We start from the raw sequence: 57,671 nt of genomic DNA, 5'->3' as shown, positions 1-57,671 counted from the left end.
GTCCGTGACGCAACTGGAGGTTCTTCTGCAAGCGAGCGAGCTGATCGGCCGTGAGAACGCTCGCCGACGTGATGGTGGCGATCGACGTGCCGGACTCGTCCGCGACGACTGCTGCTGCGTGTCGCAGCAGTTCGCCGATGCGGCGGCCGCGAGGCTGCTGCACCAGGTGACGAACAATGGCGAGCGTCTGACCGGAGACTTTACCGTCCAGCAGCTTTTCGACCAGGGCTGCCTTGGCGCCAGGCTTGCCGAGCTTGCTGGCCAGGGCCAGTTCCAGCTCAGCGTCCAAGGACACCGTCTTACCGAAGGCGAAGAGCTCGCCCCCGATCGACGTTCCGGCCGGAGTAGAGAGGGCGGATGCCCGTAGGCCCAGTTCTTCGATCCCGGCGAGCAGGTCGTCGTGGCTGGACCAGCGTTCGGAGACGGCCGCTGCGAGCAGGTCGAGTGCCCGAGGCGTCACGTTGGCACCGAAAACGGCGCGTACGAGGGTGACCTTGGCCGCAGCATCCGCTGAGGCGTCGCCGAGTGCTGACAACAGCTGGGACGACGACCCGATTACTCGACCGGCGCCGAACAGGCTTTCGCCCGTCGCCAGATCAGTCGTGCCGCCCGGGACGGACAGGGCCGCCCTCGACGTGGCGAGTGCTTCTCTGGTGGCGCTTCCCATTTGCTAGATCTTTCCTGCTGCTGGTGCTTCGCTGGCTTCGAGTTCTGCCAGGAAACGATCGACGATGGCGCTGGCCTTTGCGTCGTCGGACAGGCTTTCACCGATGACGCCCGAAGCGAGGTCAATGGCAAGGGTGCCGACCTCACTGCGAAGCGAGACGACGGCGGCCTGGCGTTCGGCTTCGATCTGCGTCTTGGCACTGGCCGCGATGCGACCGGCCTCGGCCGCAGCCTGCTCCTTGTGCTCAGCGACGATGCGCTGGCCGTCGGTGCGGGCCTGATCACGAATGGCACCGGCTTCGGCACGGGCGTCAGCCAGCTGGGCTGTGTACGCCGCGAGTGCAGCTTCAGCCTTGCGCTGGGCGTCGTCGGCCTTGGCGATGTTGCCCTCGATGGCTTCTGCACGGTCGTCAAGAAGCTTCTGCATTCTGGGCAGCACAAGCTTCCAGAAGAAGAACAAAATCACGACAAAGCAGACCGCCGACCAGATGATGTCGTACCACTCAGGGATGAGCGGGTTCTTTGCCGCTTCTTCGGTCGCGGCTGCAATTACTGCGTGAAGCATCATGCCTCCTAACTAGTTAGTGAAGAGGTTTAGACGCCGGTGAAAATGAAGTAGGTGGCGATGCCGATGAAGGCGAGTGCCTCGGTGAAGGCGATACCGATGTACATCAGTACCTGCAGTCGGCCGGCCAGCTCAGGCTGACGAGCGACACCCTCGATGGTCTTGCCAACGACGATACCTACACCGATTGCCGGGCCGATGGCTGCGAGGCCATAACCGACGGTCGCGATGTTTCCGCTGATTTCCGCGAGAACGGTTGTTGCGTCCACGTGTGTTTCCTTCCGTAGTGGTGAATGCGGCGAATGCCGGATTCCTAAAGTGTCTAGTGTTCCTCAGCCAGCGCGAGCTGGATGTAGACGGCGGTGAGTAGGGCGAAAATGTAAGCCTGGAGGACGGCGATCAGCACTTCGAAGAGCGTGAAGGCGAAGCCGAAGACGAGGGTGCCAGCGCCGAAGAGCTTGAACCCGCCATCCGCAGTGAAGAAGAAAAACTGGGTGGCGCTGAAGAACAGCACGAGCAGGAGGTGCCCGACGATCATGTTCATCATCAGTCGGAGCGTCAGGGTGACCGGTCGCACCAGAAACGTCGAGATAAATTCGATCGGCGTCACGATGAGATACAGGCCCTTGGGCACTCCGGGCGGGAAGAGCGAGTTGCGGAAGAACTTCGCTGGACTCTTCTTGACGCCGGCGTAGATGAACGTTCCGTAGGAGATGACACCGAGAAGCAGCGGCACTCCGATCACCGAGGTTCCGGCAATATTCAGGAACGGAATGATTCCGGTGATGTTCATGAACAACACCATGAAAAAGATGGTCGTCAGAAGCGGCAGAAAACGCTTGCCGTCTTTCTTTCCGAGCAGGTCTTCGGCGATGTTGACGCGAACGAAGTCGAGTCCCATTTCGGCCAGGCTCTGGCCGCGGGTCGGAATGATCTTCATGCGGCGGGTGCCGAGCCAGAAGACCAGCATCAAAACCGCGACCGCGAGGAAACGAATCAGAATGATGCGGTTGATCTCGAACGGAGTATCCGCAAAGAAAATTACATCGGGGAAGAACTCATTGATGGAGGGACCGTGAAATTCACCGTCGCCGGTGGCAGACGGGACCATCAGGTTTACGGCGATTTCTAGCAGCGCTTTCTCCTGTTTCGGGGCGGTGAGCTCTGCTCGCGCATCGACGAATATGGGCAGGTTTACGACGCTGTAAAGCATGTGCAAACCGGGGTGGGATCGCTGTTTACTCTAGCAAAGATCAGGCGCTGAGCCGAATCGTGAGCGGGATCCGTGGGCAGATGGGTCGTAGGGTTACTCGTCGACCGGGGCCGGGGGCAAGGTGGCGTCGCTGGCGTAGGGCATCCGGCTCTTCATGACGACGACGGCGTCGACGACGAGCGACCCGACAACCCCGGCAATAATGCAGAAGAACAGCACCATCGGCTGGATCCACTCGCGGTCCTGCAGCACGACCAGCAGCACCAGGAACACCACGAACTTGAGCAGCCAGCCGCCCATGATGATGCCGAAGAAGCCACCGATGGCGGACTCGTTGCCGGCGACCCGATTGGCCAGCAGAATGCTGCCAGCCGTGATACCCATGAACGCGACCGACATGGCCGTACCGATCAGCGCGCTGAGCACACCGGTACCGCCGTCGACGAGGTAGCCGATAACCGATCCGACAACAGCGATTGCCAGGGCGACCCAGCCCCCGTAAATCAGGATGCGGCGCAGCACCGGGATCGATGTGGGCTGAGTGCGGACGGTGTCGTTGGTGCTCATACGTTCTCCTCGGCAGGCGCCGCCACAATGGCGGTCGCTCGTGTCGTGTGTGGTTCTGGTGTGGCTGGGGCGGGCTGGACTTGGGCGGCCTCGTCGAGTGGGTCGAGCTCGTCCAGTACTGCCAACTGCACTGGTGCGGACTGGCTAAGCCATTCCCCGGTCTTGCGGCGGCCGAGCGGTGCGAGCGTGACGATGGTGCAGATGAGCAGCGACGTCACCAGAAAGATGGTCGCGTACCAGGTCGGCAGGCCGAAGTAGACCGGCAGTATGTAATACAGCAGGCAGCCAATGGATGCTGCGGCCGTCCACCCATAGAAGATCAAAACGGCGTGCAGGTGGGAGTGCCCCATATCGAGCAGCCGGTGGTGCAGGTGTTTTCGGTCGGCGCTGAACGGCGATTTACCGGCGTGCACCCGGCGGATGACCGCGAGCCCAAAGTCGAGCAGTGGAATGATCATGATCGCTACCGGCAGCAGGATGGGGATGAAGGCCGGGAACAGCTGCGAGCGGCTGGTAGCCGTCGGGTCGATCTGACCAGTGATCGCGATCGCGCTGGTCGCCATCAACAGGCCCACCAGCAGCGCGCCGGCATCACCCATGAACATCTTGGCCGGATGCCAGTTCAGCGGGAGGAACCCCACGCAGGCGCCGACCAGAATGGCGGCGATCAGCGATGCCAGGTTGAAGTAGTTGGTCGGTGAGGTGTCGCGCACGAGCAGATAACTGTAGAGAAAGAACACCCCGTTAGCGATGAGGGCGACACCGGTGACCAGGCCGTCGAGCCCGTCGATGAAGTTGATCATGTTCATGACCACGACGATGGCGACGACCGTGACAACGATCGACGTCCAGCCGCTCCAAACCGTCAGACCGCCAATCGGTAGAGAGTAAATCTGAACGCCCTGCCAGGCCACGAGGCCGGCAGCGATGAACTGGCCGGCGAGTTTGGTCATCCAGTCGAGGTCCCAGATGTCGTCGGCGACGCCGACCAGCACGATCAGCAGGGCAGCACCGAGAATAGCTAAAATCTGCTGCGGGTCAGCGAAGACGAGTCGCAGGGGCGCGAAGGCCCCCGCAGCGAGGTAGGCCACGCCAAAGGCGATGACGATGCCAAGGAACATGGCGATACCGCCGAGGCGCGGAGTGGGCCGGGTGTGCACGTCGCGTTCGCGAATCTTCGGGTACAGGCGGTACTTGTGGCTGAGTTTGTAGACCACGATCGACAGCACGAAGGTGACGATCGTCGAAACGAGCGCGAGCAGGAGGAAAAGAGTCATGGGCTACCGGTCGGCATCCGTTTCGTCCTGAGATGGGGCGGCGAGGGTGGGTGTCGCTTCCGCTTCGGCCGAGATCGCCGGGAACCCGGGAACGGCCGGCGCGGCAGCGAGCACATCGCCCACGACGGCCACGATCGCGTCGCGGGAGATGACGCCGCTACGCACGATGTGCAGAAAACCGCCGTTGGTCTCGAAACCGGTGGCGTCCACGATCGTCGATGAGCCGTCGCCGGTCTGACCAAACACGCTCTCATAGGTACTGCCAGCGGTGCCGCCGTCGAGGTACACGTCGACGCTCTCGCCGAGGGCCGCTTCAGCAGCCTGGGCGTCGGTGGTGGCCGGCATCCCGCTCAGGTTGGCGCTGGACACGGCGAGCGGGCCGGTTTCGGCGAGCAGATCGAGTGCAACTTGGTTGCTCGGCATGCGCAGTGCCACCGTGCCGCGGGTTTCGCCGAGATCCCAGACCAGCGAGGGCTGGGCGTTGACGATGACAGTGAGTCCGCCGGGCCAGAACGCTGCGACCAGGTCGCGGACCGGCTGCGGCACGTCGACGGCGAGGGCGTCGAGGGTGGGAATTCCGGGAATGAGAACCGGTGGCGGCGACTGCCGGCTGCGGCCCTTCGCGTCGAGGAGCAGCTGAACGGCTTCAGCGTTGAACGCGTCAGCGGCCACTCCGTAGACCGTGTCGGTGGGGATGACGACGAGCGCCCCGCGACCGATGGCCGTGCGCGCCAGAGCGATATGCGCGCTGTAGTTTTCGCTCGTGGTGGATTCGTCCGTGGTCGAGTCGCTCGTGCAATCGTAGATGCGTGTCATTTCCGGCAATTCTAACCCAGTGCTGTCGTGAAGAGCGGATGCGCCGACTGGCGGGGTTCCGTTTAAGGGTGCAGTGCTGTCGTGGCCCGGTCCCGGCTGGTGTAGTCGCGGTGGGTGGCCGGGGCGCGCCATCCGTCGGCTGCCAGCAGCTGGCGGATCGCGGCGCCCTGCAGCTCGCCGTGCTCGATCACGAGCACACCCCCCGCGCGCAGCAGGCGCAGCCCAGTTGCTGACACGCTGCGCACCACGTCGAGTCCGTCCGGGCCGCCGAACAGGGCCTGGGCTGGGTCGAACAGGCGCACCTCGGGGTCGCGGGGAATAGCATCCGCTGGAATGTAGGGCGGATTGGAGATGACGACGGCCACCGTGCCGTCCAGTTCGACGAACGCGTCGGCGAGGTCACCGAAGGCGAGGGTGGCGTTGGCGGCGCCGATCTCGTCGAAGTTGCGGGTGGTCCAGGGGAACGCTTCCGGCGAGTTTTCGATCGCGAAGATGCGCGCGTGCGGCACCTCGGTGGCCAGGGCCAGGGCGATCGCGCCACTTCCGGTGCCGAGGTCGATGCCGATCGGCTCCGGATCGGGCATGGAACGCAGGGCGTCGATGGCGAACTGGGCGACCTGCTCGGTTTCGGGTCTCGGCACGAACACGCCGGGGCCCACATACAGGGAGAGGGAGCGGAACGGGGCCCGCCCTGTTATGTGTTGCAGGGGTTCGCGCCCGCTGCGGCGGGCCAGCAGGGCGATGATGGTGGCGGCATCCGCTTGGCTAACCGGTCGATTCAGGAAGCTGCCGGCCTGCACTTCGCCGCGGCTCTGGCCGAGCACGTGGCCGATCAGCAGGTCGGCGTCGACCTCGGGATCGGTGATGCCGGCTGCGGTCAGTACGCTGATCGCTCGTTTTCGCAAGGAAGTGATGGTCTGGGGCAGGTCAGAAGCTAAAGAAGGCACGTAGTGAAATGTAACGCACCAACTGATTTTCGGCCGGGAGACATAGGCTGGAGCCGGCCCTCACACCGAATTTCACCGAATGAAAACCGAATGAAAGTTGCCCTCGTGCCCAAGATCTATTCCGACATCACCGAAGCCGTTGGTGGGACCCCCCTCGTCAAGCTGAACCGTTTGACCGCCGGCCTCGGCGCCACCGTGCTCTTGAAGCTCGAGTTCTACAACCCCTCCAGCAGTGTCAAGGACCGCATCGGCGTCGCGATCATCAACGCCGCCGAGAAGGACGGCTCGCTGAAGCCGGGCGGAACCATCGTCGAAGCCACCAGCGGTAACACGGGTATCGCCCTCGCTATGGTCGGCGCCGCCCGCGGCTACACGGTCATTCTGGCTATGCCGGAGACCATGAGCAAGGAACGCCGCGTCATGATGCGCGCTTATGGCGCCGAAATTGTGCTGACGACTGGTGTCGACGGCATGCGCGGCGCGGTCGAGAAGGCCGCCGAGATCGTCGCGAACACCCCGGGCGCGGTTCTCGCCAGCCAGTTCACAAATCCGGCCAACCCGGCCATCCACCGCGCCACGACCGGCCCGGAAATCTGGAATGACACCGAGGGTGCCGTTGACATTCTCGTCGCGGGCATCGGTACCGGCGGAACGCTTTCCGGCACCGGCGGGTACCTCAAAGACCAGAAGCCGGGCCTCAAGGTTGTCGGCGTCGAGCCGATCGACTCCCCCATTCTCACCGGCGGAAAGCCCGGCCCGCACAAAATTCAGGGCCTCGGCGCGAACTTCGTTCCGGAAACCCTGAACCGCGAGGTCTACGACTCGATCACCGATGTGACCCTGGCCGACTCGCTCGCGACGGCGCGTTCACTCGGCACCGATGAGGGCATCCTCGGCGGTATCTCCGGCGGCGCCGCTGTCTGGGCTGCGCTCGAGCAGGCAAAACTACCCGAGAACGCTGGCAAGACCATCGTCGTGATTGTTCCCGGCTTCGGCGAGCGGTACATTTCGACGGTGCTGTACGAAGACCTGCTGGACTAAGAGAACGCTGTCTGCCCTTCAATGAATCCCTTACGGCGCCTCCGCGAAGACATCGCGGCTGCGCGCACCCACGACCCCGCCGCGCGCAGCAACACCGAGGTTTTTCTGGCCTACAGTGGGCTGCACGCGGTCTGGTCGTATCGGGTCGCTAACCGGTTATGGCGCGCCGGGCTGCACCTGCCCGCTCGTCTGCTGTCCCAGGTGACCCGGTTTCTGACCGGGATTGAGATTCATCCGGGCGCGACCATTGGCCGCCGGTTGTTCATCGACCACGGCATGGGCGTCGTGATCGGTGAGACGGCAATTCTCGGCGACGATGTCATGTTGTACCACGCGGTGACGCTGGGCGGCAAGAGCCGTCACGGGCATGCGCGCGGTGTGCGGCGGCATCCGTTTCTGGAAGACGGTGTCACGGTGGGGGCCGGCGCCAAGGTTCTCGGCCCGATCACGATCGGTGCCTGGAGCACGATCGGCTCCAACGCCGTAGTGACCAAGGGCGCTCCACCGCGGTCGCTGCTCGTGGGTGTGCCGGCGACGATTCGCCCGCAAACCCCCGCTACGGTCGAGTCCGCGCGCGGCGGCACCCTCGAACCCGAGTACTACCTCTAGTCGGTCGAAACTGCGGACGGGGCCAGGGCCCCGTCCCTGGGCCAAGTTTATAAACTGGGCCCGTGGACGGGGCCTGGGCCCCGTCCACGTGGGGGTTACTCGGGGTCGCCCAGCTCGGCCAGGCGGGTTTCCTCGTCGGCGTGGATACAGGAGTCGATGACGGGGCCGAGGGCTCCGTTCATGACGGCGTCCAGGTTATACGCCTTGTAACCGGTGCGGTGATCGGCGATGCGGTTCTCCGGAAAGTTGTACGTGCGGATGCGCTCTGAGCGGTCCATCGTACGAATCTGTCCCTTGCGCACGAGCGACGCTGCCGCATCGATCTCTTCCTGCTGACGGGCCAGAACGCGGGCGCGCAGCACGCGCATGCCGGCTTCCTTGTTCTGCAGCTGCGACTTCTCGTTCTGCATGGCCACCACGATTCCGGTGGGAAGGTGGGTGATGCGCACGGCAGAGTCGGTGGTGTTGACCGACTGCCCGCCAGGACCGCTCGACCGATACACGTCGATCTTGAGGTCGTTCGGGTGAAGCTCGACCTCTTCGGGCTCGTCGACTTCGGGGAAGACGAGCACGCCGGCCGCTGAGGTGTGGATGCGTCCCTGCGACTCGGTGGCCGGCACGCGCTGAACGCGGTGCACACCCCCCTCGTACTTGAGGTGCGCCCACACGCCTTCGGCCGGGTCGCTCGAAAATCCCTTGATGGCGAGCTGAATGTCTTTGATACCGCCGAGGTCGCTCGAGGTCTGCTCGATGATCTCGGTTTTCCAGCGGTTCGACTCGGCGTAGTGCAGGTACATGCGCAGCAGATCGGCGGCGAACAGTGCCGATTCGGCGCCGCCCTCCCCCATCTTGATCTCCATGATCACGTCGCGGGCGTCGAGTTCGTCGCGCGGGATCAGCAGACGGCGCAGCTTTTCAGCCGTGACGTCCAGCTGTTCGACGAGGTCCGGGATCTCTTCGGCGAAGGCAGCGTCTTCGTCGGCGAGCTCACGAGCGGCCTCGAGGTTGTCTTCAACCTCTTTCCACTCGTGGTACGCCGCGATGATGCGACTCAACTCGGCGTAGCGCCGGTTGACCTTCTTCGAACGGGCCGGATTCGCGTGCAACTCCGGATCCGCCAACTGCGACTGCAGGTCGTCGTGCTCGGCCAGCAGCGTGAGGACGGATTCGAACATTACTTGTCCTTGTCTGACCCGTTCAGGGTCGGCATCGACTTCTGAACCTGCATGAGGAATTCAACGTTCGACGCGGTCTCCTTAAGACGGCCGAGGATGAGCTCAAGCGCCTGCTGCTGTTCGAGCCCGGCGAGGGCGCGGCGCAGCTTCCAGGTGACCTTGACTTCATCGGCGCTCATCAGCATTTCTTCACGGCGGGTGCCCGAGGCGTTCACATCGACGGCCGGGAAGATTCGCTTGTCGGCGAGCTGACGCGACAGGCGCAGTTCCATATTGCCGGTGCCCTTGAACTCCTCGAAGATGACCTCGTCCATTTTGGAGCCGGTCTCCACCAGCGCGGAAGCGAGGATGGTGAGTGAGCCGCCATTCTCGATGTTGCGTGCCGCACCGAAGAAACGCTTCGGCGGGTACAGAGCGGATGCGTCAACGCCACCAGAGAGGATGCGGCCAGAGGCCGGGGCCACGAGGTTGTAGGCGCGGCCGAGGCGGGTGATCGAGTCGAGCAGCACGACGACGTCGTGGCCCAGCTCGACCAGACGCTTGGCACGCTCGATGGCGAGCTCAGCGACAACGGTGTGGTCTTCGGCCGGGCGGTCGAAGGTGGAGGCGATGACCTCACCCTTGACCGTGCGCTGCATGTCGGTGACCTCTTCGGGACGCTCGTCGACCAGTACGACCATGAGGTGGACCTCGGGGTTGTTGGTGGCGATGGCGTTCGCGATCTGCTGCATGACGATGGTCTTACCGGCCTTCGGCGGTGCGACGATCAGGCCACGCTGGCCCTTGCCGATCGGGGCGACGAGGTCGATGATGCGCTGCGTGAGCTTGCCCGGCTCGGTCTCGAGGCGCAGGCGCTCGGTCGGGTACAGCGGGGTCAGCTTGTGGAAGTCGACGCGGGCCGCGGCCTCTTCAACGGTCTGGCCGTTGATGGAGTCGACCTTGACGATGGCGTTGTACTTCTGACGACCGGACTGGTCGCCCTCGTGCGGCTGACGGATGGAGCCGACGACGGCGTCACCCTTGCGCAGGTTGTACTTCTTGACCTGGCCGAGCGAGACGTACACGTCGCTCGCACCCGGCAGGTAACCGGACGTGCGCACGAACGCGTAATTGTCGAGCACGTCGAGAATACCGGCGACGGGAATGAGTACGTCGTCGTCGTTGACCTCGGGTTCGAAGTCATCGCCCTGGTTCGGGCCGCGACGCTTGCGGTCACGATACCGGTTGCGGTTGCCGCGGCCGTTCAGGTCGTCGTCGAGCTGGTTGCGGTCCTGACCGCGGTCATTCTGGCCCTGATTGCGGTCCTGGCCACGCTCGTTCTGACCCTGATTGCGGTCCTGGCCACGCTCGTTCTGACCCTGATTGCGGTCCTGGCCACGCTCGTTCTGACCCTGGTTACGGTCGGCCTGGGCCTGCGCGCGCTCCTGGTTGCGTTCCTGGTTGCGCTCATTGCGAGCCTGACGCTGGCTCTGTGCCCGCGTCATTCCCTCGTCGTTGGTGCCGTTCTGGTTGCGGTCGTTCTGACCACGGTCGTTCTGGGCGTTCTGGTCGCCCTGGTTGCGGTCGGCGCCCTGCGCACGGTCGCCACCGCGGCTGCGGCTGCGGCTACGGCCCTGACGCGGTGCACCGGAATCGTTCTGCTGATCATTCGACTGGTCGTTCAACTCGTCGGTTGATTCGACCGACGCGTCGGGTGCGACCTCTGCAGAATCGGCGACACCGTCAGACTCGGCGGGCGTCTCATCCGGTACGACAGCGGTGGTGCGCTGCGACGACGCACGCCGGGACGGACGGCGCGTGGATGCCGCGACCTCAACGGGTGCATCGGCCGGCGCATCAGCGGAGTCGGCAACCACAGCGGCGGCGTCATCGAGGGGCACCGGTGCGACCTGCACGCGCTTGCGTGCCTGGCGAACCGGCTTGTCAGCATCCGCTCTGGTGGGAGCAGCGTCGTCGACTACGGGAGCAACGGTGGTGGACGTCACAACGCCGCGGGCGTTACGAGCGATGCGCGAGCCGGCCGCCGGAGCGTCGGGCAGGATGATGCCGAATCCGGTGCTGGCGTCGGCATTGACGTGGGATTTGGCGGGAGCAGCGGTCGCGGTACTGGCACGACGCGGTGCACGCTTGCGGGGGGCCGTTTCGAGTGCCTCGGCGAGGCTCTCGATCGGTGCGATCTCGGGAGCAGCCTCGACAGGGGCTGCCTCAACGACCGGCGCGTCGGCGGGAGCAGCGGCGCTCGTGCCGGACTGAGCCGTTTGGATTGCCTCCACAAGTTCGCCTTTACGAAGTTTGGAAGCGCCGGGGATTTTCAGTTCAAGGGCCAGAGCCTGAAGCTCGGACACGCGAAGGGTACTCAGACGGGGAAGATCCGAGCCAGCGGCGCGGAGGTTGACATCAGTCACGAAGGGGGTTCCTTTCCCCTGCCGAACAAAGATTCAGGTCAGGAGAGATGTATGCAGCGAGAATTGCGCTGCGGGTGATCCAATCCGACAAATGGAGGGGATTGGTGTAAACACCCACCGCTACGCAGAAATTCGCAATAACAGTGAGGTACAGGGAATGCACCGGAGAAGATGTCGCTCAAGGCGGTTTCTATCGGGTGCACAACAACCATAGCATCCCGGAGCCAGTCGCTTCGACAGCCTGAGGACCGGCCGAGCCGACGCGCGCCGCGGAGGCCGACTCGACTCGACTGCTCCCTACGCCGCGGTCTCCGCCGTCGTCTCCCCCGCGTTGTCCACCGTGAGCGGATGCACGGTGGCGCCCTGAACGTCGACGGCGAGCATGAGTGCTCGCCACGGGGTATCAGAGTTGCTGGCCACGAGTTCGGCAGCCACCAGGCGCTGGCTCGGGTCGCTCGCCAACACCAGAATGGATGGCCCGGCACCGGACACGACGGCAGCGAAGCCGGCCGCGCGCAACAGGGTGATCAGCTTGTTCGTCTCCGGCATCGCCGCGGCACGGTAGCTCTGGTGCAGTTTGTCCTCGGTCGCGGCCAGCAGCAACTCCGGGCTCTGGATGAGCGCGGCGATCAGCAGCGCCGAACGCGACAGGTTGAATACGGCGTCTTCGTGCGGCACCGAGGCCGGCTGCAGGCTGCGCGCGAGCGCAGTGGACATCTCCTGCTCGGGCACAAAGACGAGCGGCTTGACGCCGCGGTGCACCATGAGTTTCTTGTGCCGCGGGCCTTCCTGCGTCGTCCACGCAATGGTCAGGCCACCGAACAGAGCGGGCGCCACGTTGTCGGGGTGCCCTTCCATCTCGGTGGCGAGCACAAGCAGCATCTCGGCGTCGATGTCGACGATGCCCTCGAGCAGGCCCTTGGCCGCCATGATGCCCGACACAATGGCAGCGCCGGAGGAACCGAGGCCGCGCCCGTGCGGGATGACGTTGTGCGCGACGATGTCAAGCCCGGGCATAGCCTGGCCAACAGCGTTGAAGGTGTGGATGATGGCCCGTACGACGAGGTTGGTCTCGTCGGTGGGAACCAAACCGGCACCGACACCGTGCACCTCGACGAACACGCCGGGTTCGCTCCGCACGGTCACCTCGAGCTGGTCGTACTTGGCCAACGCCAGACCGAGCGTGTCAAAGCCGGGGCCGAGGTTGGCCGTCGTAGCCGGAACCTGCACCGAGACAGCGCGGCCGATCAACGAGACAGGGCTGGTCATGCCTTGGCCAGGCCGAGCACGCTCGCGATTTCGGCGGTATCGATCGGAACAATTGTGGGCTTCACATCGGAGCCGTCGGCGGTGCGGAGCGCCCACTGCGGGTCTTTCAAACCGTGGCCGGTGACCGTGATGACCACGGTCGATCCCTTCGGAATGAATCCGGCTTCGGCACGCTCGAGCAAGCCGGCGACGCCGATAGCGGATGCCGGTTCCACGAAGATGCCGACCTCGGCCGAGAGAATGCGGTGGGCTTCGAGAATCTTCGCGTCGGTGATGGCGCCGAAGTAGCCGTCGCTCTGCTCACGGGCGTTCAGCGCGAGGTCCCACGATGCCGGGTTACCGATGCGGATGGCGCTCGCGATGGTGTCGGGGTTCTCAACGCGGTGGCCGAGCACGATCGGGGCGCTGCCCGAGGCCTGGAAGCCGAACATGCGCGGCAGCTTCGTGGTGGCGCCGCGGGCGACCTCTTCGCTGTAGCCGCGAAAGTACGCGGTGTAGTTGCCGGCGTTGCCGACCGGAACGAACTGAAAGTCGGGGGCGTCACCGAGCACCTCGACGACCTCGAAGGCCGCGGTCTTCTGTCCCTCGATGCGGTCGGGGTTGACCGAGTTGACCAGGTGCACCGGGTAGTTGGTGGCGAGATCGCGGGCGATGTCGAGGCAGTCATCGAAGTTGCCCTGCACCTGCAGCAGCTGGGCATTGTGCGCGACGGCCTGGCTGAGCTTGCCCATGGCGATCTTGCCTTCCGGCACGAGCACGGCGGCAGTGATGCCGGCGTGGGTGGCGTAGGCGGCAGCGGAGGCGCTGGTGTTGCCGGTCGAGGCGCAGATGACGGCTTTCGCACCGTCTTCCATGGCCTTGGAGATGGCCATGGTCATACCGCGGTCCTTGAACGACCCGGTCGGGTTCATTCCCTCAAACTTGATCCAGACCTTCGCGCCGGTGCGCGCGGAGAGCGCGGCGGCCGGAATGAGCGGCGTTCCACCCTCACCCAGGGTGATGATCGGGGTCGCGGCCGAGATGTTCAGTCGGTCGGAGTATTCGTTCAGCACGCCCCGCCACTGGCGGCTGACGATCGCCGCGGGGTTGGTCAGGCTGGCACTGGTCTCGCTTGGGCTAAACATCAGACTCCTTCAACTCTCAAAACGGATGCGACTTCGCTGACAACACTGTTGGTGGCCAGGTCCTGCACGGTGGCGGCGAGTGCGGCCTCCGTTGCGTCATGGGTCCCGATAACTAGGGTAGCCGTGGCCGAGCGCGCCGCACGACTCTTCGTTGCCATCACGGCCGGCGTCATGGACTGTTCCACGAGCGCCAGCGACACCTTGCGCTTGCTGAACACGCTCGCGATGGTCGCGAGCACGCCGGGTTCGTCGGTCACTTCGAGGGTCACGGCATAGCGGGTGGTGACCCGGCCGATGTCGAAAACGGGCAGTTCGGCGTAGCTCGACGCGGCCACTCCCGGCCCGCCGGCGACGTGACGCCGGGCAATCGAGACGACGTCGCCGAGAACGGCAGAGGCCGTCTCAACTCCCCCGGCGCCAGCGCCATAGAACATGAGGCTGCCGGCGGATTCCGCCTCGACGAAGACGGCGTTGTTGGCGCCGTGCACGGAGGCCAGCGGATGACTGCGCGGAACCATCGCCGGGTAGACCCGCGCCGACACCCCGTCGACCCCGTTTTCATCGGTGACGCGCTCGCAAATGGCCAGCAGCTTCACGACATAGCCGGCCTTGCGGGCTGATTCGATCTGCGCCGGCGTGACCTGCGTGATGCCCTCGCGATAAACGGATGCCAGCGGCACCGTCGTGTGGAACGCCAGACTCGCCAGAATGGCCGCCTTCTGCGCCGCGTCGAAGCCGCCGATGTCCGCGGTCGGATCGGCCTCTGCGTAACCGAGCGCGGTGGCCTCGGCCAGCGCGTCCTTGAGACTGGACCCTTCGGTATCCATCCGGTCGAGAATGAAGTTCGTGGTGCCGTTGACGATACCAAGGATGCGCTTCACCTGGTCGCCGGCGAGGCTTTCCCGCAGCGGACGCACGATGGGAATTGCCCCGGCGACGGCGGCCTCGTAGTTGATCTGGGCGCCGACCTGGTTCGCGGCGGCGAACAGCTCGGGTCCGTGGAGGGCGAGCAGCGCCTTGTTGGCGGTGACAACATCCGCTCCACTGCTGACCGCGAGCAGAATGTAGCTGCGGGCCGGCTCGATGCCGCCCATGAGTTCAATGACGATGTCAGCACCGAGAATGAGTTCTTCAGCGTTGGTTGTGAATAGTTCGCGCGGCAGGTCGACGGTGCGTTCCGCGTTCACATCGCGAACCGCGATGCCGACCAGTTCCAGGGTCGCGCCGACCCGGTTGGCAAGCTCAGGGCCCTGTTCGAGGAGCAGGCGGGCTACCTGGGCGCCGACGGATCCACCGCCGAGGAGGGCGACACGGAGATTGCGGTATTCGATCTTCAAGATTCTCCTCCGTTGGTGGGCGGCATGGCCCCGGTGTCCCGCGCGAGCAGGTCGGCAATCGTTTCGCCGCGCACCAGAACACGCGCTGTGCCATTGCGCACAGCGACGACGGGCGCGCGGCCCTGATAGTTGTAGTTGTTGGACAGTGCCCAGCAGTAGGCGCCGGTGGCGGGCACGGCGAGCAGGTCGCCTGGGGTCACATCCCCGGGCAGATAGTCAGCGTCGACGACGATGTCGCCGCTCTCGCAGTGTTTGCCGGCGATACGCACGAGCACCGGAGGTTCGGTCGACGTACGGTCGGCGAGGCGTACGGCATAGTCGGCGCCGTAGAGGGCGGGGCGCACGTTGTCGCTCATGCCGCCATCGACGCTGACATAGAGCCGCTGCGTACCCGAGACGTCGACGGCCTTGGTCGTGCCGACCCGGTACAGGCTCACGCCGGAGCGACCGATGATGACCCGGCCGGGTTCGAAAGCCACGACCGGCAGCGGGATGCCCAGCCGATCGCACTCGGCGGCGACGATGTCGGCCAGGGCTCGAGCGAGTTCGCGAATCGGAGTGGGTTCGTCGGCGCTCGTGTAGGCGATACCGAAGCCGCCGCCCAGGTTCAGCTCCGGCACCGGACCATCCGCCAGCAGGGTGGCGTGCAGCTCGAGCAGACGTGCGGCCGACTCGGCGAATCCGTCGGCGCCGAAGATCTGCGACCCGATATGGCAGTGCAGACCGACGAAATTGAGCGCTGGTTCAGCGCGAATCAGCGCGACCAGCCTGGGCGCGTCACTGAGCACGATGCCGAATTTCTGGTCTTCGTGCGAGGTGGCCAGAAAATCGTGGGTGTGCGCGTGCACGCCGCTGTTCACGCGCAGACGCACGTTCTGCACGCGGCCGTTGCGGGCTGCCGCTTCGGCGACGCGGCCGATTTCGACCTCGCTGTCGATCACGATCGTGCCGACACCGACCCGGGTGGCCTCATCGAGTTCGGCCAGGGATTTGTTATTGCCGTGAAAGCCGAGCCGGGCCGGGTCCGCGTAGCCGGCCAGCGCGACGGCGAGTTCGCCGCCGCTGCACACGTCGATGTTGAGGCCGGCGGCGGTCATCCAGCGCACGATCTCGGTGGAGAGAAAGGCTTTGCCGGCGTAGTACACCTTGGCACTTGTGCCGATGCGGGCGAACTCGGTCTGGAACACGGCGAGCAGCTCGGCGGCGCGGGAGCGGGCATCCGTTTCGTCGATGACATAGAGAGGGGTGCCGAATTCGGCGGCGAGGGCCGTGGCACTCACTCCGCCGAGCACGAGTTCGCCGGTGCCGCTGCGAATGGTCGAGGTCGGCCAGAGTCCGGGGGCGAGCGCGTTGGCGTCGGCGGGAATGTGCAGCCAGTCGGGTGCCAGTGGGTTGGACGAGCCGTCCGAGGGATCAAGTGTCACGGGAAGTACCTCACGAGAGTCGAAGGGGAATCTCAGCGAGCGAACCCGGATTGGTCCCTGAAGCCGGAAAATGAGCCAGCCCGCGAATGGGGCGTGCCTGACTGGATTCTACCGCCGCAGGTGGCGAGGTTCGAATTAGCCGGAGCAGGTGCCGAGGGTGGTCAGCGACTGCCGGGTGAGCATAAGCGTGCTCGACTCCAGCGTAACGCGTGCCCGCTCGGGAGAAATGTCGACACCGTTCAGTTCGACGCCTTCGGGCAGGTACCCAGCGACGCAGACGCTGATGGGCGCCTGCTGGAGAATCAGATTGACCAGGGGTGTCGCATCGATGTCGCCGACGCCGCTCGTGACGGTGGCTTCGGTGGGCGCGATGTTCACTGTGTCACCGGCGGCGGTTGCCGTGGCGGTGGCGCTGTAGCCCACGTTGAACTCGAACAATTTCACCGTGCCGGTGTAGGTGACGACGCCGGCACCGAGGGTCATCACGGCGTCAGCCGGAGCCGTGCCGGAGGCCTGAACCAGCTGGTTGAGCGCGGCCTGGTCCACGTCGAGGGTGGCGGTGAGCGAGCCGATGGCCTTGGCGGTGTTGGTCGACACATCACGAGCCACGACGTGAACGGATGCCGGCACGCCGTCTACCGTGAGGCTGGGTGCGGTCAGTTCCACCTGGTCGAAGCTGCCGGCGATGAACTGGGCGATCACCGAGGTGCCGCCGATGGTGACGGTGACGTCACCGGTCACCGAGGCGGGCATGCTCTTGGTGATTTCTTTCTCAGCGGTGTCCTGCGCGAAGGCGCGCAGCCCGCCGTCTACCAGAAAGTAGGCGACGACGAGCAGCACGGCGAGCACGCCCACGATGATCAGCGGAACGAGGCCACGACGTTTGGTTCTGGCCATGATCACATGCGCTCCGGGGCAGTGACGCCGAGCAGGCCGAGGCCGTTGCGAATCACCTGGCCGGTGGCGTCGTTGAGCCACAGGCGGGTACGGTGCAGGTCGGTGACCGGTTCGTCACCGAGCGGAATGACCCGGCAGTTGTCGTACCAGCGGTGGTAGTAGCCGGCGACCTCTTCGATGTAGCGGGCCACGCGGTGCGGCTCGCGTAGTTCGGCGGCCTGGGCGACGATGCGCGGGTACTCCTGCAGCACGCCGAGCAGCGCGGATTCGCTGTCGTGCACGAGCAGCTCGGGGGCGAAGACGGTGCGTTCGACGCCGCTCGCGGTGGCATTGCGCGCCACGGCCGACGTACGGGCATGGGCGTATTGCACGTAGAAGACCGGGTTGTCGTTGGTGCGTTTGCCGAGCAGGTCGAGGTCGATGTCGAGCTGCGAGTCGCTGTTCGAGCGCACCAGCGCATACCGGCCGGCATCGACCCCGACCGCGTCGACGAGGTCGTCGAGGGTGACGATGGTGCCGGCGCGCTTCGACATGCGCACCGGCTCGCCGTCTTTGAGCAGGTTGACCATCTGGCCGATCAGAATCTGCAGGTTCACGCCCGGTTCGTCACCGAAGGCTGAGACCATCGCCATCATGCGGCCGACGTAGCCGTGGTGGTCGGCGCCGAGCATGATCAGGCACTGGTCGAAGCCGCGCTCACGCTTGTCGAGGTAGTAGCCGAGGTCGCCCGAGATGTAGGCGGGTTCGCCGTTGGAGCGAATGATGACCCGGTCACGATCGTCGCCGAAGGTGGTCGTGCGCAGCCAGATGGCGCCATCCGCTTCGAAGATGTGGCCCTGTTCGCGCAGGCGATCGATGGCACGGTTGACGGCGCCGGATTCGTGCAGGGAGTCTTCGTGAAAGTACACGTCGAAGTCCACGCCGAAGCTGTGCAGCTTCTCTTTGATCTCGGTGAACATGAGGTCGACGCCGATGGAGCGGAACACCTCCTGCTGTTCCTCGCGGGGCAGGGCCGCGACGTCGCCGTCGTACTTCGCGAGTACGTTGGCGGTGATGTCGCCGATGTAGGCTCCTCCGTAGCCGTCTTTGGGGGTGGGCTCGCCGAGGTAGCTGGCCAGCACGCTGCGGGCGAAGCGGTCGATCTGCGAACCGTGGTCGTTGAAGTAGTACTCGCGGGTGACGTCGGCGCCCTCGGCCTGGAGCACGCGAGCGAGGCTGTCGCCGACGGCGGCCCAGCGCACACCGCCCATGTGGATCGGTCCGGTGGGGTTGGCCGAGACGAATTCGAGGTTGATCTTGAGGCCGTCGTAGAGGTGACCGGTGCCGTAGGCGTCGCCGAGGTTCACGATGGTCTGCGCGAGTGCGCCGGCCGCCGCCGCTTCGAGGCGAATGTTGATGAAACCGGGGCCGGCGATTTCAACGGATGCCACATCGCTCAGCTGTTCGAGACCGGCGGCCAGTTCGGCGGCGATTTCGCGCGGGTTGGCACCGAGGGGCTTGGCGATCTTGAGCGCGATGCTAGAGGCCCAGTCGCCGTGGTCGCGGTTGCGTGGGCGTTCGACAGCGACGTCGGCGAGGGTGAGTCCGAGGTCTACCCCAACAGTGTCAGCCTCACGTCGGCGCTCGCTGACGTCGAGAATGAGGTCAAACAGGGACTGGGAGAGTTCGTCAGGAGTCACCGGTCAATCGTACCGGCCCCTCCTGTTGGTAAGGTCAACGCGTGACTGATACACGCGTCTACCCCACTCTCGTTCGTTCCACTCGTGGCCGGGCGAGCGTCCTGCTCGCCGCTGGCACGCTGTTCGCCCTCGTTCTGACCGGGTGCAGTGGTGGCGACGAGCCGAAGCCCACGGATTCTGCGACCGCAACGAGTGGGGCATCCGCTGACCCCACCGAGAGCGCTGCGCCGTCATCGTCTCCGACGCCGGAAGCGACCGGATCCGCGATCACGCAGACCTGTGGCGACCTGCTCACCCTGCAGGATGTCTACGATTTCAACCCCAACTATGGCACCGCTCCCAACTACTCGCCGAGTGCCGGCAGTCTGGGCGAGACCGCCGCAACGTACAACGGCCTGACCTGCGGCTGGTCAAACCAGACCAGCGGCGAGCTCATCGAGATCTCGGTCGTGACCCCCAACGATGTGCTGATGACCACGCTCAAGCATCAAGCGGATGCCGATAGCCAGGCCGTTCCCAGCTACGGCACCCCGCCGGCTGTGGACGGCTTCTTCACCTATGCCGGTGGCGTCGGTCAAGCGCAGGTCTTCACGGAAAAGTACTGGGTCACTCTCAGCACCGCCGCGTTCTTCGAGCCCGGCGATGCCGAGCCCCTCATCTCGACGGTGCTCTCGCACCTCGGCTAGCAGATTTTGTCGGCTGACCCGTGGTGGGTCTTGGCAGCCGGGGCATGATGCTAACCTTGAATCACCCTGGCCCCCATAGCTCAGGGGATAGAGCACTGCCCTCCGGAGGCAGGGGCGGCAGTTCGAATCTGCCTGGGGGCACACTGTCACGTGCCACGCTAATTCGGACTTCTGCCACCTAGTTCGGACAAACCTTTCCCCTAGGTCCCTAACAGCGATGGCAGCACGGTCAAAGCGCAGCTCTCCGAAGCAGCCGGTGCAGACCTGCCCGGGCTCCACCTCTTCCGTTGAGCTTGCGCACTTATGCCAGTTTCAACTCGCTAAGGCCCCACGCAAGCTGGCACCTGCGTGTCATTTTCGCAAAAAATCTGCTGCTACCCAGCCGTGGTCGGCAACATCTGGGTACTTCGCGACGAGTCCCACATCCAGAAAACTCGCCACCGCCGCTGGCTCGCTCTTGCATTACATATACGCAGCGAAACCATCTCAGTCCGGCCTGCAGTATTCACAGATGGGCGCAAGTGGTTCGGCGAAGTGGCTCACCGAGCAGCCCTCGAACGTCCCTTGCAGTTAACCTCGTCGGGATAGAGTTCGTGGTCCGATTACGGGAAAAGGCTTGGACCGTGCAGACTATGGCCAGAGCCTGAATTCAGGTGCCAATCGGGGGCCCGAGCTTTTCCATTTCTGGCAGTGCCTCCGGACATTACCCGCCGAGATTCCGACCTGTGGCTACTCGCCCCACGCCGCGCAAGTCCGGCCCGGACCAGAGGACAAGCACGATGGGGACACAAGTTGAGGCATCCACGATCAAGGCGGGTCAGCTCTTCTCGACGGCGGATTTCCATATTCCGGATTTCCAGCGAGACTACAGCTGGTCCAAGGATGTTGAGGTTTCTGAGTTCTGGAATGACCTGTCGAAGGGCATAGATTCGCCTCCTTATTTTCTGGGGCTGCTCATTATCACCGACGAAAACGACGTAAAAACGGTGGTTGACGGTCAGCAGAGAATCGCCACTCTCACGCTTCTAGCTAACTCGATCCGACGGGCGGCCCTTGCTCGAGGAAAATTGCTTGTAGCGGACAGCATGCGTGACGTCTTTCTCTATTCGATAAATTATGAAGAGGAGTCAAGATCCGCTCGAGTCGATTTCGCCTCACGTCGAGATCGCCGAACCCTCGACGCAATCCTCGACGACTCGGCCGAGGCCGGCGAGGGTTTCAATGAGACGCTGCTGCAAGCGCAGCGTTTTTTGGACCAGAAACTTGAAGCGGACCTTAAAAGCTCCGATGCGTCCGCGCGGCTGGGTAAATGGGCGCACTTCTTGTCCAACGGGATCACCTTTGCGTTGTTTGAGCATCCGGACCGTAACGCCGCTTACAAAGTATTCGAAGTTGTGAACATGCGCGGCAAGGACTTGACCCCTGCACAGCTCATCAAGAGCTACGTCATTGGTTCCGCCCTGCCGGAGAATCAAAACGACTCATACAGTCGTTGGATCGAACTGGAAGATCCGTTCGTAGATGTTGGCGCGGATGCACAGTTCACACAGTTCATCCGGAACATTGTCACGCTTCGACATGGCTACGTCGAGCCCCGTGACCTCTACCAAGCCATCGCTGATAACTATGTCGGCGATGACGGCGTGAAGACGCTCCTAAGTGAACTAGAAGAACAGATTGGCGTATACCTGCAGATGGTCGATCCGGCACTCGACCGGGAAGACACGACGCTAAAAACGTTCCTGATTCTGGATACCCTAGGTCTCCGAACTATCCGCCCGGTTTTTCTGGCGACTGCACATGCGCGAAATCCCGAAGCGGGATTCAAGGAACTCCTGCGAGTCATCGTGCCGCGCATCGTCACGGGAACCTTTGGCACTGGCAGTATCGAACGGCGTTTCTCCGAGGCGGCCAAGACCATTTTCACAACGCAGGACTGGTCTATAGGTGTAGAAGGCCTGCGGGACCTTGCTCCGACGCGACAAGAATTTCAGGAACGCGTTCAGTCTCGTCCTTTGAATAAGGGTGTACAGCTCGTTGTGCGTGCGTCAGCGCTCCAGCGCTCCTCAGTTCCGGCAATTTCGGGCTACGTCCACCAAGTCCGACAGAAGAACATCGAAGACTGGCCGGCTTTCAATGATGACGACTTCAAAGTCCTCGGATCCACGATCGGCAATTGCTTCATCTCGACTATTGATCGCAGACCACGCGGTTCAAATTCCCTTCAAGGGGTCATCGACAAGCTCCTTCCGACGGCAGTCGAGTTCGAGGATGAGTTAGTAAGGACTGCAAGTTCATGGTCGGCCGAGGACGTCCGAAACATGAATGAGCACCTGTCAACGCTTGCAGCTGAGGTTTGGTATGCCTGACGTGAGCCTTTCGCCCGGCCTGCAACTCATAATTGAATGTTTGTCGCAGAACATCGGTGAACTGGAGTGGCTTAAGCCGCTGAAAATGCATACGGAGAAGAAACTCCCGACCAATTGGGCGGCCATTGGATTCGATACCAATGCGCTGAAGCAGCTTCGGCGCTACCCGCCTGCGACTCGATCCTCTATATTGACCTATCTGCAAGGTGAATCAGTGCCCATCATCTTGCCGGCTCAGTCAGTTCAGGAGTATTGGAACAACCACGGGATATTCACTAAAGATGTTCTTGGGCTAGAGAACGAGACGAAAAGGCTTGCGAGCAAGTACGAGAAACTTCAGGGCGGCGCCAGCAGCAAGATACTGCTTGACCGAATCGCGGCACAGGTCTATACGCTTGCGGCGGATGTGGCCGATTCACAAAATCCGCATCTCTTGAAAGAATCCATTGACCTTTGGGATCTGCTTCTCGCCGACTCGACGACGGCCCATGTGCCGCGAGAACGGATTCTGAGAATCGGTGAGGCGCGTTTCGCGTCGGGAATAGCACCGGGTTTCGCGGATGAGTCCAAGAAGGCAAACAGGCTAGGTGATTTTTTCGTGTGGGCTGATTTCCTGATGGGGCTCCAGGCAATTGGTCTCGCCTCACCCAGCACCGAGGATTCCTCTATCGTCTTCGTCACCGACGATGGCAAAGAAGACTGGATTGCAAGCGGAGTACCTCATCCGACGCTTCTTGGCGAAATCTTCCACCTGACGGGGAAACCACTCGAGATCTTGACAATGGAGCAACTGAAGAAGATCGTGCAGGCTTAGCCTTCACAACCTCGTCCGCACCCCTTCTTGAGGATCACCGGTCGCCGCTTGGTCAACATGACTAATGCCCACAACTACCAAACCGCGATTGGCCGCACGACCGATATCCGCTGAATCAAACCAGTAATCCGCGTACCGAACGGTCTCCTCTTAGGTTCGTCACGCCCGCATCTCAAGGCATCCTCCTAAGTATCAAGGTCGGCCAGATGGGTCTTCGTGGCCCGTAGCACCTGCCCAGGGCACCTCTGTGTCCAAGGGCATCACCGCGAATTTATGCGCTGAAAATCACTCGGAGATCGTCCACACGCTCAATCAAAGGCCGGAATTATCACTTTGTGTGCCTATCGGAGGCCAGATTGTGACCGTTCGTCGCATGGCCGAATCAAACTGGCGGGCCATGAATGCACTTAGTCGGTCAACATCAGCTACGCTCCTCTCTCGCCGCAGCGCGCTCACCGGCTGGTGGCTAAGACTCTTGATGAATGCAACCGTTTGGGCTTTGGGTCGAAAGATTTCGACGGCGAGTTCTTCGATGGACGCCACCTCCCCCGGGTTCTGACTCGTGAGTGCAGTTCCAATGAATGAGAGCTTCTTGACCGCGTATCCGGTGTCAGTCACGGCCGCGCCGTCTTGTTCGAGATCCACGCGTCCGAGGTATTCGATGTCCACAATGGCTGCGACCTCGAACCTCAGTTCGAGCACTCGAGGTCCCTCCAACTCGCGTGCCTCCAGTGAGACCACACCCCAGCCTTCCGCGGCGGTCACGGTCATGCTGTCCGCGCTCGGTAGGTCGAACGCTGGAGGGAAGAGCTCCACCGAGGCTAGTAAACCGCCTTCGAATAGCAACGATTCGACTTTCGTGAGCAGTTCCTTGTCGAGGTCCGGTCTGAACGGCTCTCCGCGGTATTTCCCCGGCAGCGCTACCTGTGAGACGGATTTCGCAAGGGCAATCGTTCCCCCCTCGAGAAGCGACGCTACTTCCGCCGACAAAGTGTCACGGAGACGGCCGCTCGCGTCCATAAAGCCTTTATCTGCGGACACTAGAACAATGTCGTCCCTTGAGTGCTCGGCGGCGACCGCCAGTACGCTGTGCCAGTGCAGAGTATCTCGGTAGCCACCACCCTTCTCGTCGAAGGGTGGTGTGCGGTCAATCGCTCGTTGGGCTATGTCGTCATGTGACGGTGTCGGTGTCGCAAGTATCTCGAATCCCAACTCGACCACCCTTGAGTCGAGCCGAACGCCGTATGCGCTGGCATCGTCCGTGGTCAGCCGGGCTGCCTGCTCAATGAGCTTCTTGGCTTCCGAAGTGGCTCGCTTGGCGGACGCAGTAATTGATGACGCGACTTCGACTCTTAGTGCGACGTATCGCGCTTTTGCTTCCGCGAGCGCCACCCGTGGAATGAGCACCCGTGTAGTCCCGGCAATGACCGCAACGGAGAGCTGCTCCCAGTCGCTACTCCTGAGCCGCGCACCATGGACAATAGCGTTTGCATCGAGAACGACCACAAGCATTCCGAACCTCCAACACGCAATGGCGCTACGCGTACGCCAGGATTGAAGCCTATTCCAGAACGAACGGCCGTCATTTCACGACAGCATCCGGGCGCCAAGCTCGGCGCTAAACCCGAGACGCCGTTGCTTGCCCGACCTTTGTCTCCGATGGTGACGACGGCGAACCATACGGCCTGAATCAGAAGGAAGAGTTTGGGCCGTGGGGGTTCCAACCGTTCAGGAAAGGCCGAAGCTCATCCGGGGCCGGTTCTTTCTCCTCGGGCATACTGAGAGGCCCTCGCAACGGGTCCAGTTGGCCCAAGTGGCCCCTTGCCCACCCGAGCCATTCGGCGGCCCCCGAGCGGCTCTCGTTGTCTCCCATTGCCGCGACGGTGGCACTCATTTCGTCAATAAACTGCTCCATAGCATTGACGTTCTGCCACGCCTCGAACTGAGCCCCGAGCACAGTTCGTCTGTGATGCTCTCGGTAGTCGGCCCGCGCCTGTGCCATGGCGGATTCCCACCGCAGCTTCTTGGTGGCTGCCTCACGTTCCCCTTTCGCTTTGTCACGTTCAGCAGCCAGTGAGTAGATCTCAAAACAACGAAAGATCTCCGGTAACAGTTCCTCCAGTCGACTCGACTTCGAATCACGATATATATCGCCTTGGTACGCCGTGCGCCGGCCGTCAACGACGAGCTCAAGATTCCCGGTGGGGATGAACTCAAACCCTCGTTTCCTCTGCCACGTTGGCAAACGGTTTGCATGGTTCCAGTAGTCAGGAGCGATCCGGGATGCCCCCTTGCCCGGGATCTCGCGCACACGGATCGTGTAGACAGCTGCCGCGGCTTTGACCGCGAAAGGAATGCGCCCAACTTTTCGCCGCTCATATGGCAGGAGCGCCGCTGCTCCTGCTTCCGGGTCGAAAACAACGAGTCCTCTGAGCTCAGCCTCGGCTGTAATGGCCTGCAGCAGGTGCGCAGCACGCACTAGATGGTCTTTCGATACGTACTGCCATTCCCGATCCTTGAGGTAGTTCTGCACCAGGGGGTGGTACTTTCCCACCTTGTTGGGAACAGGAACTGGCCGCGGTAGCACTCGATCTGGAAGGTGTTCCGTTGAGTAGATATCAAGGTTCATGGAGCCGTAGTGGCCAACGAGCTTGCTTTCCAGTTTCTGCGCGAAGGGGCGAACTGACGAGTTCATGGACAGCCGAAGGAGCCTGTCGTAGTCCAGAGCGTCCGCGGATTTGTCGACCCTCATCGAACCGCCTGCAGCGAGCACGCGCTGCCAGAGCGCGTTAACGTCCGCAACTTCTTGCTGGGGCTCGGGCGCGGCCGGTGTGGCGAGGCGCTCCACGCCGAGCGCTGTGATCGCGGCTAACCAGGACTGTCCGCGCCCGGACACTGTGATCAGGCCCCTCCTGTGGAGGCCTCGCGCGACGATTCGGTGCGAGTACCCGTCGACGTAGACACCGTCGGGACAGCCGATGGAAATCCAAGTCAGAACCTCTACTTGGAGGTGATTCAATGCGCTCTCATCGCGACCCATTGGACCAGTCAACCGGGCCAACAGCGCAATTGAAAGAGCCGAAGCAACGGTCGCGAGGCGTCAGCGCTCCCCTGCTTCGCAAGATCCGCACTCATCCAGCGCGGCCGTCACGTCCGCCCAAGGCACTCGTTCCTGTTCGAACCGGACATGGCGGCCGTGCTTGCCGGCAACGAGCGATTGGTAGACGAGCTGTTCCGTATCGGTTAGGTTTTCCAATCGTGCGGCGGTCGGGACGTCCTCGGCAACCCAAGAAACCCGGTTGCGGAGCAACGTGCCCTCGTCCATGAGGATGGACGTGGCTGGCAGGTACGCGCGGAGCCGGTTCAGAATGGCGAAGCCATGCGTATCGATGTCACCCCAATAGAGGATCTGAGCTTCTTGCAGCCATGGGATCCGTGCGTATGCAGGGACGTCGAATCCTTTGCCTGCCAGCACGACCGTGCCCGGCCTGTCCGTAAACGCATGCCCGTTCTGCAGGTTCTCGCAGATGATAACTACTGTCGGCGTCAGCGGAAGTTTCGCGAGCTCCGTCGGCGGCGCGGTGAACAGGCCGAGACCGCCGATCTGGGCGCGGAGGGTGGCATCGAGGATGCGGGTGAACGTCATCTTCTCCATCGTGCTTATCGGAGCGAGGGGATCCGGGTTCAGTCGGGCCCCGAAGCCAGAGAGCTTTTCGACAAGCAGCCAGTGTCGTTGGACCCATTTGGTGTCCGCCCCCGGGATCGGGAGTTGACGAACCAGAAATCCTGAAGGGTCGTTGGTTTCAGCCCACCGAAGAGCGGAAAGCAATGTCGCCCAGTCACCGTCGGCGAGTGACATCATCTGCGTGAACACGCCGGCGGGCAGCACTCGGACGTCCGGCCAGCTGGCACGAAGCTCGGTGATGCGTCGGACCGATGCTGCCCAAGATCGCCGTTCCCCGGTGAACTCCGCAATGTCACCTGCCGTTTCAAACGTTAGGCGGTGCGGCACGTCCAAAACGCCGGAGTATGGCCATTTTCGGCGCACGGTTTCAACCCGACCCGGACCCGTGTACTCGCTCCATGCCCGGGCCCGGCCCAACGCCAGACCCGCGTCCGCAGCGATGCTGTTCGCGCTCAACTCCCGAATCGGAATCCGGACCGGGAACCCATCCGCCCTATTGCTCGCCTGCGCCCACTCCCTCATTTTGCGCTCGTATATCGTCCGCGCTTCCGTTAGAACCGCCGCGTACGCCTCCGCCGTCACTCGCGATCACCCCGATTGGCTTCGACTCGTTCCATCCGGATGGGCAGGAGACGGGAGAACTGGGTGTCGTCGGCGCGGTGGACAATCGTCGCACCGCCGACAAAGTGCTGGAATGTTGCGAGCATTTTGTTAGGGGTGGCGAGGATGAGCTGGAACCCGAAAGTTTTGAACACCTGCAGCGACTGCTCCGTGAATTGAGCGTCCGCTTTGGAGAACGCTTCATCAATGATTACGGGGGCGAACACCGGGATGTTGCCATAGCCATCTGTCAGCTGGTACCGGAGCGCCGCGGCGAGAGTGAATGTGACAAGTTTCACGCGTTGGCCGCCACTCCGGCCGTTGCCAGACGTATGCCGGTCGATGACCTCGTCTCCACGCAGCTCATCCGCGGCGAACACGACATGCTTCCGGACGTCGAGGACCTGCTGCTTCCACGTCAGATCTTTTGGATCATCACTGCCGAGCCGAGTGATGATGGCACTGAGCATGTCATACCGTTTCTCCGCCGTGTCCTCTGCGGGGAGGGCATTGGCCTGCGCGAAGTCTCGCAGTTCGCGTTTGAACGCCTGCAACTGTTGCTGTTGCGTGACGTCGGTAACCACGATTTCCAGATGCGTGCCGCGGTTGAACTCCGTGCTCGCCAGCGCGTCGTTGATCGGTTCGATGCGACGGTCTATAGCCCGGCGTTCTTCTTCCAGCTTTCGAGACAGATCGGTGAGATGCCGTGTCGGTCCGTCTTGCATGAGCTTCCGGAATGCGCCTTCAAAATCGGGGAGTCGGTCGCGTTCCAGTGTTTCAAGGATTTTACGGAACTCCGGCAACGCAGCGAACGTGTCATCGACGTCGGTTGACTGCTCCGGCCATTGCAGGATGAAGCTGGCGAAGATGAGTTTCAGGCTCGCGTGCGCAGCCTGGCTTTGAAGCTTCGCAGTATTTGCTTCCGCCACGATCTCGGTTCGCACAGATCCCGCAGCGTCGTTCAACGCGCTCACCGTGTGTGCGGGATTACCGGTGCTCAACCGGGCTTGGAGGGCTGTGTGCACGTCGTCGGAGACGGTGGGGAGGGCGGCCAAGGCCGCTCGTTCCGCCGCCAACCCGTCCGCGATATCACGATGGTTTTTGGTCGCCGCTCCGCGTTTTTCCACCGCGAGGTCGCGGATTGTGATTTCAGCGGCGCGGCTGTCCTTTGCGATGGCGAGATTCTCGGAAATGGTTCCGAGGGCTGGGTTGCCGCCGAGGATCGTGTCGAGCGTGCGCTGCTCACCTTCCAGACGCTGGATGGTGGCGTCGACATCGATGTCCTCCCATGCTTGACCGCGGATCCGCTGCAGAGCCTGTTCTCTGTCGCTGCGAGCTTGTTCCTTCTGCTCGACGGAGGTCCTTGCCTGCACAGCCGAGTTCATTGCCGTTCGTAATTCGGCGACGCTCTCCTCGAAGATGGCCGTTTTGGCGCCATTGTCGAACCCAAGCACCCATTTGCTTCGATCGTCGATGTCCCAACGGTCATCTTTGACGTGGCGGTCACGCCGCCCGCGTTCCAACCCGTTCCGGGTGACAGCTTGGATGTCCTTGTCGAGACCGGTGACGCTGTCCACGCACCGGTAGTCGAGTGTCTTGAACAACCGGTCAAGCACCCAACCGCGGAATTCCCCCGTTGTAACGTCCAGTTTGCCAATCAGGCTGTTCCCTGAGGGGCTGCGATCGGGTTCGGACACATCCGGGTTCACCGGGTAGAACACCACCCGTTTGCCGAGGTTGTTGTCATTGACGAACTTGGCGGCCGCGAGATAGTGCCCCCGGGGAACGAGGATTGACAAGGCGAAGCTGTGCATCACCCGTTCGATCGCGCCAGACCAGTCCTCCTCATCAGAGCGCACTTGCACCAGCTCGGCCACATAAGGGAATCGGGTTGCCGATGTTGCACAGGCGGCAGCTATCCGGTCGCGGACCTCCCCCTCCGTTGCAGGGACATTGGACGGACGCCGCCGCAATGCCTTGAGTTCCCGCTCCGCCTCATCGAACAAGGTCCGAGCTTTCGAGACCTGATCTTGAGCCGCGTACAGCACCTCTTGACGTTCCCTGAGGTCGCCCCCCATCTGTGCCAACTCCGTGGTCGCGTCACGGGCCAGCTGATGAAACTCTTCTGGGCTCGAGGGGATTGTGAAACCGGCACCTTTGATGTCCCGCGAGAACCGTGTCCGTTGGGTTTCACGCCTCCCGCGTTCGCCCTCCAGCGCTTCAATGCGGTCGCCAATTCTCTGAAGTTCGTTGCCACCGGCGTTTTCGTAGTCGCTGCGCAGCGCTTCGATCTCCCTGTCGCGGCCATCGATCCGGGCGTCGATGACGGTGATCTCGGATTCCGCGCGCGCCATAGAGTCTTCGGCGTCCCGCAGGTCCTGATCGAGAATAGTGACGGCGCGTACTCCGCGAACCCGAGCCACTCCAGCGAGCTCACGGTTGAGTCTCTCCTGGCTGTCGGTCGCGTTTTCGATTGCGGCCACATGCGAAACCAGCGGGTGAAGGAGGTCGCGTTGCTCCCTCGCGGTCTGCACGGCTTTGTGCGCGGCGCGGAGGTCCCCGAACTGGGCGACCGCACGATCTGCGTGCAGGAACGTTTCCGGCTCGTCCAGCATAAAGTCTTTCAGGAGACCGTCAAGGGTGTTCAACCCCTTCATGGCTTGGGTCTTCTGCAAGAGCTGCAGGGCTCGTTCGCTCTGAATGCCAAAGAGCCGCATGTAGCGTTCTTGGTACGGGCCGAAGTCAGTTCCAATGTGGGCGGGTTCGAACTTTCGTTTTAGGACACCCGAGTCGAGGCGGATCCGGACGATGTCCTCCAGCTCCTTCACGCTGAAGGGCCGTTCCAAGATCATCGCGACTTTGGTCAGCTGCTCCACGTTTGTGGTGCTTTCGGACGCGCGAAAGATTCTGACGAGGGTGATGACCCCTCGGTGCGGATGCGTGAATTCGAGAGCCAGAGCCGACCAAGTCGCACCGTTTCTCAGATACTGGACGGCGGCGTTGCCTTCCTCGTCGGGGCGTTGTGCATACGCCCCCCGAACGTAGGTGAGGAGGGTGCGGTCGCGACCCTTGGTGATCGCGTCACGGGCGGCCGCGTTGAAGTCAAGATCTTTCGGGGCGAACAGGACCGCAGACATTGCATCGAGGAGTGTGGACTTTCCTTTGCCGGACTCGCCCGTGATGAGGTGACCTTCAGGGGAGATCACGGCTTCCGAGAACCCCTTGAAGGTTCCCCAGTTGATGAGCTGAAACCGGCTCAGAGTGAATTGGGAGGGCCGGTTGTCGCTGGCGGCGAGGTCCGGGTCAAGGAGCGCAAGCAGGTCAGTCATCGGTTTCGTCCTCGTCAGTGTCAGAGTCAATGTTGGTGACCGCTCCACCGTCGGCGATAGTCCGGAGCGCGGCGAGCAACGCCTCGATGTCCTCGAGGGTGAAGAGGTTCCGCAGCAGCGGCATAATCGTGTACCGGTCTTCGGTGTCACGCACCTTCTTCAAGATTCCGAATTTGGCCATCTTGGTCACCGCATTGTCGACGCTGTTGCGGGTACCTGCAACATTCGTGTCGGAGAAACGACGAAATGCCAAGATTTCGTCTCTGATCTCGTCGAGGCTGACGACGGCGAACTCGCCGGTGCCGGTCACGGTGCCTAGCGTCCGTCGCAGACAGACGATGACCGCGGATTCGACAAGGGTCAGGGGTGCTCGACGCATCAAGACCGGGTACTGCTGCTCGGATCCGGCCTGCCGTGCGAAGGCGATCCGCGCGTCCCGGTCAATGATCAGGCTCAGGAACATCTCCGACAAGTGTTGGCGGACCGTATCCTCATTCCGGAGCAGCGCCTCATATGCGAGTTCGCTCTCCTCGCCGCTCAGCATCGGGCCCCTCACGAGCCGGACGATCGCAGTGCGCAAGTGCACACTGAACTCCCCGGTGTCCCCGGCAAAGAGCATGCCAGCTTGGGCGTCGTCCATCGCTTCGTAGTCGACAGCAGTGTCGTTCATGGCGTCTCCGGAGTGTAGAAAATGATCTTTGGGATGCGAATCGTATGTGTGTCCGACCACGGGATGATCTCGTCCGCCGCTTGACTCACCTGCGCGCTGCGGATGTCCCCGTCGGCTGCGCCCACCCCGATAAGGATCAGCCCGACCAGACCGGCGAGGCCTTGGACGAGTGGGTGTTTAAAGATGACGTCGGCGATGCTGGCCACGGTGCGACCCCGAAGCGTGTCCTCGATGTTGGCGCGGAGGGTATGAAAATCGATGTCTGTGAGGTCCACGAGCTCCAGAAGGTCTTCCCAGCCGCCAGCTTCGACCTCAGCGTCGTAGGAGATCAGGTCAGGCAAGGACGTGTCGACCTCTTTCAACTGCCACTGGCTTACTGAACTGACGCCACTCGTGGACAGTTTCAGTTCGAACGGGATGCGGGTCCGGCCCGACATCGTCTGGGCCAGTTGCCCGTAGACCTTATAGATGTCCTTGATCAGTAAGTCAACGCGGCGTTCGTGTCCGTATTGATTGTCTTCGACAAACGCGCGGAGCTTGGCGGCAAGGGTGTCAAAGACGGTGTGGACGTCACCGGCACGGCTACGCAGGTCCGGGAGCATGTCGCGCAGACCTTCTCGTTCCGCACGGCTCAGTGCCGCAGCGAACGGCCGTTCTAACAGCACGTCGATCGCTGACTCCACTTGCCGGACTCGTTCGGGGTCGGCCAGCACTTGATAGAAGGCTTTGAAACTGCGACCGAAGTCCGTAGTCTCCATTTGGTCAACTTGGCTCAACACGATTTCAAGGACATCGCCACGGCTCTCGTCCGATTCGACGGCTTGGCGCCTCAGGTCGTTGACAGCATTCCCAACGCTCCGACGGACACGCGCAAAATCCGCGGTGGACTGGCGGACTTGACCGAGAAGGTCGCGGACCGCTTCCAGCGCCCGCTCATCGTTCAAGACAACGGTTCGTCCTGCCCGGAGCTGTTCAATTTCGGCGTCGATGGCGTCGCGTTGAAATGTCAGTGCAGCAATGCGCGATTCAGGGTTCGGGTCGGTTGACACGGCGAGGTCCGAAAGCTGTTGCATGATCGAGGTCATCTGCGATTCCGTCGTCGACGACGCAGGGGTCACGATGGTCTCGGCGATGAGTAGTGCGGCATGCGCATCCGCCGAGACATCGTAGATTTCCTCCGTCCCGGTCTCGTTTGGTCGGCGTTCTAGCCAACCGGCACTCACCCAGTCCGTGCAGTACTTCTGCGCGGAGGCGCTCATGTCACGGATTCCGGCACGGGCCAGCGCCCGAAGATCATCGGCAACACGTTCATGGAGGCGGCCGGTTGGGATCTGAGTGGCTCCGGAATCGATGAAGTTCATCTTGAGGATCGCGAGGATCTCGGGCGCATTATGCGCGGCGAGCAAAGTCCACGACGATTCGCCGCGGGCACGGCTCAGTGCCTCCGTGCGGGCGAGGAGAGCGGAGTCCGTGCGTGTCATACTCGCAGGCTAACGGCTACTTCCGACATTGCTGGGCTGGCTCGGGCTGAAGACCGAAGTCGGTGCCTCCCGATACGGTCGGGACATGGCCAGCGCCTATCGGCCGGCGTCGACATCCAAGGAAGCCGCGGTCACAAACCTCCGCTGTTCGACCGCCGGTAGAGTCTCCGAGGGCGGAGCAGCCTCAATCGAAAGGAACATCCCATGCGATCAGGAAAACCAGCGCTTTGCAGTTAAATTTCGTCCAAGCAATGCTGCGGCCGGATCCTGTTCCGCATCTGCCCCGCGGCTTCGCCTCGACAGCTGCGGGGAAATTCCGATTCACTGAATGGTGGCTTAGCCGTATAGGGAGGGGGATCGAGCCGGCGGGCGGATCTTGAAAAGATAGCTACCGAGTGCAGACGAGGACTTCAAATGGGGAGAACGGGGACCGCTAGTCGCCAAGCAGCTGGGCGTGTCTGAAGCGCCTCGGGATAGCGGAAGGTGCTGGGCGCACCACCTATGCCATCGCCATTCCCCGGCGCAGGAAGCAGGGAAGCCAGGCTTGGACCACGTGCGGTAAGGGACAAAAGGTGCATTCCTGCACGGAGTCGCCAGCCCGCACGACCGCGCTAGCGTCACCTCGACCGGTCATGCGACCGGTGGCCGAATCGGAGGTACGCGAATGCCCGAACATATCCTGCCCGTGCCATACGTTCCGGACATCCGTGGGGTTCGTGGTCTAACGGCCACCGCGCCCGCTCCCGCCGGCCGCTGCTACTGGCGTCGCAGGCCCGCACTTTTCCACGTGCGACCAGCGAGTGCGCTGGGATGGTCTCTCCGTGCAGGCATTGAGAGTCGTGGAGTGCACGGTGGGACGTTCGATGCATTGGATCGTGGATCTCGCCGTTGCCGGCGTAGTCCCGACGATCCGCTGGACGCCGCCGGTGACGGCAATCGAGCGCTCATGGCATTCGACGGCGCCAAAGAGAAATTATGATCCACGAAGAGAAACCATTCGTCGGTAAGGCTGGCGCGTCGGGAATCCCTCCGTTGGCTACCGCACACGGTTCCCAACTCGTGGTAGCCAAGAAGCTAATTGTGTACCCGAGACTTTTCGGCCCCGTGCCCCGGCGCCTTGACCGTGACGACGCCTACATGAGGTACACCGAGATTTGTTGTGCCGTGGAGATCGGCAAACGCGTGATCCTCCCGTCCGCTGGCCTTTGGGACGAGGGCTTCATCACCTCGCGTGTCGTGGCTTTTGCATCGGTGATGCCGCCGCGGGAGCTGAGCGCCGCAGATATCGAGATAATCCCGCGAGTCCGGCTTGATCTATGAATGCGAGCGAACCGGTTCCGCCGCCTGTGAACGCGCGCACAGATCTGGACCCACGCCGGCTTTCATACCGCCCCGTCCACGACTTCGCGCAGGCCTCATACGCGATACCAACACTGTCCACCGTCAAGTGCATTGGCGTGATGGGTGATCTGCATGGCGATCTGGAGCACGCACTGCAAGCGTTCTCGACTTTCGCTGCCCGCGGCGTTCGCTGCATCCTCCAGCTCGGCGACTGGGGCATTATCTGGCCGGGTGGAAATTGGCAGGCCGATTTGCGCAAGATTTCTCGGGCCCTAGCACGGCATCACATGGTGATGTTTTGGGTCGAGGGCAATCATGAGTATTACCCCAAGCTCCTGAACTATCCAGTGGACGCCGACGGCGTCCGGTGGATCACCTCCAATATCGGCCATCTCCCTCGCGGGTACCGAACCCAGATCGGCGGACAGTTCATCTTGGCCGCCCTTGGCGGCGCTAATTCCATCGACCGTCGATTGCGCGAAGAGGGCGTGAGTTGGTGGCCGGATGAACAAATTTCGGACGCAGATCTTCGCCGGCTTGGCTCCGAACGTGTCGACGTTCTCGTCGGCCACGAAGCGCCGCTCATGGACGAGTGCGCACTTGATAGGAGCGCTCAGGAGTCGGGATTCTCGCCAGTCGACGTCGCCTACGCGGCCGCAAGTCGGGTGATGTTTCGACGTGCCGTCCTGCAGACACGGCCACGACTGACCCTCGGCGGCCACTATCACCGCTTCTACGACCAGACGTTGACGGTACCCGGGGAGACTAGCTCAACCCGAGTGGTGGTACTCGATATGAACGGAAAATGCCGGGTCAACATGGCAATCCTGAACACCACCACCCTCGACCTTGAGTTTATGTACCGAAACGGCGCCTCCGTCCAGCCTGAAATCGACACCCCAGAAAGAAACGACAATGACCAACCCGAAAAATGACCCCGACCACGTGAACGAACTCACGGGAAAGGAGCGCGGAATATGGCGCATCTCGACCCTCGACAGTATTTATTACTTCGATCTGGATCTCGGCACCGTAACGCGCGTCCGCGGTGTCAATGCCCCACCCACAGTCAACGACCGAACCCGACCGTTGCGCGCAATCGAGACCCTCACGGTCGGACACCAGGGACGGTGGACGATGTTGCCCGATGAGGGGGACGACAACATGGACTTTTATTGGGCAAGCACTTCCCGGGTAGAACAAATCGACCGTATCACTCGGAATCAGCTTCCAGGAGCCAGCGGTGTGAACGAGAACGCCAAAGATCCTTCGGCGCCCGAACCAGATTTGTCCGCCCGCGAACGCACGTTCCTCACCACGCATTCTGGCCTGTCCGACCCCTTCGAGGCAACACTCGAAGACTACGAACGCCTGACCGAGGAAGAGCTTCAACGGACCGCCGCCACCCTGATGAGCGTTTCTGAAGTTGCCGCGTTGCTCAGCGTGGATGAGGACTTGCTCCGAGAGAAAATGGAAAATCCCGATCGCGTCGGCCTCATCATGCATACGGAGCAGTTCGATCTTCGACAGTCCGACGGGCCGCCACTGACGCCCTTGGAATGGCTCGCGGACGGCGGCGATCCCAAGGCCGTGTGGGACATTCTGACCGAGGAGATTCAGTGGTAATGCTAATCACTTGCGGAGTTGGGCCGGCCCAATACGACCGTAGGTGCGGGGGACGATGCGGCAAAGCTCAGCCGCAATTTTTAAAGAATTGCTTGGCCGTTCGGAGGTTGGTCAATTCACCGTGGAGGAACCGGTGACAATGTAACGAGGCCCCCTAATTTAGTGTGAGTCGTCGACAGCGGGACGCACTTAAGCTCGATCTGATACTCCGCACTCAGGGTGACTGGAGGGCCCCATGCCCAGCCCGGTAGGTGCTTGAGCATTGATACTTGGAGCGAGGTCAACCGCTCATTTCTGTATTTCAGCCGCTGTTTCGCTGCCCAGACGGCGAGGTGATGTTCGGACGGGCACGCGGTGCCAGCGGAGGGCGGATACCCGCTGATGACCATAAAGGCAAAGTACTCGTTCCAATGCATAATCCACCGCCGCGAGTGGGAATGCACTTTAGGGCTTGGTCGGCTGTCGAGCCACGCCACTTGAAGGGAACACCTGCGGCGTCTCGTGGCTAAAAGGCTCTCGTATCGAATCCACGCCGCCAAGGCATGTTCAGAGTCCCGCATCGGAGTGGAGGGTCGACGATTGTTTTCGACGGGTCGTCGTCCATGCTCGGCGTAGAATACTTCGACGGAATACGCGTTTCGGGCCCAGTCCATCACCCTCTGGGGTACCTGCACGCCTCGTGTAGACGAGTTCCGCAGCCCCTCAAGGGCCAAAAAGTGCAATACGGACCGTGTTTCATCTGGCGTGAGGGTAGAAGGATTTTGCGCAGCGAGGGACTCGTAGCGGGAGAAATCCATAGGCCAGGGCGTGCGTGGCATGACAATTTCCTTTCTCCCGAGCCAGCATCGCCCTGAAAGGCTTCGATGTCGATACCTCTACTGCGGTGAACCAGAGTGCATTCCTGCACGGACATTTGAGGATGGTGCCGGATCTACCGTGGGTGAGGGATCCCAAATGGGGGTCTTCGCCTTTGACCGGCTCTGGAGAGGACCGCAAATGCAACGGATCGATGGATGCTCGATCGTACTAACCGCATTCGGCACGACGTACCGTCACTTGAATTCCTGACCCGAACGCCAAGCCCAATGTGAACGATCAGACCCGTCCAGTGGGCCTGCAGGTCCACCCTGCGCAGGGGCAACTCGGGACCCGAATGGCCCCTCCGCGCTTACCCCGGAGGGATTTCATGAACTTTCGTCACTTTCAAACGTATCTCTCGCGGAATACTTAAGAAGGGAGCCCGCGGCAATGCGCACCATTGACCCGTCAATCGAGGTCGTCGAATTTGCGCGGTATAACTGCACCACGCCGAACCACCGCTGCCTTAATCCTTTGTCACGACGAGTAACTGCGAGTCGTAGGCGTGGGGCCGTTCACATTCTCCCGCTGCCACGTCCCGTGGGCGGCCTGGGCGGCAGCGGCCTGACGCGAAACTTCGCTGATCTGGCCGAGCACTATGTCGGCCCAAGCGATGTCGTCCAGCCGCATCACTATCTCACCACGCAAGCATCGCAACAATCGGGGGTAACTAGTTCCCAGATGCTGGGCCAAAAGCTCGAGCGGTCGACCCTTCGATTGCGCGCCCGGGTGCAACGCCCACGGCGTGCTGGCATCGGGTACAACCTCGACCGCCCGCGGGTTGCGGGCGATGGCCTTCGCCCGCGCCCTGATGCGAACCGCGTACAGGTGTTGCAATCGCGCGGCGCGGATCAGTCCCACAGGCCGCCGGTCGGTAACGGGCAGCCACTTTACGGTTTCGGCTTTCCCGAAGCTGTCGGGCTCCGCACAGTAATCGCGCGGCCTGTATCGAGGGTCAGTCACGCATCCCACGCTACCGTCCTGATCGGCGCTTTTTGCACTAAACCGTCTTTTTCTCGGCTGATTGTGCGCTATTTCGGCTTTAAATTAATGTGGCCAGCGGGATGCCGCGCACAGGACTCTTGTGAACGAACTAATGAAACTCATAACTGACGAATCCGTCCGATTCAGCGGCAATGCGCTGATCCGGTGGAAGCCGACCCCTGACACGACAGCGGAGGCACCCGCGGATCGTACGCTGCTTAGCCGGCATCTGTATCTCGCGGAAGCGTTCCGCAAGCCCACGTCCTATCCGCGCCAACGCAACTACTACGGCCTCTACTTTTTTTCTCAAACGAAGAAGCACGTGTGGCATGAATCGCTTCTGGAGGCGAACATGATGATGTTCTTGGACCACACGCAATCTATCTCCGCGATTGCGTCGCAGCCGTTGGAGATGGTCTACGCCGACGGCGGTCGGCATGTCCCTGACCTGATCGCGCTTCACAGCAACAACCGTCAGGTCGTCTATGATGTCAAACCCGCCGCGAGGATCTCCTCGAAGGTGTTGGAACAGTTCGCGAAGACGAAAGCAGTCTGCGACGCCGTCGGATGGGGCTACGAGGTCCTCCCTGGACTCACTGAGCAGGTCCAAGCCAACCTAACGTGGCTGAGCTACTTTCAGCACGATCTCTTCCAACCCGACGAGCAAGCAGTGGACACACTTATGTCTGCCCTGGATTCCCACACGCTTTCTTTCGACGACGCAGCCCAAATCCTTCGCCCGGGTTCCCTCGCATCCGGGCGCGCCGAACTCTTCCATCTCCTCTGGAAGCGCACGGTCACCACCGACATGCTCCACCACATCGACGAAACCACTCTGATCAAAAGGAACGACTATGCCCACGCTTGATATCAGCAAGCCCATCGAGCTTGACGACGGCGAATACATCGTCCTCGAGCAGCGAGCCTCGCTGATCAAAATGCGCTCCACCGCGACTGGCGAATACGTGACTATGCACTTGGCGGAGCTTGCCCAGCGTGTCGTCGGCCTCATGCCGATGTCCGTTCATGACGCCCGCGTGATCGAGTCCCTCTCCGACACACAACAACACAAGACTCTGACGCTTTCGGATCATCTTCGCGAGATCGTGACGGGTGAACATCCCAACGTGAAAACCCCGCGCCCTCAATACAACCCCGCAACAACCACGCAGGAACAGCGCGTTCAAGCGAAGCTCGTCGAGCTTGAGGCCGACGAGATGCTGCACATGTCCCGCTCCACATTGATGGCGAAGCTGTCTGCCTTCAAGAAAAGTGGCAATACCGGCATCGTCGACGGCAGATCCCTGACTGGCAAGTACCCGCACACGACCGATCGGACGAAGGTGATCGAGGCGCTGTGTGTCGTGATTGCCGGCCAGCGAGGAGCATCAACTGGCACTGCCCAGCGGCTGATCAAGCTCACCCGCGAGGAACTGATCATGCAGTACGCCTCTGATGCGCCTGAGCTGCCGTCTCAACGCACGATGTATCGGCTCATTGAGCTGTACACCTACAACAAGCACACCACCGGCAGTTCAAAAACCCGACGGTCTCTCGCCGACCGCCCTGATCGTCCATTCTCGAAGAACATCCAGCTCTTACCCGGCGCCGAAGTCCAACTAGATTCAACCCCGCTAGATCTCCTCGTCAAGGTCCCCGACGACAGGCCCCAACGCCCGACGTTGACGATCATGGTCGACGTGGCGACACGCAGCATCCTCGCGTATTCGTTTCGACTCGTCGCGACGAAGAGCGTTGACCATATCGGACTCATCGCCCAAGCGCTCACACCCCTCCAAAATCAGCCCGACCGGAGTCGATTCCGGGCGATGGTCGAGCAGCAAAACAAGAAATGCAAACTCCTCGAGAACGACGAACTCACCCGGTTGGCGAATCATCGTCCCTTCATCTACCCACGGACGCTGGTGATCGACAATGGCAAGGACTTCAAGGCCACGCCCACCATCCACACTGCGGAAAGCTTCGGCATGCGCGTCACTTTTTCCCCGCCACGAACCCCCACCACCAAATCCATCGTGGAACGCCAGTTCAAATCGATCCGGACAATGTTCACCCAGCACCTTCCCGGATACGTCGGTCAGTCGGTCGAATATCGAGGAGACGATATCGACAAAAGCACCGACCTCCTCGACATCTACGCCGTTCAGGAGCTGTTCCACGACTGGGTGCTAAACGTGTGGCAAAACAGGCCGCACTCCGGGCTGCGTGATCCCTTGCATCCCGCCACCTCCTTCTCGCCCAATCAGATGGCCGCCGCCGCGGCCGCCGCCATCGGATCGATCGATATCCCGCTCAACCGCGACAGCTACATGGCTCTCCTCCCCTTCAAACGCCGGGCGCTCACCTCCACGGGCTTCCGGCACGACAATCACTTCTACGACGCCCCCGAGCTTCACGCATTTCGTGGCCAAGAAAGATTTATGAACGTGCACTTCGACCCGTATAACCCGTCAGCAGTCTGGGCCCAAGCACCCGATGGAAGCTTCATCGAATGCGCGATCAAAGACTGGAACGCCAGCAAAAGCCCCTTCTTTGCCAGCATCCAACCCGATATCGACCCAACAGAAGCAGACGCGCGACGAGCCCAAATCGACGCCCGTCTTGAGCGGCGAGCGGAAGTCGCCCTAGTCAGCGCGACGTTAGCTGGTACCCCTCTTCACCAGCTCCCCACCAGTCCACAACTTGACCTCACCCCTGTCGACTTTGATGCAGACGACGACACCGACGAACTTCTTGAACTCGACGCCGAAGGAAATTTCTAATGACCATCCTCTTCCACACCCACGACCGCCCCACCTCACTGCACAACGTGGAAGGCCTCTCAGCCTTCCTCAGCCGTAAGTTCACCCGACCCGACAAGCTCACAGACGCGCAGTACGCAGAGCTCACGGACTCCGCCCGCGCACAGTACGACCGTGAACGCATCATCTACGCGTCGGGCGGGATCGTCATCCCAACCCCGCACGTCCTCGAAGCATGGAAGCTCATGGAACAGGCCTTCGGCGTCAACCTTGCCAAAAACTCCGGCCACGCCGGACTTATGCTCAGCGGCGACTCCACCATTGGCAAGACCGAAACAACGAAAGCTCTCATGCGCAAGCTGTACTCCCAATACATAGCCATGTTCCCGGATTTCGCAGATTCTGATCGAATCCCCGTCGTCTACGTGTCTGTTCCCGCCTCATCAACCGGGAAACTTCTCATGAAAACTTTCGCCGATTTCCTCGGCCTGCCCGTTACCGGGCGCGAATCTATGGGAGAAATTCGCAGCCGCGTCGTGCAGGCATTGACCGCCGCAGGCACTCAACTCATCGTCGTCGACGAGCTGCACAACCTCGTCGGTCGCAGCGTCGGCCTCGGAGAATCCGTCGACGTACTCAAGGAGCTGCACAATGAGCTGCCGGCGACGTTCGTCTACGCAGGCATCGGACTCCCCACCAGCGCCCTCCTCTCCGGACCTAAGGGCCGCCAGCTGCGCGGACGCTTCACCATCCTCGACATGGACCGACTCAACCTCAGCGACCCCGCCGACGCCAAAACGTGGCGCCAAATTATCAACGCATTCGAGAAACAGCTCCCCCTACGCCACCAAAAGCTCGGCACCCTAAAGAGCCTCAGCAGCTACCTCTTCCTCCGAACCTCAGGATCCATTGGCAGCCTCGCGAAACTGCTCACAGGGAGCACCATCGAACTGATCACCAACTCTGATTACACGGTCGAGACCCTCACCGAAGAACTGATGGACACAATCAAACTCGACCAGTTCGCCGAAGAGAACTACAAGATCAAGAAAGCCAGCCTCAGCCCCCGCAAGACCACCCAATACCCCCTCGCCGGATTGGATGCAGCATGATCACCTCGGCACCGCGTCGCCTCCCGTTCGACGTGCGCCCCTTCCACCGCGAAACCGTTGACAGCTACAGCAGCCGGCTGCTGACCGCGAACTTTTGCACCGCCGCACACCGGGCTGACATGTCACGCCCCTTCGAAACCGGACGCAGCGTAGAAGCCAAACAAGCCGCCTGGATGCGCGTCCTAACAACCCGCACCAAACGCAGCACCCTGCATCTGGAAGCCGACGCCCACGGTTGGCTCACACACGCCAATGGGACACCGTGCAACCATTTCCTGAACACATTGCCCGTCCGACAGGCCTGCACCCTGTGCCTTCACGGAGACCGCGCCGAGCAGAACCCCCATTTCGACAACATCGTCTGCACCATCCACCATCGCTGGCTAGGACTATGGGGCACCTCGGACACGCAACACCAAGTCGACGACGACGCTCTTGCCGCCCAAAAAACGTTCGCAGCTCTTCGCCGCAAGCACCTCCTCGACCCCCGCCTCTACGTACTTCTCACCCACGCCCTCACCAACGACTTTGCCCCGGGTAGCAGTGCAGCGGCAGCGGAGCCCGTAGTGTTCCCCGCTCTCGTGCGCACAGCACGAGTCATCACCGCCGATGCGTTCGCCCAACGCTTCTTCAACCCCACCACTGGCTTCACCAGCGCCCACTCCCTGCTTGAGAGCACCGTGCGAGACGCTGCCGGCCGGGACTGCCCCGAGACCACCCGGGCGCTGTGGGCGTACCTCTACGCGACTCTTCTCGCACTTCGAGAGAGCGTCACCACCGACGACGATTTCACCAAATTGAGCGTAACTCGGACACACGAATACCCCATTCGCGTCCACGTCGCAAACGTCGTGGTAGCCCATCGGGACGGACTTGAACCGGTTGAAAACTACCTCGCCGTCACCAGAGACACCGCCGTCACCGTCGCCCAGTTACTCGCCAAGCTCGCCCGCCCACCGAGAGGTCACACTTCTGCCCAAGCGCGGTCATTCACATGCGAGGCCGGCCATACCTTCGACTACCTCCCGACAGCAGCCACCACCACCGGCACCATCGAGCCTTCGACGCCCACCTGTGGGTTGTGTTCACCGCGCCGAGTCCGTCCCGGAGTCAATGACCTGCAAACGATGCGACCAACAATTGCATCGCAGTTCGACGTGCACCGAAATGGTGGCCTGACAGCTGCGGACGTCGCCATCAGCTCCAGCACCAACTACTGGTGGCTCTGCGAACAAGGCCACAGCCATAGCGTCAGCCCCTCCAAGAAGACACTCACCAGTTACAAATGCCCCGTCTGCTCGAACCGGATCGTCCAACCCGGCATCAACTGCCTCCTCACCACCCACCCCGAGGTCGCCGCGATGTGGGCCGAAGAATGGGCCGAACGCCGCTCCCCGTCCGTGCTCGCGTCAGGTTCAAACGTGCTCGCTACGTGGCGTTGCACCAACGGCCACAGATTCCACGCCCGCATCTGGGAACTCACCTCGAAAAAGCTCGGATGCAACATTTGCGCCCGCGAGCTCACCGTCAACACAGAGGATCGCCTCGCGAGCACTCACCCCATAATCGCCGCCCGTCTGCACCTCACAATGAACGGCGCCCTCACCGCCGCCCACGTCAGCCACGGCGAACGACGCGAAATGTGGTGGCAGTGTGAACGCATCGCCGAACACGCTTACAAGGCTCGACTCGACAAAATCAGCCGAGGACAAGGCTGCAGTATCTGCTGCAGCCGCAAACTCATCGCCGGCGAAAACGACCTCGGCACCGTGGAACCCCTGCTCACCATCGAACTCCACCCCTACCTCAACCGCAAAGAAGCCCACGAGATATTTCCCAGCGACCACAAGCTCTGGTGGAGATGCCTCGTCGGCAAGCACGACCACGCCCAGACCACCCAAAATCGCCGGCAATCCAACGGCTGCCCGAAATGCGAAAAAACTAACCGCATCCTGAACTACAGCGCCACCAAATCACAATCATGAACGGGCGCAAGCGATTCCCTATGGGCGCAGACCCGCGCAATGACCTTTACTCGGTGACCACCGACACCAACCAGCTCGCACCGCCATACCCCGCACAACCGCTGTCGGAGGCCAAATTGATCGGCGTCATGGGCGACTTGCTCGGCGACCTCGACCATGCTCGCATCGCCCTGACCACGCTCGCAGACCGCGACATCACGGCGATCATCCAACTCGGCGACTGGGGCATCATCTGGCCCGGTCAGAACTGGCAAATCGACCTAAACAAGCTTTCCCGCTTCCTGGCTCGGAACAAGCAGGTGATGTATTTCCTCGACGGTAATCACGACTGGCACCCGCGGCTCCAAGAGTTTTCCATCGGCCAAGACGGGGTTCGCTGGCTCACCCACAACGTAGGCCACCTCCCCCGCGGTTACCGCACCACCATTGGCACGCGCTTCGTTCTCGCAGCGCTTGGCGGAGCCAACAGCTCCGACCGCGCCCTCCGGACGGCAGGGAAGGACTGGTGGCCCGAGGAGCAAGTCACGGATGCAGATATCAGAGCCCTCGGCACCGAGCGCGTCGATGTCCTCGTCGCCCACGAATCCCCCCTGATGGCCGTCGACAACGACTTGATCCGCGAGAAAGACGGGGATCTCGCCCGCAGCGACGCCCTCTACGCCGATGCGTGCAGGGTCATGATCCGCCGAGCCGTCCTGCGTACCCGGCCCAGCTCAGCCTCGGTGGTCACTACCACCGGTACCTCACCCGCAACCTCACCGAGCCACTGACCGGACTCAACACCCGCATCGTCGTCCTCGACATGAACGGAAAGAACCGAATCAACCTTGCGATCCTCGACACGGACACGCTCGATCTGACTGTCTTCAACCGCGCCGGCGAGTCGCCACCACCGCTGTAAAGCGCACATGCACCCGACAGCCCACGCGCAACAAAAAGTCCTGAGCGACATCAGCTGCGATGCCGCGCGCTGGCGCGTGAGCCTGCCGTATCGTTGCGACCGCGCTGGCGTTCCGATACGCCGATAAGCAAGTAATACGTCAGGTCGTGCCTCGCGGTCGTCGTTCACCCGTCACCGCGACCGGCTGCCGGGTCGCGCGGCGAGCGCCGTTGATCCCGACTAGCGGTCGTTGTCCGTCGTCCGAGCGACATCGAGTCCGGGCCGTAACCAGAATCGTCATCGACCGTTCGTGGCATGACTGGACCGTATTCAAAGGTGTCGCCATCCCGGTCACGGATCGGGTCCGCTGCTGTCGTGAGTGCGGAGGCACGGCCGTCCCGGACTCGTTTCTTGCGAGCGGACTTGAGGGACTGCCCCGCTGACTGCCACCTGACTTCATCGTCAGCCAAGAGCGTCGGTTCATCCGGCACGACTCGGGTCTGGAATAGGGCCGTCAGCAGGCTCCGTTCGCTCGGCGTGGTGGGAACCATGTTTTCCGCCGTCTTGGCTCGGGCAGTCCGCGCAGAGTCGTTGCAGGTTCTCGAGCTCTCCCGAACTCCCGTCGATGTGATCAATCTCAGTTCCCGGCCGGCCGCACTGCCGGCATCGGCCGCCGTCTCTGACTTTGACCTCAGTTCGGACCACAGGTCGAAGGGTGCGGTCCAAGGCGCCGTATCCACCGACGAGCAGAAATGCGTTTTGGATTTGGATCGCCTCTCGTACGTCGGGATCGTTGACCCGGCCGTCCCGGTACACGCTGCGCATGTAGCGGACATGGCTGGCGATCTCCGAACACCACGACGAGCAGACGAGGGCTTCAACGTCATCTGGCATTGGTTGCAGACAATTGGCGCAGTGATCATCGAGGAAGTACCGGTTGCGCGGGAAGGGGACGGCGAAGGGCGGCTCGCGCGTGCAGCCATACTATGACGCGCGCCCGGCCCGGTCGCCGACGTGGAGGTCGCATCTGGCCACCGGTGCGAAATCGCTGCCGTCATCCTCTCCTTGATGAGGCTCAGCCGAGGGCGAACTCGGAGCCGCCGATGTACTCCGTCTTCAAACCGCACGCCTCTGCGCAGGCATCGAGGAAGGCTTCGTTGGTGAGGAACCATTCCTTGCCCGCTTCGCTGCTGCGGCCGACCAGAACGCGGCGCGGGTTGTCATGCCCGGCGGTACTCAGGAGCCGATGGAACAACTGCTCAACCTCCGTGAGGTTCCGCCCGTGCGCCGAATACACCCGAAGCAAAGCGAGAGGTTCCGGCATGTGCGTGCGGACAGCGGCGCCGCGATGGTCGGCGATGCGCCGGCCAACATCCTCGGCCTTCCCGACCTTGATCAAGGTGTTACCTCGGACCGGGTCCAGCGGGCTTTCGAGGTACCAGCCGTAGGAGAACGCGTAGATTCCCGGCACGTTCATAACGCGATCGGTCACGGACAACGTCTCGTTCTCGCTCTCCTCCTCAGCTGCAACGTTCTCCGGAGCCGTGACCTCATCGACGGCCTGCTCAACTTGAGTGAGCCGGCCTTGCAGGAGTGAAAAGGCATCGACCGAGATCGTGCCACGCGCCCGCCGGACCAGCGTTCGTAGCGACGAGGCGGTCTGTTTCAACATTGACGCGGACGACGAAAAGCGCCCCTCGACGGCGGCTTGGATATACGCGGAATAGGAGTACACAAACCCGAGCGTGGCAACGTTATGCCGCTCCGCGATCCCCTGAGCCGTCAACCCCTCCTCCAGGCCTCGGAACACATCCCCCAGTCGGGTCTGATCCTGCCGCAACAGTTCACGGATTTCGTCTGTCGGCGATACCGGCACCGGCCGGGGGGCGGCGTCTTCCGTGTTCACCCCATTCTGCATGATCAGATCCACATCAAATTCGGTTCGAGATGGTTCGTTGTCGCCCAACATCACACTCCTGTTCAATCCCTATGCTGGCAGAGCCAAGCCCGTCTCTGTGCACGGCGCGTCTCACCCGTCGTCGAAAGCCTTCGTTCCGGACCAGCCTCTTTGGGCCTCTATACCTTTAGGCTCCCTTTACGCTGCCACGGATTATTGTGATGCGGCCTGCGTGCGGCACCGCAATGTGAGTCCATTTTTTCGGCATGAAATCGACGGAGTCGGCGAGTCCGAACAAGAAGCAATCAGCGGTTGCGGGTCTTTCTCCCTACCCCAGCACCCCAGCATGCTCGTCGGTGGTTCGCCTTGAGAGCGAGTCCCTCCTATCGGCAAGCGGCCGCGGCATCCTCTGCTGCCCACTCATGAACCGTATGCACGTCTCGATGGAGGACCTCCCAACGCGTCAGAGCGCCGGACTCATACGCTGGCTCTGAGAGCCAGGCAACCTGTCTTTCGCTGGACGAGAAGCCCGAGCTGAGGGCAGTTAGAACGAGTTTCAGGCTAGCGACGATCGAACCATCCTTGAACTGACTTACTGGGTAGTAAAACTCTCCCCCAAAGTCGACTCCGAGGAGATCTCGGCTCGCCCGCATCGAAGCAAGCTCGGCGTCGGAAGCGTGCAGCGTGTCTCGGACGGCGCGCTGGGCAGCCCAAGGTCCCAAGCGATCGTAATAAGCCAAATCATCGTCCATGGCGGCAATATACCCGGCCGGGGGAATACGACCACAGACGCGGCTTGAGAGCGAACGGTCAAAGGGACCGAACGATCGACCCCTCCAGCTTGATTCGGGCGATGCACTCGCTGGCCGTCACCTCTGCGGAGTGGACTGTTTCGGTCCAGCCACTTGTTCGGGGCATCTCCTGTGGCCCGAGCCACATCGGCAGACCGAGACCATCTCGCCACCAGCGTTTGATGATGCCCTCAACCATGAGGGCGTGAGCGCCGTCCTCGAACAGTTCAAGGTTCAGGATCTCCCACCCGACCGATTGAAACTGGGCGAGGCGTTTCGTCCCGACGTTTGTGATGCCGACTTTGAACGCATTGAAGCCGGGGTGTTCGAGGAAGTAGACGTATCCGGGGAGAGCGCGTTTGAACCCTCCGCCCTCGGAGCATGACGGGCAGTTCTGCCCGTGTGTCCTGTTGCTGACGGTCGATTCCCATTCGTGACCGAGCTCACATTGCCACCAGCAGATGCTGTTCGAATACTGGGATACGTGGGACGCATGCACGGCGCCGTTCTTGCTCGGGTGCCAAGACGCTGCCACATCGGGCCGCTGCGTAACGAGGTCGTTAAAACCGGCCAAGACCCTGTGACCCGAGCAGATAGAACACCCCACGCCCTGACCGGTCCGGCTGGCGATGACTGCTTCCCACTCGTGACCACAGGTCCCGAGCCACCACGCCTTCGTACCGTTACTCACGGTGATGGTTTTGGGCGTGCGGCCAGCATTTTTGGTCGGGTGCCACTCAGAGGCGATGTCTGGACGTGTAGTGGCGAGGTCGTTGAAACCCGCCAGTGTGCGCTGCCCTGCACACGTCGGACAGCCCGTGTTCATCGAAGCGCGAGAGTTCCCCGTCGTCTCCCACTCGTGGCCGAGGCTGCATATCCACCAGAATTTCCGTGCCGCGCCGGCGACCACTGTCTCCGGGGTCATTGGGAAGTTACGCGTCGGGTGAAACTCGGCCGCAAGCTCCGGGTTCGTCGTGAGCATGTCGTTATGGCCGGGGACCAACCCTTGTGACACCCTCGTCGGGTCGAACGCCCGGTGTTTCACGGGGCGCCCTTCGGCCCGCCGGCGCCGCTTAGCTGCCGCGAATTCCTCACCCCGCGGGATCTTGCAAACCGGGCAACCATTACCGCTAGAGCGGTTGTTGATTTGAGCCAGCCACTCGTGGCCTTCCGAACAGATCCACCACGCCTTTGTATTGGACTTGGGAGCGACAGTGGACGGCAGGTGCGCGTTCCGCGTCGGGTGCCATTGAGCGGCGAGGTCGGGGTTCCTCGTGGCGAGGTCGTTGAAGCCCGCGAGCAGCAACTTGCCCGAACAGAACGGACACCCCGACCCGTTGGTACGTCCACTGATAGCCGTCAGCCACTCGTGCCCGTGGGAATCGAGCCACCAGACCTTCTTGCCTGACCTCCGCGCAACCATGGCGGGCCGGAGGTCGCCGTTCTTGGTCGGGTGCCATTCCGCAGCGACCAATGGTTCGAGAGTGGCCAGGTCGTTGAAACCAACGATGATCACGTGACCGGCACACACCGGGCAACCGCTGCCAATGTTGCGGCTACTCGGCGCCGCATCCCATTCGTGCCCGCACGTCCCGAGCCACCAGACCTTCTTATTCGACCCACGGGTCAGCTTTTGCAGTGAGACAGCACCGTTCAGAGTCGGGTGAAACTGCTCTGCAAGATCAGGGCGGGAGTCTACGAGGAGAATTCCACGCTGACCTGCACTATTGTCCGTCATGGCTTCAGCCTAGAGTCAGAACCAGCCCTCCTCGTTCGCCGGGGGTGCATGACGGAAGCCTGCGCCAGCCCTCGGCCGAGGTTTACTTCGACGTCAACCGATCCCGTTCGACTTAGTCGAATTTGTCCTCATATTGACTCACGTAGCCGATCCGCTCGCGCGCGAGAAGGCTGTGAACAGGAGGAAAGTGGGCACCCCAGTGGAAGAAGTCCGCCAGCATCATGGTGCTGTGGCCACTTTGGATCTTGCGTAGGCGTTCGTAACTGAGCGCGTCGGAGTCGGTGAGGCTGTCTGTGTACTCCCGCAGCGATTGTCCCTTCGCGAGGAGAGCCTCCCGAACCGCATTCGAAACGTAGTGCTGAATCAGCGCCGCCCTGAATCGTGGATCGGACAGCAGCACCCCCTCGGCCGGCTCAAGGCGCTCAGCCGTCTCGTTCAGGACCAAGCTCGCAACTATTGAAGGTCACCCGGGGAAGCCGGTTGAGGCGTCGGCAATAGCCGCTCCCCCAGAGTTATCCGGCTGCCCCGACTTCGTCACTGCACCAGCGTCACCCGGTCGTTGCCCCAGTGAGCGATGGCGGCCAGCGCCTCCGCAAGGCTTGCGCGGTCCGCGAACGGGCCGGGACCGAGGCCGCGCCCTTTGAGGACTTGAGTGGCCCACGTCCCGGGAGGTGTCCGGCGGACTACCGCTCGTGCCGGCTCATAGAGGACGCGTACGACGCACTCGTCCTCGTCGGTCATACGCGCTTCCATCGGGATAGCCATGATTGGCCTCTTTTCTGTGTACTGTGGCGCACGGTGCGAAACACCGCGTCACTAATACCATCGGTATTTATCGCACGGCCGCTTCCGCGCGTTCTGGAGCTGCCGTGGCCCTCCTTCACTATCGGCCGTCGGTCGTAGGGCTAGAGGGGTGTGGACCTCCATGATCGATTCTTGGAGGATCCAGACTTTCTCGAGGGGGTGCTAGCCGAGCATGGGCCCCTATTTGTTCAGCGCTGCCAAGCGAATCCACAACTCCTCTCCATCAGGTTGCCTGTTTCGCTGCAGGTTAGTGAACTGATTCACTTGCTGGCCATCACGAGGTTGGCGGCTAGAGCGAATATGGCTCGGAATTGGCCCGCCGGTCGACCGGCTGGCGGATATGTCCTCGGTCCGTCAGCCCGGTCGATAGGGTGAACTCGAAGTGATTGCGCAAAGGGGGCTGGTGGCGAGTGCAGTGGGTTTACCAGCGGACTGTAGATAACTCGGCAAGGTTCGTGCTCGGCACCGTCGGTGACAACCCGCTGGTGTGTTTCGGCGTCAACCCGAGTACTGCGGAGCCGAACAAGCTTGATCGCACAATGCAGAGCGTGAGCAAAGTGGCGGTCCGCAACGGGCACGACAGCTTCATTATGTTGAACGTCTATCCGCAGCGGGCAACGGATCCGAACGGCCTCCATTCGGCCTTCGACCCGGCACTCAAGTCCGAAAACGAGCGACAGATCTCGGCTTTCGTTCGCGGGAGAAAATTGACACTTTGGGCGGCGTGGGGCGCACTTATAAACAAGAGACGGTTCTTGCCACTCTTACTTAAAAGCATCCTCGAACTACCCGAGCTCGCCGCGAGCGGGTGGGTCTCGCGTGGTGCCGTCAGCCGGGACGGCCACCCGCATCACCCACTGTATGTGAAGGACGCCGAGAAGCTCGAGCCGTTTTCTGTCGCACACTATCGATAGGCATGAGGCGACCTGACAAAAGGAGTCCGGCTGGATCGGTAGGCTTTGCGTGGCTGGCACTGTCCGGCCTGATAAAGGGGCTGGGGGACGTAATGGCAGATGCCGAGGTCAAATTCGAGACGAAAACTGTTCGCGCAATTCGTGGCATGGAGTCCCGGACTGTGACGAAGTGGGAAGCCGATGGATGGGTCCTCGTCTCTCGGACACCAGGGAAGTTGCAGACCGAGATCACTTTCCGGCGGCCAAAGCCCCAGTCACGCCGGCTCGTATGGGCTATAGGCGGCGGGGTTCTTGCAGTCGGGTTCGCTGTCATTATTACCGTTGGGATCATCGGGGAACGGGACTCCACCTTTCCTGACCTACCGAGCGCGGAGTCGAGTGAGTCACCCGCAGCTCCGAGCGCGTCGCCGTCATCGGATGCGGCGGCGAACACGTCACCGTCAACGACTCCCAGAGACACAGCAATCACGTCTGAGCGCAACGCCGATCTGGCCGCCCTCCTCACGCTCACTGATTACTGCGACCCTTCAGTCGCGGAGTTCGCACGTACATACCGCGGCCAGACAATCTCGTTCTCGGGGAGCATTGGTGCATTGACCGCGCACGATGGCGCATCTACCCGGTACGACATCCTGATCGGTTCTGGCGACTTTAGCGAGACGTCAGCACCCGGCCCGGCATTTCAGTTCCGAGATGTGAACACAACTAACGATTTGAATTTCGTCGGCCCTACGCCAGACTCGGTCGGCGTCGGTACAAACTTGAACGTCACGGCTGAGGTCGACGAGTACGAAACGAACTCGTGTCTGTTTCTACTGAACCCGTTGTCTACCGCCGTTAGGTGAGCCTGCAAGAAAGCGCCGCCGTAGGCGGTCGAGTTTGGCACCGGAGGTGAGTCCGTAGGATTCCGATTAGCGATGCGGCCGTCGAGCCACTCGTAGCCGCGGCAGCGGTCAGTAGTTCATGACCGATGACGCTGGCTGAGGAAGCCTTTGTCTGAACCTGTTTCCGCTCGAGTTTTTGGGAGCCCGGTTCAGCACGACAGCTTCCGGCACGCCGACTACTTGCGTTGCCATCATCTGACCAATCGAAAAGTTTCAGTCCGATACGATGAAACCAATGGAGGCCGGGGGGGCGAAGCGTGGCACGAAGCTATCAGGATAGAGATCTGAAGCTATTGTTCGGTAAAGCTGGCTTTTACTGTGCTTTTCCGGCATGCCCAAATCGATTGATTGAACCTGCGACTCCGAAAGACGCAGAAGCGATTCTTGCGTACATTGCGCACATTGTCGGCTCATCAGACATCGGGCCTAGAGCCCACCCCGGCATGTCAGACAAGGAAAAGAACAGCTACGCCAACCTTCTCCTTCTATGCGGTCATCACCATCCCCTAGTCGACAAACAAGACAATTCATACTCAGTGGGAGAACTCCATGCCTGGAAGTCTCGCTTGGAGGCATGGGTGGAAGCTAGGTTGACCGAGGGTATGCGCGCTGTCCAGTTTGCGGAGCTTCGTGTCGTTTGCGACAGCCTAGTTTCAGAAACCAGCCAGCTCGGAAGCACCGCGTTGATCTCGGTCCCGCCTGCAGACAAGATGAACGATAATGAGATGACTTCAATCTCGGCATACCGGATGCGACTAGGACTGATGCAAGCGCCTCAAGTGGCACAGTTCATCGGTGAGTATGCGACAAGAATCGACTCAAGCTTTCCGGGTCGATTGCGTGCAGGTTTCGTTGCTGAGTACGACCGGATCTATGCAAACGGGGTAACAGGCGACGCGCTATTCCTCGAGATGCAAAACTTCGCCGCTGCTGGCGCCTCAGACCTCGGTTCATCGCAGAGCGTGAGATTCGAGCGCGAAGCCGCAGGTCTAGCGGTGCTCTGTCACCTTTTTGAAATTTGCGATGTTTTCAAGGCGCCAAGTGTTGCTACTGCCTGACAAGTACGTGCACGAGCGTCAGTCTCTTATTGGGCAAGCGGGCATACTTCTCGCGAACAGGTCCATCGACCAAACCGTTAGTGAGCTATGGCACACGTCCTCAAAAGGGGACGATGATCTGACGTTCGGTCGTTTCGAGGCTGCGCTCAGCTTCCTGTTCATTCTGGGTGCTGTAAATATGAATCACGGAATTCTAGAATGGGGATCTTCTTGAAACTGGTCCGACTTACAGCGAACAAACCATCGTTCAAGACAGCGACTTTTCGAGATGGTCTGAATATGGTAATCGCGCATCGCTCAGCTAAATCCACGAATACCGATTCCCGGAACGGAGTCGGAAAATCATCGCTGCTTCAGGCGATCGATTACTGCTTCGGCGGGTCGGTCAAGCCCAAAGACAGCCTCAACAAGCTCAAAGACTCCGACTGGGAGTTTAGCCTCACTGTTCTTGTTGATGGAAAACATGAACTTACTATTCAGCGTGGATTTCAAGTTAGTGGAGTGTCACTATCGGGCGCCCTGAAAGAGCTACGTCTGCGCGACGATGACGAGCCTAATTTATACATGGGGCTGCGCGCTTGGACTGACTGGCTGGGGTCACGTGTGTTCGGTCTTGATAGCAGCTTGGAGAGGAGCGAGTATTCTCCGACATTCCGTAGGGTGTTCGGGCATTTCCTGCGTTTTAGAGATGATGCCTACATCGATCCATTTGAAACTTTTGCGAAACAACGCGCGTACCAACGTGAGGTCGACAATTCCTTTCTCCTTGGTCTGAACTCGCGACTCGGGGAGGCTTGGCAAGAGCTCCGCGATAGAAATTCGAGCTATGGCAAGGTCCAGATGGACGAGGTTGCTGAGCGCCTCGGGGAGCTTGAATCGCGTCGGGCTAGTGCTGAGGTACAGCTAGCGCAGTTGGAAAGGCAACTCCGAGACTTCAGAGTCCTTCCCGAGTACCGAGCAATCGAGCACAATGCGAACAAGCTCACCGCTGAGATGCAGCGCCTAGCAAATGCAATGCTTATCGATGCTGAACTACTCGCTCTTTATCAGTCACGTTTGGCTTCAGAATCCGACGAGGACGATTCTCTAAATCTGAAGGCGCTCTATGAAGAAGCGGGCGTACTGTTCCCACACGCTGTGCAAAAATCGCTCGATCAGGTGAGGGCCTTTCGGGCCGAAGTCGCGAGCAATCGAAAGGAATATCTCGCAACAGAGATTCGCCGCATCGAGGCGAGCAAGCGAGAACTCGAAAGTACGCTTTCACACCTTGATGAAAAGCGCCAAGCCGAAATGTCGATTCTCCGAACTCATCGAGCACTTGATGATTTCGTCGAACTGCAGCGTAAATCAGGTGCGCTTTCGGGCGCTTTGAAGTCGATGAGCGCGAAGGTTGATGAACTGCGGGAAGTGCGTAAAGGAAAATCCGCCGTTAAAGCGGCTGAGCTTGAATTGGCCAGTCGGACGCAAGAGGACTTCGAACAACGCCTTGGTCGGCTCGCATCCACAATCGCGCGATTCAATGAAATCTTCCTATCGCTGTACAAAGAAGAGGCTGATCTAGTAGTCGACCCGAGCGCGTCAGGTTACCGGTTCAAAGTCTCTATCCCCCGCCAAGGATCCCACGGGTTGGGTAAAGTGAGCATTTTTGCCTACGACCTATGTCTGTCTGAACGGTGGAGCCAAGCTGATAGCGGAATTAGATTCCTGGCACACGACAGCATCGTATTTGACGGCGTCGACGAGCGGCAAACAGCGGGCTCGATCAATTTAGCGACGAAGTCCGCCGAGCAGCGGGGCGCCCAGTATCTCCTCACTATCAATAGCGACGATATTCCTTTCAAAGATTTGGAGGAACTGGACGTTGACACCAAATCGTCGACCATTCTCGAACTCTTCGACGACTCATCGGAGGGCGGGTTGCTCGGAATCCGCTTGTAGCGCAGCGCTGCATCCGACCCGCCTGAGGTGCGGGGCGACGCTCAGCGCGCTGCAAGACGGCGTTCGACCATCGCGGCCTCCGCGTGTCCGGAGTATGTTGGCAAAACTGACGGCGTTGCGATCGCCAACTTCCGCGCAATTCCGGGTGTCCGGAATTGGCAATTTGTCCGGACTAGGATGGCACGTGACACACACCAAGAAAGGCCCGATCAAGGCCCGTTTTCTTCCCATCACGATTTGGAAGATTTGGCCGTCTGACTACATTTTGACTTCACTTAGCGCCTCGACAACGTGATTCAACGCGACTGCAACGCTGTCTAAGTCCGAGTCGAAGAGGTCTGCATAGGTGTCGAGAGTCTCTTTGGCCGACGCATGGCCGAGCATCCGCTGCAGTGCTTTCACGTTTGCGCCCGCTAAAACGGCCAGGCTGGCGCAGGTGTGACGTAGTTCGTGAGGCGTCAAACCCGGCACCCCGATTTCGTCGGCGGCCGCAGTGAGGAACCCGCGCCGGAACACGCGATTGCGCAGCACTCCCCCGCCACGCAGGCCGACAAAGACGTGCTCGGTCGCTGCGCGGTCGGCGACAGCAACGCGCAGGAGCTCGACCACGAAGGCAGGCACGGGAATGGACCGTTCCTCGTAGGTCTTGGGCGTGGATTCGACGAGGTAGCCGTTCACCTCGATCATGGTGTGCCGAATCTCAAGCCTGCTGCGGGTCAGATCGACGTCGGCGACGGTCAGGCCGGCCAATTCGCCCCAGCGCAGACCGCAATAGCTCAGAACCAGCACCACGAGCCCGTAGCGACTGCCGCGCCGTTCTGCGGCCGCTGAGAGGTCTCTGACCTGCTCGTGGCTCAGATACCGCTTCGAGACCTTCGACACTTTGGGCAACTTGAGGCGTGCAGCCGGATTGGCCGGGATGCGGCCGTCGTCGACGGCCAGTTGCAGGGCCGCGCCCAGGGTGTTGACGATTTTGCGCACCGACCACGCTGCCTGGTTCTCCGACAGCTTCGCCGCCCACTCCTGCACGTCGATGCGCTGAAGTTCGCTGAGCGGCACTCGTCCCAGAGTCGGCACGATATTGCGTCGAATGATCCCCTCGACGCGGTCAAGTGTGGAGGGTCGCAGGTCACTGCGTGTGGCGAGCCACCGCTCCATCCACTCGGCCACCGTCACCCGCGACCGACTCGGGTCCAGGTAGGCTCCGTGGCTCTTGGCGACCTCCACGGAGGCCAGGAACAGGATGGCTTCCCGCTTCGTGATGATGCCACGCTTGCTTGTCGCGGACCGATCCGGCTTGCGGTACTGCACTCGGTAGCGCTTCCCGTTCGCCGTCGCGTAGGCGCTCACGCTTCCCATTGGTGGCCCTCCCATTGCACGAGGCCACGACCGCCAGCGCGCTCCCGGTCCGGGCCTTCGAGACGGGGTGCAGGACTTGCTAGGTGCAATTCTGTCGCACGTGCATCCATGGCGCCAGCGCCCGCGCCGGGGCAATGCGGGCTGAGCACGCCAAGATTCGTTTATTGCGTTTAGGCCGTGTTACGTGTTTGAATGTGGTCATGGCATTCACCATGGAGCACCTTCTGCCGAATCCAGATCAAGAGCTGGCCAGGACCGCCTTGATTTCAGTGCGGCGCGTGCTGGCCGAGCACCAGGGCCAGGACGGGCCGGTCACACTCACCGTGGCCGACGAGGCCGAACCGGTGGTGGTCCCCCGCGCAGCGATCGACTTGCTGGTGTCGGTGCTCGCAAACATGGCTGCCGGCCAGAGCGTGAGCATCGTGCCACTGCACGCCGAGCTGACGACTCAACAGGCGGCTGAAATCCTCAACGTCTCACGGCCATTCGTGGTGAAAATGCTCAACGAGGGTCGAATCGCTTACCGACTAGTCGGAACCCACCGTCGAATCCGAGCCGATTCCCTTCTTGGATACCAGCGCGACAACGATGTACGAGGTCGGTCAGCAGCGGACGAACTCACTCGGCTCGGTCAGGAGATGGGCGTCGCGCGGTGACTTTCGTCGCCGTTTATGACGCGAACGTGCTGTACCCATCAACGCTCCGAGACGTCCTCATCCGCATTGCCCTCGGCGGTCTGGTCCAGGCCAAGTGGACTGAGGAGATCCTGGAGGAGACCTTCCGAAGCCTTGCGAAGAACAGGCCGGACCTCGACGCGGGGAGGCTGGCCCGAACACGCCAGCTCCTGCGCACCGTGGTCAGCGACAGCATGGTGACCGGCTACGAAGAGTTGATTCCCGCCATCAGTCTCACGAACGACCCGAACGATCGCCACGTGGTCGCGGCGGCCGTCAAGTCCGGCGCTCAGGCCATCGTGACGTTCAACGTGAAGGATTTTCCGGCTCGGGAGCTTGAGAAATGGGGCATCGAAGCGAAGCACCCGGATGACTTTCTGGTCGATCAATTTTACCTCAATGGGCCGGCGGTGCATCGAGCGATACAAGCGATCGCCGACGCCTGGACAAATCCGCCTGGAACAGCACATGACGTACTCAACAGCCTCGAACGAGACGGTCTCCCGCAGATCACTGCACTGCTACGCCGGTAGGTTGCTCACGCTGTCACGACTCCGTGTATATTGATATTCAATAACATTGAATAACAATATGGAGTAACTCATGGTCCAGGGGAATGTCATCGATAGTCGACCACTTCGCGAGCGGCAGAAAGCCTTCAGGGTGGTCCGCGCGATCCTGCTGATCGTCGCGAGCTTCACGGTTCTGAGCAACATCACGCAGGCAATTACGATCGCAACCGGGCGCACGCTGGCAGCGTTTGGTGGCGCTGACGGCCGACTGCCCCTGGCCCACCTGCCGCAGCTCTTGAAAGCAGACCTGTACGACGGCGCGAGCGGCACATTGGCTGACGCCGACCTGTCATTGCGCCTCCTGTGCGCCCTTCCGGCGCTCATTCACGCCGCTACGATTGTTCTAGCGACGGTCTTCCTCCTCCGCGTTCTGCGCGGGATAGCGCAGGCACGTCCTTTCGACCCGTTCGTCGTCACGAACTGGCGACGGCTCAGCCTCGCGCTCCTTATCGGCGGGGTGTCACAGGCCCTCGCTGACACCGTCGCGAGCGTCTATGTCGCCTCACGCATCGGGCTCCTGTTCGGAGCCGGATTGGTCTCTACAGAACAGCAGGAACGGTTCCTCGGCGGCGACTATCAAGGGATCAACATCAACTCCCCGCAGTGGCCGGTGTCCATTATTATCGCCGGACTTGTTGCGCTCGCCCTCACCGCCGCGTTCCAGGCCGGCGCGAAACTCGAGAAGGATGTCGACGGAGTTGTCTGAATCGCTCGATGAGACTTCGACCAACCACCGGATCGTCTGCCATTTAGACGCAGTATTAATCAGCAAAGGCATGACGCTCACGGAGCTGTCTTCTCGCACCGGCATCACCATGGCCAACCTCTCGATTCTCAAGAACAACCGGG

The 57,671-nt window shown here is 61.6% G+C and carries 51 protein-coding genes and 1 tRNA gene (2 of these 52 only partly in view); 24 read left to right on the top strand and 28 right to left on the bottom strand.

Annotated elements, in window-relative coordinates:
* The 8 genes from CXY77_RS09210 to prmC all read right to left on the bottom strand — a co-directional run.
* A protein-coding gene (locus tag CXY77_RS09210) for a F0F1 ATP synthase subunit delta (protein WP_104129976.1) crosses the window boundary here: on the bottom strand, positions 1-667 show its 5' portion. 131 nt of this gene lie to the left of the window's left edge; only the first 667 of its 798 coding nucleotides appear in the window; the start codon lies at positions 665-667; its stop codon lies beyond the left edge, outside the window.
* A gap of 3 nt (positions 668-670) precedes the next feature.
* Positions 671-1,231, bottom strand: a complete 561-nt coding sequence (locus tag CXY77_RS09205; protein WP_104088893.1) for a F0F1 ATP synthase subunit B — start codon at positions 1,229-1,231, stop codon at positions 671-673.
* Between the two features lie 29 nt (positions 1,232-1,260).
* Positions 1,261-1,500 (bottom strand): ATP synthase F0 subunit C, encoded by a 240-nt coding sequence (gene atpE / locus CXY77_RS09200; protein ID WP_092340865.1) that lies wholly within the window; start codon positions 1,498-1,500, stop codon positions 1,261-1,263.
* Positions 1,501-1,553: 53 nt separating this feature from the next.
* Positions 1,554-2,342 (bottom strand): F0F1 ATP synthase subunit A, encoded by a 789-nt coding sequence (gene atpB, locus CXY77_RS09195; RefSeq protein WP_233197337.1) that lies wholly within the window; start codon positions 2,340-2,342, stop codon positions 1,554-1,556.
* A gap of 195 nt (positions 2,343-2,537) precedes the next feature.
* On the bottom strand, positions 2,538-3,011 hold the full coding sequence (locus tag CXY77_RS09190) for a hypothetical protein (RefSeq protein WP_104088747.1): 474 nt from the start codon (positions 3,009-3,011) through the stop codon (positions 2,538-2,540).
* Entirely contained in the window at positions 3,008-4,288 is a 1,281-nt protein-coding gene (locus CXY77_RS09185; protein ID WP_104129975.1) for an MraY family glycosyltransferase, read from the bottom strand. Before CXY77_RS09185 ends, CXY77_RS09190 begins: the two co-directional genes overlap by 4 nt.
* 3 nt (positions 4,289-4,291) lie before the next feature.
* Positions 4,292-5,104 carry an L-threonylcarbamoyladenylate synthase gene (locus CXY77_RS09180; RefSeq protein ID WP_092340861.1) on the bottom strand — a complete coding sequence of 271 codons (813 nt, stop codon included), beginning with the start codon at positions 5,102-5,104 and terminating at the stop codon, positions 4,292-4,294.
* 62 nt (positions 5,105-5,166) lie between these two features.
* A complete protein-coding gene (gene prmC, locus CXY77_RS09175; RefSeq protein WP_369831298.1) occupies positions 5,167-6,051 on the bottom strand; it encodes a peptide chain release factor N(5)-glutamine methyltransferase in 885 nt (294 codons plus the stop codon).
* A gap of 90 nt (positions 6,052-6,141) precedes the next feature.
* On the opposite strand from prmC, the gene cysK reads away from it, so the two are divergent.
* Positions 6,142-7,092, top strand: a complete 951-nt coding sequence (gene cysK / locus CXY77_RS09170; RefSeq protein WP_104129974.1) for a cysteine synthase A — start codon at positions 6,142-6,144, stop codon at positions 7,090-7,092.
* A gap of 21 nt (positions 7,093-7,113) precedes the next feature.
* Entirely contained in the window at positions 7,114-7,701 is a 588-nt protein-coding gene (gene epsC / locus CXY77_RS09165) for a serine O-acetyltransferase EpsC (RefSeq protein ID WP_092340860.1), read from the top strand.
* A gap of 95 nt (positions 7,702-7,796) precedes the next feature.
* Here epsC and prfA read toward each other — a convergent pair whose 3' ends face one another.
* The 8 genes from prfA to argS all read right to left on the bottom strand — a co-directional run bounded on the left by prfA (position 7,797) and on the right by argS (position 19,011).
* On the bottom strand, positions 7,797-8,876 hold the full coding sequence (prfA, locus tag CXY77_RS09160) for a peptide chain release factor 1 (protein ID WP_104129973.1): 1,080 nt from the start codon (positions 8,874-8,876) through the stop codon (positions 7,797-7,799).
* Complete coding sequence (gene rho / locus CXY77_RS09155; RefSeq protein ID WP_104129972.1) at positions 8,876-11,281, bottom strand: transcription termination factor Rho; 2,406 nt, start codon at positions 11,279-11,281, stop codon at positions 8,876-8,878. Before rho ends, prfA begins: the two co-directional genes overlap by 1 nt.
* 297 nt (positions 11,282-11,578) lie before the next feature.
* The gene (gene thrB, locus CXY77_RS09150; protein ID WP_104088741.1) at positions 11,579-12,550 is read right to left on the bottom strand and encodes a homoserine kinase; all 972 of its coding nucleotides are present in this window, start codon (positions 12,548-12,550) and stop codon (positions 11,579-11,581) included.
* Positions 12,547-13,674 carry a threonine synthase gene (thrC, locus tag CXY77_RS09145; protein ID WP_092340856.1) on the bottom strand — a complete coding sequence of 376 codons (1,128 nt, stop codon included), beginning with the start codon at positions 13,672-13,674 and terminating at the stop codon, positions 12,547-12,549. The genes thrB and thrC overlap by 4 nt, the downstream gene beginning before the upstream one ends.
* Positions 13,674-15,011, bottom strand: coding sequence for a homoserine dehydrogenase (locus CXY77_RS09140; RefSeq protein WP_233197326.1), 1,338 nt, complete (start codon positions 15,009-15,011; stop codon positions 13,674-13,676). The genes thrC and CXY77_RS09140 overlap by 1 nt, the downstream gene beginning before the upstream one ends.
* A complete protein-coding gene (gene lysA / locus CXY77_RS09135) occupies positions 15,008-16,435 on the bottom strand; it encodes a diaminopimelate decarboxylase (RefSeq protein ID WP_104129971.1) in 1,428 nt (475 codons plus the stop codon). The genes CXY77_RS09140 and lysA overlap by 4 nt, the downstream gene beginning before the upstream one ends.
* 135 nt (positions 16,436-16,570) lie before the next feature.
* On the bottom strand, positions 16,571-17,332 hold the full coding sequence (locus tag CXY77_RS09130; RefSeq protein ID WP_104129970.1) for a DUF2993 domain-containing protein: 762 nt from the start codon (positions 17,330-17,332) through the stop codon (positions 16,571-16,573).
* A gap of 2 nt (positions 17,333-17,334) precedes the next feature.
* The gene (gene argS, locus CXY77_RS09125; protein ID WP_104088736.1) at positions 17,335-19,011 is read right to left on the bottom strand and encodes an arginine--tRNA ligase; all 1,677 of its coding nucleotides are present in this window, start codon (positions 19,009-19,011) and stop codon (positions 17,335-17,337) included.
* 41 nt (positions 19,012-19,052) lie between these two features.
* Between argS and CXY77_RS09120 the strand changes: the two genes are divergently transcribed.
* The 4 genes from CXY77_RS09120 to CXY77_RS09105 all read left to right on the top strand — a co-directional run bounded on the left by CXY77_RS09120 (position 19,053) and on the right by CXY77_RS09105 (position 22,880).
* Positions 19,053-19,697, top strand: a complete 645-nt coding sequence (locus tag CXY77_RS09120; protein WP_104088735.1) for an iron ABC transporter ATP-binding protein — start codon at positions 19,053-19,055, stop codon at positions 19,695-19,697.
* A 69-nt stretch (positions 19,698-19,766) separates the two neighbouring features.
* A tRNA-Arg gene (locus CXY77_RS09115) sits at positions 19,767-19,838 on the top strand.
* 584 nt (positions 19,839-20,422) lie between these two features.
* Entirely contained in the window at positions 20,423-22,066 is a 1,644-nt protein-coding gene (locus tag CXY77_RS09110; protein ID WP_140425506.1) for a DUF262 domain-containing protein, read from the top strand.
* Positions 22,059-22,880, top strand: coding sequence for a PIN-like domain-containing protein (locus CXY77_RS09105; RefSeq protein WP_104088731.1), 822 nt, complete (start codon positions 22,059-22,061; stop codon positions 22,878-22,880). The genes CXY77_RS09110 and CXY77_RS09105 overlap by 8 nt, the downstream gene beginning before the upstream one ends.
* A 312-nt stretch (positions 22,881-23,192) precedes the next feature.
* On the opposite strand, the gene CXY77_RS09100 is transcribed toward CXY77_RS09105, so the two are convergent.
* The 6 genes from CXY77_RS09100 to CXY77_RS09075 form a co-directional block, all read right to left on the bottom strand.
* A complete protein-coding gene (locus CXY77_RS09100; protein ID WP_104088730.1) occupies positions 23,193-24,392 on the bottom strand; it encodes a PIN domain-containing protein in 1,200 nt (399 codons plus the stop codon).
* A 178-nt stretch (positions 24,393-24,570) separates the two neighbouring features.
* A complete protein-coding gene (locus tag CXY77_RS09095) occupies positions 24,571-25,920 on the bottom strand; it encodes a hypothetical protein (RefSeq protein ID WP_104088728.1) in 1,350 nt (449 codons plus the stop codon).
* 60 nt (positions 25,921-25,980) lie between these two features.
* Complete coding sequence (locus CXY77_RS09090; protein WP_104088727.1) at positions 25,981-27,147, bottom strand: Wadjet anti-phage system protein JetD domain-containing protein; 1,167 nt, start codon at positions 27,145-27,147, stop codon at positions 25,981-25,983.
* Entirely contained in the window at positions 27,144-30,494 is a 3,351-nt protein-coding gene (locus tag CXY77_RS09085) for an ATP-binding protein (RefSeq protein ID WP_104129968.1), read from the bottom strand. Before CXY77_RS09085 ends, CXY77_RS09090 begins: the two co-directional genes overlap by 4 nt.
* Positions 30,487-31,164: a DUF4194 domain-containing protein gene (locus CXY77_RS09080; RefSeq protein WP_104088724.1), complete on the bottom strand. Its 678-nt coding sequence runs from the start codon at positions 31,162-31,164 to the stop codon at positions 30,487-30,489. The genes CXY77_RS09085 and CXY77_RS09080 overlap by 8 nt, the downstream gene beginning before the upstream one ends.
* Complete coding sequence (locus tag CXY77_RS09075; RefSeq protein WP_104129967.1) at positions 31,161-32,645, bottom strand: DUF3375 domain-containing protein; 1,485 nt, start codon at positions 32,643-32,645, stop codon at positions 31,161-31,163. Before CXY77_RS09075 ends, CXY77_RS09080 begins: the two co-directional genes overlap by 4 nt.
* A gap of 975 nt (positions 32,646-33,620) precedes the next feature.
* Between CXY77_RS09075 and CXY77_RS09070 the strand changes: the two genes are divergently transcribed.
* The 3 genes from CXY77_RS09070 to CXY77_RS09060 all read left to right on the top strand — a co-directional run bounded on the left by CXY77_RS09070 (position 33,621) and on the right by CXY77_RS09060 (position 35,612).
* Complete coding sequence (locus CXY77_RS09070; protein ID WP_104088721.1) at positions 33,621-33,965, top strand: hypothetical protein; 345 nt, start codon at positions 33,621-33,623, stop codon at positions 33,963-33,965.
* A 140-nt stretch (positions 33,966-34,105) separates the two neighbouring features.
* On the top strand, positions 34,106-34,921 hold the full coding sequence (locus tag CXY77_RS09065) for a metallophosphoesterase (protein WP_158253285.1): 816 nt from the start codon (positions 34,106-34,108) through the stop codon (positions 34,919-34,921).
* The gene (locus CXY77_RS09060; RefSeq protein WP_104088718.1) at positions 34,902-35,612 is read left to right on the top strand and encodes a hypothetical protein; all 711 of its coding nucleotides are present in this window, start codon (positions 34,902-34,904) and stop codon (positions 35,610-35,612) included. Before CXY77_RS09065 ends, CXY77_RS09060 begins: the two co-directional genes overlap by 20 nt.
* Positions 35,613-36,947: 1,335 nt before the next feature.
* Here the strand turns inward: CXY77_RS09060 and CXY77_RS09055 are convergent.
* On the bottom strand, positions 36,948-37,433 hold the full coding sequence (locus CXY77_RS09055) for a hypothetical protein (RefSeq protein WP_140425504.1): 486 nt from the start codon (positions 37,431-37,433) through the stop codon (positions 36,948-36,950).
* A 133-nt stretch (positions 37,434-37,566) separates the two neighbouring features.
* Here CXY77_RS09055 and CXY77_RS09050 point away from each other — a divergent pair, with 133 nt between their 5' ends.
* The 6 genes from CXY77_RS09050 (at position 37,567) to CXY77_RS09025 (ending at position 45,183) form a co-directional block, all read left to right on the top strand.
* Positions 37,567-38,322: a TnsA-like heteromeric transposase endonuclease subunit gene (locus CXY77_RS09050; protein ID WP_104088715.1), complete on the top strand. Its 756-nt coding sequence runs from the start codon at positions 37,567-37,569 to the stop codon at positions 38,320-38,322.
* Entirely contained in the window at positions 38,309-40,237 is a 1,929-nt protein-coding gene (locus CXY77_RS09045) for a Mu transposase C-terminal domain-containing protein (RefSeq protein ID WP_104129966.1), read from the top strand. The genes CXY77_RS09050 and CXY77_RS09045 overlap by 14 nt, the downstream gene beginning before the upstream one ends.
* A complete protein-coding gene (locus tag CXY77_RS09040; protein WP_104088712.1) occupies positions 40,237-41,328 on the top strand; it encodes a TniB family NTP-binding protein in 1,092 nt (363 codons plus the stop codon). Before CXY77_RS09045 ends, CXY77_RS09040 begins: the two co-directional genes overlap by 1 nt.
* Complete coding sequence (locus tag CXY77_RS09035; RefSeq protein ID WP_104129965.1) at positions 41,325-43,313, top strand: zinc-ribbon domain-containing protein; 1,989 nt, start codon at positions 41,325-41,327, stop codon at positions 43,311-43,313. The genes CXY77_RS09040 and CXY77_RS09035 overlap by 4 nt, the downstream gene beginning before the upstream one ends.
* A 20-nt stretch (positions 43,314-43,333) precedes the next feature.
* Positions 43,334-44,083 (top strand): metallophosphoesterase, encoded by a 750-nt coding sequence (locus CXY77_RS09030; RefSeq protein ID WP_104088709.1) that lies wholly within the window; start codon positions 43,334-43,336, stop codon positions 44,081-44,083.
* A gap of 659 nt (positions 44,084-44,742) precedes the next feature.
* Complete coding sequence (locus tag CXY77_RS09025) at positions 44,743-45,183, top strand: hypothetical protein (RefSeq protein WP_140425502.1); 441 nt, start codon at positions 44,743-44,745, stop codon at positions 45,181-45,183.
* Positions 45,184-45,268: 85 nt separating this feature from the next.
* Here CXY77_RS09025 and CXY77_RS09020 read toward each other — a convergent pair whose 3' ends face one another.
* The 4 genes from CXY77_RS09020 to CXY77_RS09000 all read right to left on the bottom strand — a co-directional run bounded on the left by CXY77_RS09020 (position 45,269) and on the right by CXY77_RS09000 (position 49,360).
* A complete protein-coding gene (locus tag CXY77_RS09020) occupies positions 45,269-46,162 on the bottom strand; it encodes a GIY-YIG nuclease family protein (protein ID WP_104088706.1) in 894 nt (297 codons plus the stop codon).
* 738 nt (positions 46,163-46,900) lie between these two features.
* Positions 46,901-48,619, bottom strand: a complete 1,719-nt coding sequence (locus tag CXY77_RS09010; RefSeq protein ID WP_104088703.1) for a zinc-ribbon domain-containing protein — start codon at positions 48,617-48,619, stop codon at positions 46,901-46,903.
* Between the two features lie 112 nt (positions 48,620-48,731).
* Entirely contained in the window at positions 48,732-49,064 is a 333-nt protein-coding gene (locus CXY77_RS09005) for a hypothetical protein (protein WP_104129964.1), read from the bottom strand.
* An 89-nt stretch (positions 49,065-49,153) separates the two neighbouring features.
* Positions 49,154-49,360 (bottom strand): hypothetical protein, encoded by a 207-nt coding sequence (locus tag CXY77_RS09000; protein WP_140425501.1) that lies wholly within the window; start codon positions 49,358-49,360, stop codon positions 49,154-49,156.
* A 518-nt stretch (positions 49,361-49,878) separates the two neighbouring features.
* Here CXY77_RS09000 and CXY77_RS08995 point away from each other — a divergent pair.
* From CXY77_RS08995 to CXY77_RS08980, 5 genes are all read left to right on the top strand, one after another.
* On the top strand, positions 49,879-50,337 hold the full coding sequence (locus CXY77_RS08995) for a DUF1643 domain-containing protein (RefSeq protein ID WP_158252809.1): 459 nt from the start codon (positions 49,879-49,881) through the stop codon (positions 50,335-50,337).
* A 2-nt stretch (positions 50,338-50,339) separates the two neighbouring features.
* Complete coding sequence (locus tag CXY77_RS21100) at positions 50,340-51,182, top strand: DUF4839 domain-containing protein (RefSeq protein ID WP_104088697.1); 843 nt, start codon at positions 50,340-50,342, stop codon at positions 51,180-51,182.
* 296 nt (positions 51,183-51,478) lie between these two features.
* Positions 51,479-52,279 (top strand): hypothetical protein, encoded by an 801-nt coding sequence (locus tag CXY77_RS19920; protein WP_140425500.1) that lies wholly within the window; start codon positions 51,479-51,481, stop codon positions 52,277-52,279.
* On the top strand, positions 52,245-52,493 hold the full coding sequence (locus tag CXY77_RS21095; protein ID WP_369827265.1) for an ABC-three component system middle component 6: 249 nt from the start codon (positions 52,245-52,247) through the stop codon (positions 52,491-52,493). The genes CXY77_RS19920 and CXY77_RS21095 overlap by 35 nt, the downstream gene beginning before the upstream one ends.
* Positions 52,478-54,217 carry a DUF2326 domain-containing protein gene (locus CXY77_RS08980; RefSeq protein ID WP_104088694.1) on the top strand — a complete coding sequence of 580 codons (1,740 nt, stop codon included), beginning with the start codon at positions 52,478-52,480 and terminating at the stop codon, positions 54,215-54,217. Before CXY77_RS21095 ends, CXY77_RS08980 begins: the two co-directional genes overlap by 16 nt.
* 258 nt (positions 54,218-54,475) lie before the next feature.
* On the opposite strand, the gene CXY77_RS08975 is transcribed toward CXY77_RS08980, so the two are convergent.
* The gene (locus tag CXY77_RS08975; RefSeq protein WP_158252807.1) at positions 54,476-55,576 is read right to left on the bottom strand and encodes a site-specific integrase; all 1,101 of its coding nucleotides are present in this window, start codon (positions 55,574-55,576) and stop codon (positions 54,476-54,478) included.
* Positions 55,577-55,776: 200 nt separating this feature from the next.
* Here CXY77_RS08975 and CXY77_RS08970 point away from each other — a divergent pair, with 200 nt between their 5' ends.
* The 4 genes from CXY77_RS08970 to CXY77_RS20630 form a co-directional block, all read left to right on the top strand.
* The gene (locus CXY77_RS08970; protein ID WP_092340850.1) at positions 55,777-56,232 is read left to right on the top strand and encodes a helix-turn-helix domain-containing protein; all 456 of its coding nucleotides are present in this window, start codon (positions 55,777-55,779) and stop codon (positions 56,230-56,232) included.
* Positions 56,229-56,783, top strand: coding sequence for a PIN domain-containing protein (locus CXY77_RS08965; protein ID WP_104088691.1), 555 nt, complete (start codon positions 56,229-56,231; stop codon positions 56,781-56,783). The genes CXY77_RS08970 and CXY77_RS08965 overlap by 4 nt, the downstream gene beginning before the upstream one ends.
* Before the next feature lie 130 nt (positions 56,784-56,913).
* Positions 56,914-57,528 (top strand): DUF2975 domain-containing protein, encoded by a 615-nt coding sequence (locus CXY77_RS08960; protein ID WP_158252806.1) that lies wholly within the window; start codon positions 56,914-56,916, stop codon positions 57,526-57,528.
* On the top strand, positions 57,521-57,671 hold the 5' portion of the coding sequence (locus CXY77_RS20630) for a helix-turn-helix transcriptional regulator (RefSeq protein ID WP_255410003.1). Its footprint extends 86 nt past the window's final position; only the first 151 of its 237 coding nucleotides appear in the window; it begins with the start codon at positions 57,521-57,523; its stop codon lies beyond the right edge, outside the window. The genes CXY77_RS08960 and CXY77_RS20630 overlap by 8 nt, the downstream gene beginning before the upstream one ends.

Origin of the sequence: Cryobacterium sp. N21 (assembly GCF_002929575.1) — a bacterium.
GTDB classification, from domain to species: Bacteria; Actinomycetota; Actinomycetes; order Actinomycetales; family Microbacteriaceae; genus Cryobacterium; species Cryobacterium flavum.
The sequence above is the reverse complement of the archived record's forward strand: the minus strand, read 5'-3'. Positions and strand labels throughout refer to the sequence as shown.

What these genes read in the sequence shown, in the direction of transcription:
- thrC (WP_092340856.1), bottom strand. Translation starts at nt 13,674, where the DNA reads ATGTTTAGCCCAAGCGAGACCAGTGCCAGCCTGACCAACCCCGCGGCG.
- CXY77_RS09105 (WP_104088731.1), top strand. Translation starts at nt 22,059, where the DNA reads ATGCCTGACGTGAGCCTTTCGCCCGGCCTGCAACTCATAATTGAATGT.
- CXY77_RS09080 (WP_104088724.1), bottom strand. Translation starts at nt 31,164, where the DNA reads ATGAACGACACTGCTGTCGACTACGAAGCGATGGACGACGCCCAAGCT.
- CXY77_RS09040 (WP_104088712.1), top strand. Translation starts at nt 40,237, where the DNA reads ATGACCATCCTCTTCCACACCCACGACCGCCCCACCTCACTGCACAAC.
- CXY77_RS21095 (WP_369827265.1), top strand. Translation starts at nt 52,245, where the DNA reads ATGTTTTCAAGGCGCCAAGTGTTGCTACTGCCTGACAAGTACGTGCAC.
- CXY77_RS09050 (WP_104088715.1), top strand. Translation starts at nt 37,567, where the DNA reads ATGAAACTCATAACTGACGAATCCGTCCGATTCAGCGGCAATGCGCTG.
- CXY77_RS08970 (WP_092340850.1), top strand. Translation starts at nt 55,777, where the DNA reads ATGGCATTCACCATGGAGCACCTTCTGCCGAATCCAGATCAAGAGCTG.
- CXY77_RS09030 (WP_104088709.1), top strand. Translation starts at nt 43,334, where the DNA reads ATGGGCGCAGACCCGCGCAATGACCTTTACTCGGTGACCACCGACACC.
- CXY77_RS08975 (WP_158252807.1), bottom strand. Translation starts at nt 55,576, where the DNA reads ATGGGAAGCGTGAGCGCCTACGCGACGGCGAACGGGAAGCGCTACCGA.
- thrB (WP_104088741.1), bottom strand. Translation starts at nt 12,550, where the DNA reads ATGACCAGCCCTGTCTCGTTGATCGGCCGCGCTGTCTCGGTGCAGGTT.
- CXY77_RS09000 (WP_140425501.1), bottom strand. Translation starts at nt 49,360, where the DNA reads ATGACCGACGAGGACGAGTGCGTCGTACGCGTCCTCTATGAGCCGGCA.
- CXY77_RS21100 (WP_104088697.1), top strand. Translation starts at nt 50,340, where the DNA reads ATGAGGCGACCTGACAAAAGGAGTCCGGCTGGATCGGTAGGCTTTGCG.
- CXY77_RS09065 (WP_158253285.1), top strand. Translation starts at nt 34,106, where the DNA reads ATGGGTGATCTGCATGGCGATCTGGAGCACGCACTGCAAGCGTTCTCG.
- CXY77_RS09190 (WP_104088747.1), bottom strand. Translation starts at nt 3,011, where the DNA reads ATGAGCACCAACGACACCGTCCGCACTCAGCCCACATCGATCCCGGTG.
- CXY77_RS09025 (WP_140425502.1), top strand. Translation starts at nt 44,743, where the DNA reads ATGTTTTCCGCCGTCTTGGCTCGGGCAGTCCGCGCAGAGTCGTTGCAG.
- CXY77_RS09010 (WP_104088703.1), bottom strand. Translation starts at nt 48,619, where the DNA reads ATGACGGACAATAGTGCAGGTCAGCGTGGAATTCTCCTCGTAGACTCC.
- atpB (WP_233197337.1), bottom strand. Translation starts at nt 2,342, where the DNA reads ATGGTCCCGTCTGCCACCGGCGACGGTGAATTTCACGGTCCCTCCATC.
- CXY77_RS09035 (WP_104129965.1), top strand. Translation starts at nt 41,325, where the DNA reads ATGATCACCTCGGCACCGCGTCGCCTCCCGTTCGACGTGCGCCCCTTC.
- CXY77_RS09185 (WP_104129975.1), bottom strand. Translation starts at nt 4,288, where the DNA reads ATGACTCTTTTCCTCCTGCTCGCGCTCGTTTCGACGATCGTCACCTTC.
- CXY77_RS09060 (WP_104088718.1), top strand. Translation starts at nt 34,902, where the DNA reads ATGACCAACCCGAAAAATGACCCCGACCACGTGAACGAACTCACGGGA.
- CXY77_RS09070 (WP_104088721.1), top strand. Translation starts at nt 33,621, where the DNA reads ATGATCCACGAAGAGAAACCATTCGTCGGTAAGGCTGGCGCGTCGGGA.
- CXY77_RS09045 (WP_104129966.1), top strand. Translation starts at nt 38,309, where the DNA reads ATGCCCACGCTTGATATCAGCAAGCCCATCGAGCTTGACGACGGCGAA.
- prfA (WP_104129973.1), bottom strand. Translation starts at nt 8,876, where the DNA reads ATGTTCGAATCCGTCCTCACGCTGCTGGCCGAGCACGACGACCTGCAG.
- CXY77_RS09180 (WP_092340861.1), bottom strand. Translation starts at nt 5,104, where the DNA reads ATGACACGCATCTACGATTGCACGAGCGACTCGACCACGGACGAATCC.
- CXY77_RS09085 (WP_104129968.1), bottom strand. Translation starts at nt 30,494, where the DNA reads ATGACTGACCTGCTTGCGCTCCTTGACCCGGACCTCGCCGCCAGCGAC.
- CXY77_RS08980 (WP_104088694.1), top strand. Translation starts at nt 52,478, where the DNA reads ATGGGGATCTTCTTGAAACTGGTCCGACTTACAGCGAACAAACCATCG.
- CXY77_RS09130 (WP_104129970.1), bottom strand. Translation starts at nt 17,332, where the DNA reads ATGGCCAGAACCAAACGTCGTGGCCTCGTTCCGCTGATCATCGTGGGC.
- CXY77_RS09075 (WP_104129967.1), bottom strand. Translation starts at nt 32,645, where the DNA reads ATGACACGCACGGACTCCGCTCTCCTCGCCCGCACGGAGGCACTGAGC.
- epsC (WP_092340860.1), top strand. Translation starts at nt 7,114, where the DNA reads ATGAATCCCTTACGGCGCCTCCGCGAAGACATCGCGGCTGCGCGCACC.
- CXY77_RS09020 (WP_104088706.1), bottom strand. Translation starts at nt 46,162, where the DNA reads ATGTTGGGCGACAACGAACCATCTCGAACCGAATTTGATGTGGATCTG.
- CXY77_RS09205 (WP_104088893.1), bottom strand. Translation starts at nt 1,231, where the DNA reads ATGCTTCACGCAGTAATTGCAGCCGCGACCGAAGAAGCGGCAAAGAAC.
- CXY77_RS09095 (WP_104088728.1), bottom strand. Translation starts at nt 25,920, where the DNA reads ATGGGTCGCGATGAGAGCGCATTGAATCACCTCCAAGTAGAGGTTCTG.
- cysK (WP_104129974.1), top strand. Translation starts at nt 6,142, where the DNA reads ATGAAAGTTGCCCTCGTGCCCAAGATCTATTCCGACATCACCGAAGCC.
- CXY77_RS09100 (WP_104088730.1), bottom strand. Translation starts at nt 24,392, where the DNA reads ATGCTTGTGGTCGTTCTCGATGCAAACGCTATTGTCCATGGTGCGCGG.